Genomic DNA, 57,671 nt, shown 5'->3' on the forward strand with positions numbered 1-57,671 from the left:
TGTTTGTTGTTCGTTGTTTGTTGTTCGTTGTTTGTTGTTCGTTGTTTGTTGTTCGTTGTTTGTTGTTCGTTGTTTGTTGTTCGTTGTTTGTTGTTCGTTGTTTGTTGTTCGTTGTTTGTTGTTCGTTGTTTGTTGTTCGTTGTTTGTTGTTCGTTGTTTGTTGTTCGTTGTTCGTTGTTTGTTGTTCGTTGTTTGTTGTTTTTGCGAATCTTCGATTAAAGGAAGGAACCTTTTATCTTAGAAAATCTGCCGATTCCTCATAACCGATAACCGATTATTCCCTTTCAATTTGTTTAAACAAGTCCATCACCGCTTGCAGTTGATTGGATTTTACTTTGGGAAGTAATTCCAAGGCAACCGCCTCTGCAGTTACTTTCGCTTCAAGGTAAATGCGTTGTCCAGTCTCCGTTAGCACGACATAACTAACACGAGCGTCTCGTGCATTGCTCTCTCTACCCACTAAGCCATTTTTTTCCAACGGACTCAGTAAGCGCGTCACTCCCGAAGGAGTAAGTCCAATGCGACTAGCCAGGTCAATTCTCCTCATTTTACTTTCTGCATCAGAGGCGAGTAAATGGAGTAGCATAAAATCGGTATAACTCAAGCCGTGAATACTCAAGCGATCAAATTTTCGTTGAAGGATGGATTGGGTTTTGGTCAGGTTGAATAGCAATTGTAAAGAATCGTTTATCATTTGAAATATGTTTGAGTAGTCAAATACTTTGCGAAGGTATAAAAAAAATCTGCTTGGTTTTTATTCCAGCAGATTTTTATCTTTTTATTGTTTTTTATTTCTTGTATAAAGCCTAATGAAGTTACATCTTTTCCAAAAATTCGATGCGTTTTTCGATCGGAGGGTGCGTACTGAAAATAGAACTAATATCCCCCAAGAATCCCTTGCTTTTAGACTCATCACTGTTGTCAATAAAGAGTTCTCTTACTTCGTTATTGGTCGTGTCTAATTTGGAATTACCACTGATTTTACGCAGGGCACTAGCCAGGGCATGTGAGTCTTTGGTCATGCTAACTGCACCAGCATCGGCCATGTATTCTCGACTTCTCGATAGGGCAAATTTAAAAACCATAGAGAAAAAGTAGATCACGAGAGTGACCACTAAAATAAGGATAATGATAGCCCCTCCATTGTCTTTTCCTCCTCGTCTTCTTCCCAAACCGTTGAATAATCCGCGGATTAATAAATTGAGAATAACACCCAAGATTCCCACAAATACAATCGTGACAATAAGCAAACGCACATCGTTGTTTCGGATATGCATCAATTCATGTGCAATAACCCCTTCCAATTCTTTATCGTCGAGTTTGTCGATGATTCCCCGGGTTAAGGTAACTGAATGCGACTTTTGATTGATTCCCGAAGCAAAGGCATTTAAGGCCTCTGTTTCAATAATGAAAAGTTTGGGCATCGGCATACCAACCGACATACACAAGTTTTCGGTTAGGTTATACACCCGCATATTGTCCTTGCGTTCCAACGGTTTTGCATGGGTCGCCCGTTGAATCATTTGATTGTGAAAAAAGTATGAAATAACAAACCAAATCCCAACAACTACAAAAACAATTGGCGTTACTTGCAAAATGGGATCATAGGCCATTTCCCAATTCCAACTAGCTAAATAGCCCAAAATAAAGACAATCCCCAATAGAATTAATAAGGGAAAAGCGAATAAAAGTAGAATTGATTTGGTGTTATTTCGTCTTATTTGTGTATGTAAACCAACGTATGCCATTAAAATTTAATCTCTGGAGCTACGTCAAGTTGTGCTCTTTGTTCAACACCTAACTCAAAGAAAGGTTGAGTCGTCATATTTTTCATTCCCGCTACAATGTTTGAAGGAATTGATTCAATTGCTGTATTTAATTCTTTCGTAGCTGAATTGAAGTAACGGCGAACAGCTGCTAATTTATTTTCAACATCTGAAATTTCATTTTGCAATTGCAAGAAGTTCGTATTCGCTTTCAAATCAGGATAAGCCTCTACTGCTACACGTAATCCTGCAAGAGCAGAAGACAGTTGTTGTTCCGCTTGAATCTTGGTGTTGATGTCAGCTGCTTGCATGGCCGCTGTACGGGCTTGTGTTAGTTTTTCTAACGTATTCGCCTCGTGTTCCATATAACCTTTTACAGATGAAACTAATTGAGGAATCAAGTCATGACGCTGTTTTAATTGTACGTCAATATCCGCAAAAGCGTTCTCTCTGTTGTTTTTTAAAGCCACTAATTTGTTGTTCATTGAGATGAACCATAGAACAAGTAAGACAATAACTCCAATTCCAATAAAAATTCCCATAGTTTATAATTTTTTGTCTAATGTACGAATTTTTAGGTTTTTTTAACCGTTTTGTATGCTATATAAAGAGTTTTTGATGTATAAAATCCGAATAAATAGATATAAAAATATTGTTGCCGAAAGAAAATAAAGTTTTTTGATGGGTGTTATAAAAAAATAAATATCTTTGTATCGTAATATTACGATGATATAAAAAGAGAAACAAATGGGAATCACCAAATCAGAACTATTTAGCGATAAGAAAAACCGCTTAGCAGTCATGTTTAAAGTATTGGGGCATCCCGCGCGTTTGGCAATCTTGCAATACATCATCAATCAAAAAGCTTGTATTTGCAGTGATTTAGTAGATGAACTCGGATTAGCACAAGCGACTATTTCTCAACATTTAAAAGAATTAAAAACCATCGGACTCTTACAGGGTACGGTAGAAGGAAAATCCGTTTGCTACTGTATTGACGAGGAGGTTTGGAATGAATTTGCAACGGAATTTGCCGCTTTCTTCGGTCAATCCACGCATATTGACAAATGCTGTTAAGGCATTTTTTTAGCGTAACGTATCGTAATATTACGATGTAATATAAAAACAAAAAATATGAAACTATCAGAAGTAAAACAAGTATTAGCCGGATTGGAAAAAGTAGATTTTCAATTGGAAGATGGGAGCTTTGTTCCCGAACATTTCCACGTAACAGAAGTGGGACAAGTAGATAAAAAGTACATCGACTGTGGGGGTGTGATTCGCACCGAGAAAAAAGTGAGTTTCCAGCTGTGGAATGCCAACGATTTTGAACACCGATTAAAAGCAGGAAAATTATTGAATATTATTCGATTATCTGAAAATAAACTAGGTATTGAAGAGGGTGAGGTAGAGGTGGAATTCCAAGGAAAAACGACCATTGGCAAGTATAATTTAGCTTTTAATGGGACCCATTTTATCTTGGTGAATACGATAACGGCTTGTTTGGCAGAAGATGCTTGTGGGATTAAGCCAGCAGATTTACCACAAACAGCAAGCTCTTGTTGTGATCCTAATTCGGGTTGTTGTTAATATGTATCCAGTTTTACAACAGACAATTACTTCTTTGCTGTACCAAACTACTTTGAGTGAGGAACGCAAAGAAGTACTTATTCCTCTTGTAGATTCCCTTATTGATCAATTGAACACAAAGGGAAGTGCTAACATAGTGTTCATTTGTACGCATAATTCACGACGTAGTCATTTGGCTCAAGTATGGGCACAAGTTGCTGCTCATTATTATGGATGTGTAACAGTCGATTGCTATTCTGGCGGAACAGAAGAAACAGCTCTGGCACCTCAAGTGGCCCTGATTTTACAAAAACAAGGCATGGATGTGAGTCTATTAGCTGTAAACGATAATCCAATCTATAGTTTAAAGTACGATAGTAGGAGTGCTCCTCTGATTGGTTTTTCGAAAAAATACAACCACGTATTTAATCCCGCGAGTGAGTTCATTGCCGTTATGACTTGTTCACAAGCAGATGGGGATTGTCCTTTTATATCAGGAGCGAGTCATCGAGTAGCGATAGCTTATACTGATCCTAAGATATTTGATGGTCAACCTGAAGAAGAACGCGCTTATAGAGAAGCTAGTTTGTCTATTGCTCAAGAAATGTTTTATGTGTTTTCCCAAGTAAAGAATAAAAGATGAAAACAAAAATGAAATTTTTAGATCGCTACCTTACCCTGTGGATATTCTTAGCCATGGGTATGGGCGTAGCTTTGGGGAATTTCTTTCCTCAATTGCCAGTCACACTAAATAAATTAAGTATAGGAACGACGAATATTCCCTTGGCGATAGGATTGATTATTATGATGTATCCGCCTTTGGCCAAGGTAGATTATGCCTTATTGCCTAAAGCCTTTCAAGACAAAAAAGTATTGAGTCTTTCTTTAGTGTTAAACTGGGTTGTTGGACCTATACTTATGTTTGTCTTAGCGTTGCTCTTTTTAGGCCATCAGCCCGATTTAATGGTGGGGGTAATTCTCATTGGATTGGCGCGTTGTATTGCGATGGTAATCGTATGGAATGATCTCGCTAAGGGAAATCGAGAATATGCTGCGCTACTCATCGCCTTGAATAGTATTTTTCAAATCCTTTTTTACAGCGTATTTGTATGGTTGTTTATCAATGTATTACCGCCGTACTTCGGATTTGCCGCCTTTGATGTTTCCATTGCGATGACAGACGTTCTTCAAAGTGTGGCGATCTACTTGGGAATTCCTTTTTTGGCTGGTTTTTTAAGTCGAAAATATGTAGTACAATACAAAGGAGAAACCTGGTATAACCATAAATTTATTCCCTTTATTTCTCCTTTTACCCTTTATGCATTGCTATTTACCATTGTGTTTATGTTTAGTCTCAAAGGAGAACAAATCATTCAACTTCCAGGACAGGTAGTTCAAGTGGCAATTCCTTTAGTTATCTATTTTGTATTGATGTTTTTTATTAGTTTTTTCCTCAATAAATCCATGGGAGTTCCCTATGATAAGAATGCAGCTATTGCGTTTACAGCAACTGGTAATAACTTTGAACTAGCGATTGCTGTAGCCATTGCTGTATTTGGAATTCACTCTCCTCAAGCTTTTGTGGGCGTAATCGGTCCATTGGTTGAGGTACCTGTATTGATTTTGTTGGTTAGAGCGAGTTTGGCATTGAGATATGGAAAGAAGAAATCGTAACGTAGGGGCACATGGTCATGTGCCTAGTAAAACGAAGTAATTTTTTTAGGAGAGATAGATTCATCGAATACCAAAACCCATATAAACCCTGTGAGATAAATATAAAATAGGAGAGAGAAATAAGAGCGATCTCCTGTTAGCCGATAACCGTATAGTGCGAGCGCGGGATGCGACCCTTCGTTGCTTCAGGGTGACATACGGACTAGAATGACGAACTGATTAATTGGTTAATCTGTTAGGTTAGTGAATTTTCGGATTAAAGAAGATTTCATTATCAAATGAAAATGAATTTGAAAAAATAAGAAGATGCTTTTTCTTTAAGAAGTATTCTTCTTCTTTACTCAAGAATCACAAAAAAACGAAAACACAAAAAAGCAAAAACACACCCCCTTTTTTTTAAAAGGGAATTTTTCTTCAACTCCTACTTTCTTTTGTCTTGATACAAAAGAAACAAAAAATCAAGACGGATACCCAATACCGGTCAAAATAAGCTTCATCAGCTAAAGGAAAAGAACTCGCTTCGCTCAAACACCTTTTCCTTTTACGCTGCTTTCTGCTTTTTTGACACTCAGTATTGGGTATTAGGTCAAAAAGGAATTGTCTTGATAGAAAGTTAGTGCTTTAAAAGAAGGGAATGTTTTTTCTTTAAGAAGTATTCTTCTTCTTTACTAGAGAATCACAAAAACACAAAAACACAAAAACACGAAAACACAAAAAAGCAAAATCACCCCTCCCTTTTTTTAAAAGGGAATTTTTCTTCAACTCCTACTTTCTTTTGTCTTGATACAAAAGAAACAAAAAATCAAGACGGATACCCAATACCGGTCAAAATAAGCTTCATCAGCTAAAGGAAAAGAACTCGCTTCGCTCAAACACCTTTTCCTTTTACGCTGCTTTCTGCTTTTTTGACACTCAGTATTGGGTATTAGGTCAAAAAGGAATTGTCTTGATAGAAAGTTAGTGCTTTAAAAGAAGGGATGTTTTTTCTTTAATAAGTATTCTTCTTCTTTACTCGAGAATCACAAAAAAGCAAAAAAGCAAAAACACAAAAAAGCAATTTTTAGTAGTATCTTGCCCTGAGAATAAATACCATTATCCCGTGAGTGTAGCACCTTCCAAACAAATTACTTTTTGGCAACGTGTCTTATTGTATGAACTGTTGTTTGTGGCTCTGTCTTTTGTTCAGGCATCTCTAGCGATGTACCCATTTAAAGATCAGCCTTCCAGTAGTTTATCCTTTGATTTTTATACAGATGCTTTTTTTGCCTCGCTGATTGTCAGTGTAGGTTATGTATTGGTGCTATTCCTTGTTTTACGGATTCAACCTTGGCTGTTGCAGCTTGTGGTCCATCTACTTGTTGTTGGTTTACTTTGGTTTTGGATTGATTTCGGTATCTTTCAAGACCGAGAAGCTGGATGGAGCACCTATACTACGCAAGAAGCGCTTTATGCTACAAGGAAACATAGTCTTTGGATTATTCTTCTTAGCTGTGCTTTTTTTGTATGGAGTAGTTGGACTATATCCAAGCGCTCCATCAAGTCATCAGCGGTCAACTAGTCTTCTTTTATAAACTGGTGATACTGACTCGAGCTATTTCTCTTTTCTTGAGAAGACTCCCAAATCGTCCAAAAGTGGAGGCGTTGAACCTTGGGTAAAAATAAAACAGGGAACTCAATCTCTCCTTTTTGACGTTCAGCTAGTTGAATGCCAACAAAGCATTTGTCTTGTTTTTCGCAATAGAGACACAGGGTTAACTTGGTGTTGGGGAGGTGTTGGGGGATAAAACAGTCTTGAAAAAATGGATAATTCAATGTTTTATTCGATTGATATAATAGATACTGTGGTTTGTTAACTAAATATGCCTAAATTTGAGTTATAGAATTCAAATGAATGTTTGAAAAAAGTTCAAATATTTCTCGGGAACATAATTCAAAATATAGTTTTTTGAATTATGCTGACAAAAAAGTTAAGTTAAATACTATGAAAAAAGTAGAGGTTGTTGCAGCTATATTGATGCATAATGATGAAGTGCTTTGCGCGCAAAGAGCAGAAAGTAAGTTAGAGTATATTTCAAAAAAATTTGAATTTCCTGGAGGGAAAATTGAAGCAGGGGAGACATATAAAGAAGCTTTACAAAGAGAATTACAAGAAGAATTAAATATAAAACCGGAAATTAATGATCTTTATCTCACTGTAGTTCATCAATACCCAGATTTTGAATTGACGATGCATAGTTTTTTATGCCCAATGCCTAATAAGGAAATTACCTTAAATGAACATATTTCTCATGTATGGTTAAAAAAAGAGAATTTTTTAGAATTAGATTGGGCTGCAGCAGATTTACCTATCGTACATAAAATGATGCAAGATGAATGAAAATCTACACAATGATTTTATTAATGGTGTTCATCAAGGGTTTTTAGATAAAAGTATTGTTTCCAATTCAACTAATATCCCTAAGCTTGTAACAAATAAAGAAGTACCTAAAGAAAAAGTATTGTCGACAATATTACAAGAGCTAGATACTTGTAAGGAATTCTTTATTTCAGTTGCGTTTGTAACAACTAGTGGTATCGCAGTATTGTTTAACACACTTATTGCCTTAGAAAAAAGGAATATAAAAGGAAAAGTTTTAGTATCTCAATATTTAAATTTTACTCAACCTGAAGCGTTGAAAAAGTTGAAAGCTTTTAAGAATATAGAGCTTAAAATTTCAACAAAAAATAATACACATACAAAAGGCTATATTTTTAAAAAGGATGCGCACCATACAATCATAATAGGTAGCAGTAATTTAACGGCAAATGCATTAACTGTAAATAAAGAATGGAATCTTAAAGTATCAGGTCTAAATGATAGTGGTATTGTCAATGATGTATTGAATGAATTTCACCATGATTTTAGAGAAGCTATCATAGTTAATGATAAATTTATTGCTTTTTACGAGAAATTATATCAGAAACAAAGAGATCAAAGACCTTTAAGTGTACCCGAATTAAAAAGTGACTTAATCATTGAGCCAAATAAGATGCAGCAAGTTGCTTTAGAAAATTTAAAGAAACTAAGATTAGCTAATCAGAAGAAAGGTTTAATAATTTCTGCAACAGGAACTGGTAAAACATTTTTATCTGCATTTGATGTAAAAAACTTTAATCCAAAAAAAATGTTGTTTGTGGTACATCGTTTAAATATTGCTAACGATGCACTTGATACATTTCGAACTTTATTAGGGGATAAAAAAACTTATGGTCTTTTCTCGGGAGACCAACGTGATTTGCAGGCAGATTTTATTTTTTCAACAATTCAAACCATATCGAAGGAAGAAAATTTGTTGAAGTTTGATAAAACTCATTTTGATTATATTATCATTGATGAATCTCATCGTGTAGGAGGTAATTCTTATTTGAGATTAGTAGATTATTTCAATCCTAAATTTTTGTTGGGAATGACGGCTACACCTGAACGTACAGATGGTTTTGATATTTTTAGTCTTTTCGATCATAAGATTGCATATGAGATAAGATTGCATACTGCTATGCAAGAGAAAATGTTGAGTGATTTCCATTATTATGGAATTTCTGATTTACTGGTAGATAGTGAACGTAGAGAGAATGCGAGAGATTTTAATTTGTTGTCTGATAGTGATAGAGTAAACAAAATTATATTTAATGCTAAACGCTTTGGAAGTGATAATGGTATTATTAGAGGATTAGTTTTTTGTTCTAATAATATTGAATCCGCTTTTTTATCTTCAAAATTCAATGAAAATGGATTTAAAACTGTTGCCTTATCTGGAAAAAGCACTGAATCTGAGCGAACAGAAGCAATTGCTAGACTAGAATCTGATAATAATGAAGAGAAATTAGATTACATTTTTACTGTAGATATTTTTAATGAAGGAATAGATATACCTAAGATAAATCAAATTCTAATGATAAGACCTACTGAGTCTGCCATTGTTTTCGTACAACAATTAGGACGAGGGTTAAGAAAGGCTGTAAATAAAGAATTTTTAACTATAGTTGATTTTATAGGAAACTATGAGAATAATTATTTAATACCAATTGCTCTTTATGGTGATACTTCATATAACAAAGATACTTTACGAAGATTAATTTCAGAAGGAAGTAAACATTTACCAGGAGCATCTACTATTAATTTTGATGAGATTACGAAAGAAAGAATTTATGATTCAATTGCTACAGCTAATCTTTCAACGTTAGCTGACTTAAAAAAAGACTATCAATTACTAAAATTTAGATTAGGAAGAATACCTATGATGGTTGATTTTTTAGAGCATGAGTCTAGAGATCCATTTCAATTTGTTGTGTATTCAAAATCATATTACAATTTTGTTGTTCGTGTTGATGACACTGTTGAACATGAGCTGGATAATACTAATGCAGAATTGTTAGCTTTATTTACGAGAGAAATAAATAATGGAAAAAGAGTAGAAGAAAGTTATTTATTGAAGTTGCTATTAGAGAAAAAAGAAATAAAACGTTCTTTTCTTAAAGAACAGATTTATGCGGAGTTTAATTACATACCGACTGATGCAACAATAGAATCGTGTGTGAGAAATATTAATTTTTATTTTTTTAATAAACCGAAAAATATAATAACTCTAGATCAAGATAGTATCCGATTTCATTCAAATTTTAGTGAAATATTAGAAAATGAGGTATTTAAAAGTTTTTTTATTGATTCGATAATGTGTTCAATAGAATTCTTCAAAAGATCTTATACGCAGACAAATTTTAGAGATGGTTTAATATTATATAATAAATATAGCCGTAAAGATGTTTGTCGATTGTTAAATTGGCCAACAGATATCAGTAGTACAGTATATGGCTATAGGACCGTAAATGAAATTACGCCCTGTTTTGTAACATATCACAAATCAGATGATATCGAAGAAACAATCAAATATAATGATCACTTTGTAAGCCCAACAATTTTTGCATGGGAATCAAGATCTAATAGAAAATTAAATAGTCCAGAAATAAAAAATGTACTTGAATCAAAGAGGATATTATTATTTGTAAAAAAAGAAGATGCTGAAGGAACAGACTTTTATTACATGGGAGATGTATCCATAATAAATGATTCAGTACAACAAAGCTACATGGCAGATTCAGAATTACCCGTAGTTCATTTTAAATTTCAATTAGAACAACCCGTTATGAAGGAGTTGTATGATTATATAACATCAGGAGATATAAAACATCATGATGATTAAGATTGTTTTTAGATGATATACTAATTCCACTGAAATAAAAACATAAAAGACCGATTGAAGAAAGACTTCACTTCGGTCTTTTTTATTTCACCCCCCACCCAAATATTCCCTATATTTAATCGAAACGAATTGAAATGAAACACCTCCCTTTTAGTCTACTGATTTTATTGTTAATCAGTTGTCAACAGCCCCAAGCACAAACCCTGTTGGCAGCTCCACTCACCCCAGAACAAAAAGCCAAGCAAGACCGCATTATCGAAACCTATGCGACCAATAAAGCCCATCACTATAATTACACCTTTCAATTAAAAGAATGGCAGGACGCCTTAGATGAAGGATTAGCACAAGACTCTACAATTGCCTATTTGTGGCAGCAAAAGGCTATGCCCTATTTTAAAGCTAGAAAATACGAAGTGGGAATGGAGTATATCGACAAAGCCGTGTTGTATGATGCAGAGCGTTATTTGGGGTATCGCGCTTTTATCAAGTGTGTATTCTCCAAAACCTACCGTGAGGCTATTGCCGATTTCGAAACCTGTATTGCCAATTGGGGCGATCGCTATGAAATGGATCACACCTATACCTTTTACATCGGATTGTCCTATTTACAACTCAACGAATTCGACAAAGCCGAGGCTTATTTCAAACGAGCCGTAGCCAAACAAAAAGAAGTGTTTCCTGAGGTGCATCACCTCGAACTCTTTTATTTGGGAATCATATACTACGAACAAGAACGCTTTGCCGAAGCCATCGCTTATTTTGATCAAGCAGTGGTCAACTACAAAGAATTTTCGGACGCTTATTACTATAAAGGCCTATGCCAATGGAAAATGAAAGAATCCGAAGAAAAAATAAAAGCAACTTCGGATCTGTTTTTTACCTACAATGAACAAGGGTTTTCGATTAATGAAGCCAATGCTATTTATGAACGCTATCCCTATCAAATTCCCAAACAACGCAAGGAATAAACGAGAAGATATTATGCGTATCTTAGTGTCAATTAAAAGAGAATATGGATTTTAATCGCAACTATATTACGCGTTTTATTTGGGGCATTTCGGGAATCTTACTATTGGCTTTCGTACTATTTGGTTGGCTTTTTTATGTGGGAAAAACAGCGCGAAAACCAATTGCTATTGCAAAGGAAGCATTTTGTGGAGTTCCCAATTTGCCAGAAGAATTACAACAAGGAAAAGCGTTGTTTTATCAAAATTGTCTAGCCTGTCACAAGTTGGATATGGATGGCATTGGCCCAGGATTAAGAAACGCAGATCATGCAGTTTTACAGCAGTGGTTGCTCGTTGATCCTACACACAAAGACCAAGCGGAATATGGACGACTGTTTCATTTTAAAACATTTCAAAACAAACTAGCAGAAGAAGATATTCAAGAGATTCAGGCTTATTTAAATCATAAAAATGAATAACATCAAATCACATCAACCCTTATCGACTTTTACCTCAGAAATACTACCTTTGTAGTAAACCGACTCAGATGAAAAAACTAATAACACTAGCCGTTGTATGTATGTTTGCGCTAGGATGTAAACAAAATACACAACAAGAAGCCCCGGCACAACAAGCAACAACCAAAGAAGAAGTGGCGAAAGCCTTTGAAAGTACAGCTGCTTTGAAGAAGATCAGCAGTGAACTACTCGTTCCCATGGAATTGTTAGAACCCTCTTCCAAAGAAGTTACGACCAAATACGGGTTGGAGTTTGGTGGAAATTGCTACGCTTGTGATGTCGTAAATATTCTGATTGACGGAGAAATGATTACGTTGATGAATGCGTGCGATTTACACAGTCAAGTTTCGTATACCATTGAATCAGTTGAGGAAAAAGGAAAGCAAATCAACATCAAAACACAAGCCCATACGTTTGTATTTGAACAAGTAGAAGAATACCCTGTATACAGTTTAAAAGTCATAGGAGAGGAAATAGATGAAACGGTGTTTAGAGAAGCTTCTTTTTATACCTTACGCAGTTTGTTAGAAACATTTGAAGTACACGATTGCGGTGACTTTGAAGGATAGGTGTACTTTGTGAGGTTTGCTCTTTGTTAAGTTGTGAGGTTTGCACTTTGTTAAGTTTGATTTTTGTGAAATCGTGAAGTTTGCTCTTTGTAAAGTTGTGAGGTTTGATTTTTGTGAAGTTGTAAATTCTCTACAAAGAACAATTCTTACAAAATACAACTCTCACAAAGCACAAACCTCACAAAGCACAAACCTCACAACAACCCCCTTACAAATTCGGATTACTCTGTATTTCCTTTAGAGGAATCGGTAATTGATATAATGGATTTCCGAAGAGCAGTTGTTGCAGATCCGTAGTTGCGGCTAGATCTTCCGAGTTGCGTTCCAGTGTTTGGCCCAAGCGTTTTAAGTCGAAGTAACGATGTCCCTCAAAAGCGAGCTCTTTGAAGCGCTCTGTTAAGATTGTTGTTTCACTGATGTTGGTTGAGGTTACTTCTTCTCCCGTTCTCGCTTCTACTAAGGCATTTAGATCCTTTATCGCTTGTGTGGAAGCTCCTGTTTTTACATAAGCTTCTGCGCGAATCAAATACATTTCTGCCACGCGAAATACTGGTAAATCACTGATTCTGTTTTCGTGTCCTTCATCCGAGTATTTGGCAATTTGATTGGCTTGTTCTTCTCCAAAGAACAGCGACAAACGAATATCCCCTTCCTCATATAAACGATTTAATTTAGCAGAAGCATAAAACAAACTCTTCCCTGTATTAAAATTGTACCACAATGTATTCGGACGTAGTTCATCGTCGTTGTTTCGCGCTAGTTTAAATACAACTTCCGCATTTTGATTTTGTTTCCATAGCGCAGTGTACTGATCCATCGTAGCGAGTGCATAGTTGTTGATCACTTTAGATGCATAAGCAATGGCTTTGCTGTAATTCTTTTGATATAGGGCTACACGAGCAGCTAAGGCATGAGTAGAATCCAAAGAAAATCGAGTGGGTGCGTTTGAATTGTCCAATTGATCTTCTGCCGCTTGAAGGTCTTTCCAAATCAAGTTGTAAAAATCAGGAAGCGGTGTTTTACCGGGTTTTTGGAACAAATCCGTACTAGTCACATAAGGAATTGTCAATGCTTGTCCTGCTTTTGCATCAGAATCCCCAAAGATGCGGTGTAATTCGAAGTGAATCATGGCGCGTAAGCCTTTTAATTCTCCTTCTAAAACCGTCATCGCTTCTTTTTCTTCTGCAGCTTCTTGTGGAACCTTATAGCTATTCTCCAAAAGCGTATTGATTTTGTATAAAGTATGGTAATAATCCTTCCACGTTTCGTGCAGTAGTTCGTCATCTGAACTATAGGTCCAACGGTTGAGTTGAATGGCATAACCATCTACACCCACATTCTCACTGCTCAATTTACACTCATCAGCCATCACAGCCCCCAATAAGGTAGAGTATTCTAAATGCAAGCTATTGTAAACCCCAACCACTCCATACTCAAAGTATCGCACGGATTTGTAAAGCTGATCGGAATCGACGTTCTCTTTAGGATCAATGTCTAACATGCGATCGCAACTCGTCAAGTAAAAGAGCGAGCAAAGAGCGAAAAGAAGGCCTACTATTGTATATCTTGTTTTATTCATGGTATGTTATCTTTTAGAAAATTACTTTTAAACCTGCTGTAATGGTACGAGGAAGTGGATATTCGTATTGGTACCAGTTGTTGTCATCTTCTGGATCTTGTCCTTTCCACTTGGTCCACGTAATGAGGTTAGACCCTTGGGCGAATACATTCACCTCTTTGACGAATTTACTTGCTCGACCTAAGTCTGTAATTTTGTAGTTGATGTTTAAGTTTCTCAACTTTAAATAATCTGCTTTTTGCAATTCGCGATCCGTTAAGTATCTCGTATAGCTCGGATGTGGGTTGCTACTTTCATCTCCTGGTTTTTGCCACATATCCAACATACTTGTTGATTGGTTGTAAATGCGGTAATTCGGATCGGCTGAGGTACGGTAGAATTCACCCGTATTCAGGCGATACATTCCCTTGATGAAAGAGAATAACGCGCTTACTTCTAAGTTCTTGTAACGAAAACTCGTTGTGATTCCCCCTTTCCAAGAAGGATCAAAACTTCCTTTCACTAAAACTGCATTTTCAGGATCGTATACATCGGTTATATTGCCTTCTTTGTCTAAGTATTGTGGAGCTCCCGTTTGGGAATTAACCCCTGCCCAACGCACCATATAAAAGTGTCCGAGCGATTTTCCTACTTGGTGGATGGAGTAATCTTCCGTTACAATATCGTCTTCATCGCCTAAACTGAGAATTTTATTCTTGTTGAAGGCTAGATTCAATCCCATATTCCAAGTGAAGTCGCCCTGTCTGATCAGGTCTCCTGAAACTTTAAACTCAACCCCTCGGTTGCGGATTTTTCCTAAATTAGACGGTAAAGATTCAAATCCAGAGGTCATGGATAAGGTGCGGTCGATAAATAGATCACTGGTAATGCGGTTGTAAAAATCAAGCTCAGCAACCAATCGATTTTTAAAGAATCCCATTTCAAGACCTAAGTCGAAAATGCGGTTCATCTCCCAGTTGTAGTTGGCATTTCCTGGTGTAGTAGGCACTAATCCCGTTTGTCCGTTGTATTGACCAGGTCCATATAAACGACGGTAACCGAAATCGCTGGCAAAACCGTTGGCATTTCCTGTTAAACCATAACTGATACGCATTCTCGCTGTTGAAATCACCTCATTATCAAGTAAGAAATCTTCATACTTCATGTTCCAGTTTCCTCCTAAAGCATAGAAGTACTTATAGCGATTAGCGGAAGGAACACGAGAAGAACCATCGCGTCTTAAACTACCACTCAACGTATATTTGTTTTCAAAGGAATAACGGAGTAAAGCAATCTGTGAAACGAGTAGATTTTCAGAAGCACCACCTTCTACTTTGGGAATAAAGTCATTTTCTGGTGTACCTGGTGTGATACCCGATGGAGTTTGATCCAATCCACTTAGTAAACCAAAACCAGTAAATCCGTGGTAATCGTACTTATAGCGATTCATCTCCACTAATCCCACTGCTTCAATTTCGTGTTGATCCCATTGGGTTCTATAGTTGAAACCAAAATTACTCATGGTACTGATTTTGTTTTGATCTCCTTGACTGTACATTCCTTGTCCGCCTTCTTCTACCAAAGCCCCAAAGTAAGTATCGGGTTTGATGATATGGGTATTGGAATATTTACCGTAATCCACCCCTAGGGTTGAAGTTAATTTCAATTCATCTGTAAGGGCATAGGAGAAATTCCCCGATAAGACCCCTTTCAAGCTCGTTGATTTACGATTGACATCTTGGTACATTGCCAAGGCATTCGTTCCAAAACGATTGGCACCGGGTTGCAATTGGCCATTTTCATCGTATGGATTTTCGTATGGCAGCGCAAAGTAAAGAGAAGCTACTGGATTGGTTTCACTAACGTCAAAATCCGATTCAGACTCTTTACTGTTGCTCTGTGCCAAGTTGATGAAAAAATCAGCCTTAAAGCGTTTGCTTTGATGGTGAATATTGGAGTTAATAGTAAAACGTTCTATGCCAGAATTGTATAATACCCCTTCTTGGTTGGTATAGTTGAAGGACGTATAGTGTTGTGTTTTTTCATTTCCACTCGTTAAACTTAACGCATGGGATTGAATAATTCCTTTGCGCAATATTTTTTTGCGCCAATCCATATTCGTTTGTCTGATTTGATTGAGTGTTGCGGCATCTCTCACATAGTCTTCCTCCGTTTTGGCAACAGCAGTACCGTTGATCATTTTGTATGGATTTTGTTGAGAATAAGCCCAACCAGGTAAATCCGGGTCCTGCAACATTTCTTCAAACTGCAAACGTTGATTGGTATTCATCATATCCCATTTGCTGTTGTTGGCCTGAGCAAATCCATATTGGGTTTGGTAGGTCACTTGTAGGGGGGAATTGGCCATTCCTTTTTTGGAGGTAATGACAATGACTCCATTGGCTCCTCTGGAACCATATTGTGCTGTAGCTGCCGCATCTTTTAATACGGTAATATCTTCAAAATCCTCGGGTGGGAGGGAAGTAAAGGTCTCAGGGGATATCGGCATACCGTTTAAGATGTACAGCGGGTTGGTATTTTCGTCTTGAAGAGAACCAATTCCGCGAATCGTTACCCGCCCTGGAGTACCAGGTTGACCCGAAGGGGAAGCAACATACAATCCAGGTACTTGCCCCTGTAAGGCTTGATCCATTGAACTTACTTGCAGTTGATTCAACGCTTTTGCTTCAATTTTTCCTACTGCCCCTGTCGTTCTCGCTTTGGATTGCTTGGTATATCCTGTAATGACAATGCCATCTAATACATTTTCTTCAATAAATAAATCAATGGTGGCTGGTATTGTATTTCCCTCAATGGTGATGAATTGCTCTTGATAACCCAAATAGGACAATCGCAATTGGATGCTTTCTTTCTCTTCTACAACTAAATCAAAAGAACCATCCTCTAAAGTGAAACTATATTCTTTTTTGCTAATATTCTCAATGGTCACCCCAGGTAAGGGGAGTAAGGTCTCAGCGTCACGCACTAAAATCGGCGTTTTTTTATCTTGTGCTTGTACACTCAATAAGCTGAAACAAAAAAGTAAGGTGGCTAAGAGTCTTTTTGTTTTACGCATTATGGTTTGCAATTAAATTAGAATACAAACCTAGGTTGAGGAAATTAAAAGGACTTTAAGCCGAGATAAAATAGGGATTAGAAAGAGATTAAAAAAAATTAATCTACCGTTTTAACCTGCTTGGGAAGTCGGATGATTACCGTAGTTCCTTGATGGAGAATAGAGTCTACCATTAAAGAACCTTGGTGTAATTCAATAATTTTATACGCCAAGGACAATCCCAATCCTGTTCCTTTAATGCCCAAAGCATTTGGCGATCGGAAAAAAGGAAGAAACAATTTATCTAAATCCTCATGGTGAATACCAATCCCGCAGTCTTCAATGCGAATAACGATGTGTTGTTCATCCGTACTTAAGGTTAATTGAATAGGAGCCTCATGCGAAAATTTATGCGCATTGAGAATGATATTCGACAAAGCGAGTTCGAGTAGGTGTGAATTTCCATTGAAATACAAGGCGTATAATTCTTCTTGTGTCTCCAAAGCTAGGTTGAGGTTGAGCGTCTTGTGGTTGGCTATTAAATGATCGATTAAAGTCCACCAAAAGGTTTCAAAAGAAGTTTCTTGTAAGGAGTATCGCGCATTGTTCAACTGAGATAAGGTGAGTAGATTGTTGATGATGCGATTGATGTGACTCGCATCTTTGACAATGCCTTCCAATACTTCTCGGTATTCCATTTCGCTTCGTGGACTACGCAAGGCAATTTCCGCATTGCCCATCATAGAAGCAATAGGAGTCTTGAGCTCATGAGAGGCATGAGAAACAAAAGATTGCTGATTGTCAAAGGCGGTATGAAGACGTAAAAATAAGGTGTTAATCGTGTCGCTTAAGGTTTTAATCTCATCCTTAGACATATGCTCCACGGGAATGGGTTGAATTAAATTTTCCACATCTTTATCTTGAACGTGATTGATGATGCTCTTGATGGGATTTAATAGAGAATTTGAAAAAATACGCGAAAGAATAAAGGTGATGATTAAGGCAATCAACAAGCTAAACAACATAATACTGCGCAATTGATGTAAAGCTTTTTCGCCATTTTCATTGGTGGCTTTGGCTACAATGATGTAATTGCCTGAGTTATCTTCGTAAAAAATCCCCACAATAAAATCCCCTTCTTGTTTGAACTGAACCTTTTTGTTGTCATAGATTGCTTGTAAGAGTGATTTGTCCCATTTTAATTCCTGTTCTGCAATATAGGTAGGTTCAAAAGAGGAGGTATAGATGCGAATTTGTTCTTTGGGTAAAGTACGTGGAAATTTGCGCAACACTTCCTCGTATTCTGCTCTCGTAAAATTGTCTTCTGCTAAGTAATTATGTCCAACCGTAACAGCGCGATCCTCCAATTGACGAAAGAAATTCTTTTTCCATTGGGTGGCTACTACAAAGTAAATGGAGGTCAATACCCCTAAGAGTAAAATGGCAAATAGTCCTATAAATTGAAGGGAAAGTCTTGTTCTTATTTTCATTGTTCGTCTTTTAAAATGTACCCCATACCAATGACTGTTTGAATCAGGGAAGTCTCTTGATTTTTGTTTAGTTTTCGTCTGAGGTAATTGATGTAGACATCGATGAGGTTGGTTCCACGGTCAAAGTCAATCCCCCATACTGCCTCTGCAATTTGCGCGCGACTCAATACGCGGTTTTTGTTGAGGAGGAAGTATTCCAATAAATGATATTCTTTTTGGGTGAGATTGATTTCGACCTGATTGCGGTATACCTTTTTCTGAAAGCAATTCATCACTAAATTGTCAACGGTGTACTCCAAGCTGGGAACGGCCATTTTCATGCGACGCGTTAAGGCGTTAATACGTAGTAAAAGCTCTTCGTAATGAAAGGGTTTGGTCAAATAATCATCGGCTCCCATATTAAACCCCTTGATTTTATCGTGTAAAGTGGATAAAGCCGTTAGCATTAAAACGGGGGTGTCCGATTTGTATTTTTTAACTTCCTGACAAAGATCAAAACCATTCATATTGGGGAGAATGACATCTAAGATAATCAGGTCAAACTCGTGTTCCATGGCCAATTTTAATCCCATGAAACCTTCATAAGCTAAGGTAACCTTATGTTGACTTTCTTCTAAACCTTTGCGTATAAAATTAGACACATTTGCCTCATCTTCAATCAATAATATGTTCATAATTTGTGCTTTTTATACCAAAAGTAAAACTTATAAGTATTAGAAAATTAACATTAAAGAAATTTAATGCTAGGTTAGAAAACGATAAGAGTGCGGAAAAATTGGATTTTTGGTGATTTTAATGCGGGAATTGTGTCGTATATTTGAATAGAAAAACACACAAGATGATTAAGTATAGTTATACCATTATGTACGTAAAACAAGTAGATGCTACACTTGCGTTTTACGAAAGTGCTTTTGGGTTTGAGCGCAAGTTTATCACACCAGAAGCTGATTACGCCGAATTGATCTCAGGAGAAACTACTTTAGCTTTCGCTAGAGAAGATTTGGCACAGTCTAATTTATCGAAAGGATATAGAACTGTGAGTAAAGATCAAGTAATGGGAATTGAATTAGGGTTTGTTGTAGATAACGTGGAAGAAGCTGTGGATCGAGCAATAGAAGCAGGTGCTACACTTTATGAGCCCATAAAGGTTAAGCCTTGGGGGCAAACCGTTGCCTATGTCATCGACTGCAATGGGTTTCTGATCGAATTGTGTACCGCTATGGAGGTATAAAAAAGACAATACAAAATATCGCCCAAAGTTGGGCAAAAAAAGAAATTGTGATGGTCGCGCATCACAATTTTTTTTTACGTGAATGGTATATCGTCTTGCTCTTAGTCTAGTTTGTTTTCATCATCATCTTCTTTTTTGGGGCTTCCTCCCATAAACATGAAGATTGCTATCACAAGTCCCACACATACTAAGCCAAAGATAATGATCATAAAGGTGCCATTAGCAAAATTGTACAGAGGTAAATTCATTAAGTTCATAATACGTGTTTATTTATGTTATTCTGTACTAATTTATGAAAAATAATAATAAAATACCCTGATAAATGTCAGTTGTTTCTTGTGAATAATAAAAAAACGCTCCTTTTTTTGAAAGGAGCGTCTATGTTTTATAGCTTGTCTAAGGTGTTTCCTAAGGGGAGATTCATTTTCTTAGTCAGGGAGGAAAGTTCTTTTAAACTGAAGTTTCCTGTGATGTGAACTAAAACTGTTTCTTTTGTCGGATCAACACTATCGTTGAACATGACGAGTTCGGAAATGTTTTGATTCGTTCCAGTTTTGTCAATGTAAATAACCACTTTGGAATCACTGTCTTTTTTGTTTACCAGTTCTTTGAGGTTTTTTGCTTGCACATACTCATTAATGGTGGTGGTCATTTCTTTTTTTACTTCTTGCGTTTTTGTGTTGAAAACGCGTAAACTCGTTAGTTTTTTTATTAGATCAAAATAGAGCTTTTCTTCTGTATTGGTGGCTTCTACTTTTACATTAGCCATCATTTCAAACATCTTCTTATTTACAACAACATTATTGATGTTCTTGTTTTTTTCAAACTTTGAAAAGCTATCTTGTGCGAATGTTAGATTTGCAGAACATAACATCAAGCAACAGATCAAATAAGGTAGGATTCGTTTCATGGTATTCTAATTAGTTGTATCGCTAGTATTTATGGCTTTTGAAACCTCAGATAAAATGGTTTTACATTCCTGATACGCTACTTCCGGATTGGAAAAAGTACCGAGATTGGTTTGTGAAGGTGGCGCTTGTGTTGTGTTGAGATACTGAGATTGTATAATCAATACAAGTAAGCTAACAATCAGTATACCGCCAATGAAGTAAGTGATATTTTTTTTGTTCTTCATTATTTCTTGCGAACTAAATTAATATTATAGTAAAAATAGAAAATATTATTGAACAACTAACGTTTTTTTGAAATGAACTCATCTTGACTCTTTTGATTGAAGTGAAAATTAGTTATTTTGAGACTGATTAAAGGAATTTTTAAATTGCATAGCAAGGCTACGGAATGAAAAAATGGCAAAAAGCAGGCTCAAAAGAACAATTTTTTAACCAATTAGAGAAAGTCAAGATGAGTTCAATATAGTGTAAATAGATGAAAATAAAAAAGAGTCCCGAAGGACTCTTTGCTATTATTTGTAGTTTGCGTAGAAATTACTTGTTAATATTCCCGCTTTAAAACTTTGAATTTTTTTGCCGTTTTGATAGATGTGAACCGTACTTGGATCCATCATATCTCCTGCATCTCCAATGTAGATTGTATTTTTAATTACATTAAATCCATAAAAAGTAGAAGCCGCATTGTACTCGTTTTCCGGAATTGTCAATACAGGGGCTACTTGTACATTGGTATCATGTGGATTCCATTTGTAAACAGAGCTATTACTCGTATAATATAAATCGTTATTGTCTAAACGCAAGTTCTTAGCCGCACTGTTTCTCGTTGAGAAAAATTGCGTTACTATTGCATCCGTTTGAGCGTCAATTTTGTAAAAGAATGATTTATCAGCTGTACTAGAAACTGCATAAACAAAGTCTCCTAAGGTTACGATGTCTTTTAATTCTTTGTCTACAGGAATCTTTTTGGTAATGTTGAATTTTGAATCAATAACAACGATTTCGCTTTTATCTGCTGATATATTTTTCTGTACATATAATTTGGTATGCCAAGCTAAAATCTGACCTACTGGAGCATTGATTTTAATTAAGGTAATGAATTTGTATTGTTCATCGTAAACACTAACGGTTTGTGTTTCTTCATTAGATACATATAGTCTATTGTTGGCAAAAGCAATGTATAACGGTTTGTTTAACCCTTCTGTAATTGTTCCTTCGTGTTTAAACGTATAACGGTTAAATATTTCAACTTTATTTGACCCTTTTAATACAACAAAAGCTTTGTTGTCTTTGAAAGCCATACTCTGTGCAATGTCTCCTAATGCCTTGTCTGGCGTTAATGCAATATTCGCATGATATTTATCGTAGGCAAAACTTGAAAATCCTATGGATGCATCATTATACTGTAAACCTCCTTGATTTAAAATAAGTAAACCATTGTCAAGGTTGGGTACCTGTGGTACTTCTACAAAAGGATCGTCCGATGTACTACAAGATGTTGAAAGGATTGATAATGATAGTGCTAGAAATAAAAGTTTTTTCATATTTAGTTGCATAGTATTAGTATTACACAAAAGTGAAAGTTTAATAAAATGTTAATTTTTATCTTTCTCAAAATTAGTTTTTATTCTGAAATAAACAAGAGCTAATCTGTAAAATTTATAGCTCAACTCCTTAATTAACATTGAAATCGCGTATTCTGTGTGATTCGTTTGTGCGAGAAGGCAATAACCTACGTACATTAGACCCTTAAAATACGCTTTTCAATCTCATCTTTCTTCGTATTTCTTTAAAACGCATTTAATGAAATTCTAGTATAATCGAGAGAGAATATTCTTTAAAATTGTAGTAGAATACGGTATTTTAATTAACTATTTTTAACAATTGCCACAAAAGGAAGCGTTAACACAAGAAAAGGGAAGAGTTTAATTTGTTTTTTCCTTTTTAGTTCGGAATGTTTCAAACTAAAGATGTATTAATCTCATTGAACTATTGATTTACTGATGAAAAATAAAAAACAAGGGCTACAAAAGCATTAAATTCATAAAAAGGAGAGAAACGAAAGAACGGGAGGAAGAGGAAAACCAAGATTGGATTTGATTTACTAAAAGAGTTTGAAATAAGTAATATGCCGGATATGCTAGGATTGTTTTTATTGGATATAGAAGTAAAGTTCTTAATTCACCGCGAATAACGAAAATTATATCTTTCTTTTTTAGGTGATTTTTTTTAGTTGTATTTCATTGGTTTTTAGGTAATTGTGTTTTTGGATGCTGAAAATGAGTTTCTTTGAATAGCCGTATCTTGCCTATAGAATTTAAAATAATAATACACATGACTCAACTAAGGGTAAATAAGCACATTCATCCCTTATATCAAAACCAAAAAGAAGAACTAACAAACCTAATTGAAAACTATGATGCATTAACTACTTATCTTTTTAAAGGAAGCAGAAACTCAATCAAATTGGTCACCTTATCAACCGGTCAACGAGTAGCAATAAAATCCTTTAAAATTCCCAATGAATTAAATAAACGCGTCTATAAATTTTTTAGAAAACCGAAAGGATTACGTTCGTATGAACACGCTGAAAAATTAAAAACATTGGGGGTAGCTAACCCACAGGCGGTAGCGTATTTTGAATACAGTACAGCCACAACAATTCGAAACACCTATTATATTTCGGAATTTGTTGAGGCAGAAATGACCTATCGCGATTTAATCTCCCAAAAGAATTATCCTCATCGGGAAGTGATTTTGGAAGAATTTGTTCGATTTTCTTATGGCTTGCATGAAAAGGGAATTGAGTTTCTGGATCATTCACCAGGAAATACATTAATCAAAAAACAGGACGATGGAACCTATGTCTTTTATTTGGTCGATTTAAATAGAATGAAATTTAATCAAGAGATGTCTTTCTCTAACCGCATGAAAAATCTCGCTCATTTGACCACCAATATCCAGGATATTGAGAAAATGGCGGAACACTATGCTCGATTGATCGGAAAAAGCTCTAAAGAGGTTTTTATCCGTTTATGGCTAGAAACTATTAAATTTCAATTTAGATTTTACAAGAAGAAAGAGCTGAAATTTAAAATTAAACGATTTTATTTTAGTTAGGAAAGAGGTGAGAGGTGAGAGGTGAGAGAACTTTTTTTAAAAACGAAAGTTTACAAAAACACAAAAAAGCGCAAACACAGAAAAGCAAATTTCACGTCCCTAAATAAGGTTGATCGTTTTTAAGAATGAAAGTTTACAAAAACACAAAAAAGCGCAAACACAGAAAAGCAAATTTCACTCCTTTCTCCTCACCTCTCTCCGCTTTCCTTTTTCGTTTCTCTTTATTTTACCTAAAAAAGTTACTTTGTTTTATTAGGCACATAACTATGTTGAATTAAAAAAGGTACTTCGTTTTATTGGGCACATTACCATCTGTGCCCCTACGTTTCTCCTCACCTCTCACCTCTTTCCAAATAAAAGAAATAAGCTTATTTTTGTATCGTAAACACAAGTGGATATGAATAAAATAGCTTTTTATCTTTTGAGTTGCATGGGGATACTTTTGTTTGTAGGGTGTAAGGATAAAACAACCTTGCAAACAGAACAACACTTTCAGCAGTCTCTGATAACCTACGCCAAAGGTTTTACCTTAATAGCTTATGACGACATATATGTTGTACAAATTACTCAACCTTGGGCTTCAGCGAAAGAAAAATTTACCTATGTGTTGAAAAAGGAAGAAGCGAAAGTGCCAGATTCTCTAAAACAATATACCCAAATTCAAATTCCCATCCAAACGATTGCTTGTACGTCAACAACGCATATTCCCGCCTTAGATCTTTTAGGGGAAGTTCCCGCTCTTATTGGTTTTGCTGGATTAGATTATATTTCAACAGCAAGTGTTCGAGAGCAAATTAAAGCGGGAAAAATCAAGGAATTGGGACAAAATGAAGCGCTAAATATTGAGGTAATCGTCGATGCGAAACCAAATGTATTGATGGCTTTTGCTATGGATAATAGCAATAAAACACTACAAACAATTGAACAAGCGGAGATTCCCGTATTGTATAATGGAGATTGGACAGAGCAAAATCCGTTGGGAAAAGCGGAATGGATCAAGCTCTTTGGCGTATTATTCGATAAAGAAAAAGAGGCGAATCATTTTTTTGAACAACTCGTGGAGGATTATAGAACAGCTCAACAACTTGTTACTCAAATAAAAAATCAACCAACCATAGTAAGTGGTGCGATGTATTCGGATGTTTGGTATTTACCAGAAGGAAATAGTTGGGCGGCCATGTATTTTAAAGACGCAAAAGCCAATTATTTGTGGAATGATACTCCAGGAGTTGGGAGTTTAGCCCTATCTTTTGAACAAGTATTAGAGAAAGGGCAGCAAGCTGATTTTTGGATTAACCCAGGGCATTATGAATCCTTAAATGATTTGGCAGCAGCTAATCCGCATTATAAAGAATTTGAAGCTTTTAAAAATAAAAAGATATATTCATTTGCACCAACCAAAGGAGAAACAGGAGGGACTCTTTTCTATGAATGGGGACCTTTGCGACCTGATCTTGTTCTAAAGGATCTTATTCAAATATTACATCCCGAAGTGTTGCCCAATTATCAACCGCATTTTTATCGACAATTACAGTAAATGAAAATAAAAAAAGCAAATTGGGGATTGGGAATCGCACTCGTTGCATTTGTATTTATACTCAATCTTTCTTGGGGAAGTGTACACATTCCTTTTAAGGAGGTGATTCGCATTCTCACAGGGCAAGAAGGAACTAAAGCATCATGGGACTATATTGTATTGCATTATCGCTTACCCAAAGCCATTGTGGCGATGCTGGTGGGTATAGCGCTATCTCTTAGTGGCTTATTGATGCAAACGCTGTTTCGAAATCCCATGGCAGAATCCTATGTATTGGGAATTAGTGCAGGAGCCGGACTAGGTGTAGCCCTTGTTTTGATGGGGGGAGCATTATTACCTACTTTTCTTACTCCTTATTTGACGTCAAATTATGCGTTATTGGTTACTTCTGTTTTAGGAAGTTTACTTTTGTTACTCCTGATTTTAAGCGTTTCTTATCGCGTGAAGAATGCCATCACCGTTTTAATCGTCGGCTTAATGTTTGGTAGTTTTGCCAATGCTATTATTGCTATTCTTACCTATTTTAGCGAAGCAGATCAATTGAAAAAATACGTAGTTTGGATGTCGGGAAGTTTGGGTAACCTAACCAAAGAAATGATTGTACTTTTCTTGATTGTCGTTAGTCTAGGTGTCGTTTTAGCTCTATTTTTAATTCGCAGATTAGACGCGTTGTTGTTGGGGGATGCCTACGCAGCTTCTTTGGGAATTAACGTCAAGCAAACGAGAAATTTAATTATTATAACAACCAGCTTGTTGGCGGGAGGAGCAACGGCATTTGTTGGACCTATTGCTTTTGTTGGACTCGCTGTTCCACATATGGCGCGTTTGCTGTGGAAAACAAATACACATCGCCCTTTGATTGGCGCCTGTATCTGGATGGGGAGTCTAGTGCTTTTGGTTTGTGATATGCTGACCCAAATTCAAGACCAAGTGATGTTGCCTATTAATGCTATTACTGCTATTTTTGGAGCTCCCATTGTAATCGTGTTGTTATTTAAATACCGAATTTTTTAGAAAATAGAAAAAAAAAGTAAAACTAGGTTGGATGACTAGTTTTAAATTATCTTTGCAAGCTGTAAATAGACAATATGAAGTTCGAATTATTACATACTGATGTTCAGTCACGTGCGCGTGCTGGAAAAATTACTACGGATCACGGTGTAATTGAAACACCTATTTTCATGCCTGTTGGAACAGTGGCAACCGTAAAAGGAGTGCACCAACGTGAGCTAAAGGAAGAAATTAATCCTGATATTATTCTAGGAAATACCTACCATTTATATCTACGACCAAAAGTAGAAATCTTAAAACAAGCGGGTGGTTTGCACAAATTCATGAACTGGGACCGCAATATTTTAACGGATAGTGGAGGATTTCAAGTGTATTCTCTTTCTGCAAATAGAAAGATTAAAGAAGAAGGGGTAAAATTCAAATCTCATATTGATGGGTCGTATCACTTTTTCTCTCCTGAGAATGTGATGGAAATTCAACGTGCTATTGGAGCAGATATCATTATGGCTTTTGATGAGTGTACGCCTTACCCTTGTGATTATCGCTATGCAAAGCGTTCGATGCATATGACACACCGTTGGTTAGACCGTTGTGTGACTCACTTTAATAAAACACCCGAATTATACGGATATTCTCAAGCTTTATTCCCAATCGTTCAAGGAAGTACGTATAAAGATTTACGTCAACAATCCGCAGAATACATCGCTAATGTTGGTGCGGAAGGAAATGCGATTGGCGGTTTGTCTGTGGGAGAACCAGCAGAAGAAATGTACGCGATGACAGATGTGGTAACTTCTATTTTACCTGAAGATAAACCAAGATATTTGATGGGGGTAGGTACGCCAATTAATATTTTAGAAAATATCGCCCTTGGTATTGATATGTTTGACTGTGTAATGCCCACGCGTAATGCGAGAAATGGTATGTTATTCACAGCAGAAGGAATTATCAATATCAAAAATAAAAAATGGGAGAACGATTTCTCACCAATTGATGCCATGGGACATACGTGGGTGGATACGGAATATTCTAAAGCTTACTTACGTCACTTATTTGCTGCCAATGAATCACTTGGAAAACAAATTGCCTCTATTCACAATTTAGGTTTCTATATGTGGTTAGTGCGCGAAGCACGTCAGCAAATTTTAGCAGGAACATTCGCAACTTGGAAAAATAAAATGGTGAAACAATTGGGAGAAAGATTGTAAGAATCAACATACGTCAAATAGCAAAAGTAGTGTACAGATGAAAATTATAGACTGGTATATTTTAAAGCGATATTTAGCCACTTTTTTTGTGATGCTCTTGCTATTTGTACCTATTGGTATTGTGATAGACGTTTCTGAAAAGATTAATAAAATCCTGGAAAACAAGGTGCCTATCCAGGCAACAATCCTATATTATTTGGATTTTACGGTCTACTTTGCCAATATGTTATTCCCTATATTTCTGTTTATTTCTATTATTTGGTTTACCTCTAAATTAGCAAATAACACAGAAATTGTCGCTATTTTAAGTTCGGGAATTTCGTTTACTCGATTTTTACGTCCTTATCTAATCGGTGCTGCGCTTATCTCTTTGTTGGCGCTAGCGATGGCCATGTATATTGTGCCTAAAGCAAGTGCAGGGTATAACGATTATCGCTATAAATACCTAAAGAGAGATGAGGTGCGAGAAAGTCAGAATGTATTCAAACAAATCAATGCGAATGAATTTATCTTTGTGAGTAACTTCAACTACAGTACCAATACGGGATATAATTTTACTATTGAAGAATTCGATGGCAATAAATTAGTTTCGAAAGTGGAAGCAAAACGCATCGAGTGGAGTGCTGAAACGAAAATGTATACGCTGTATGATTATTTTAAACGAGAAGTTGGAGAATCAGGAGATGTGTTAGAGTTTGCCGACTCCAAAGAATTGCACTTGGAATTTGATATTGACGATTTGAGTCCGGTTGTGTATGCCGCTGAAACAATGACTTTAGGACAACTAAAGAAATTTATTGAAAAGGAACGCATGCGCGGATCTTCTAATATCAATGTGCACTTGGTGGTCTTGTACAAAAAATATAGTGTACCTGTATCGGCCTTTATTTTGACGATTATTGCCGTATCTGTTTCTTCAATGAAACGAAGAGGAGGAATGGGAATTAACTTAGCTATCGGTATTGCGTTAGCTTTTATATATGTCTTCTTTGATAAGATTTTTAGTGTGTTAGCGGAAGCTTCTAGTATGTCACCTTTAGTGGCTGTATGGATCCCTAATGTCACATTCTCAATTTTAGCTATATTTTTATTACGAAATGCTCGCAGATAACGTAAAGAGTAATCTATTATTACACCTCATTGTATTTGTTTGGGGGTTTACAGCTATTCTAGGTAATTTAATTACCCTAGAGGCGCTACCTTTGGTTTGGTATAGAATTGTGATTGCAGTGATTACCTTAGTCTTGTTATTCGCTTTTAAACGACAAACAGTAAAGGATAGTAAAAGCAATATTGCTCGCTTTTTAGCCGCAGGAATTGTCATTGCCTTGCATTGGCTGACCTTTTTCTGGGCAATCAAAGTTTCCAACGTATCAGTAACCTTAGCCTGTTTGTCTACAGGTGCTTTTTTTACTTCGATTCTAGAACCTATTTTCTATAAACGCAAGATTATCGCCTATGAAGTGTTCTTCGGTTTTATCGTTGTTTGTGCTTTAGGCTTGATTTTTAGCGTAAGTACGGAATATGTGGAAGGAATTTTATTAGCCTTAAGTGCCGCTTGTTTGTCTGCCGTTTTTTCAATTATCAATGGCAAATTCGCACAGCATTCTTCCGCTTCTATTATTACCTTTTACGAAATGATAGGCGGATTGCTGATCCTTTCTATCTATCTTTTGTTTAGCGGAGGATTTACTGCTGAATTCTTTACCGTTACTACTACAGATTGGCTGTGGTTGTTAGTATTAGGTACGTTTTGTACGGCTTTCGCTTTTATCGGATCTGTCTATGTGATGAAGTATATTACGCCTTTTACCGTGATGCTAACCATTAATTTAGAACCCGTATATGGGATTCTACTCGCCATTCTTATTTTTAAAGACAGTGAAAAAATGAGCCCCGAATTTTACGTCGGTGCCTTGTTAATATTAAGTACAGTAGTGCTAAATGCTATTGTTAAAAACAGGAAAAAGATAAAAGTTGCCAAAATATAGTATGTCTATATAGAGGAAAATTTTATCTTTGTCATTAGTAATTGAAACTAAAATTTATTCATAAATGGAATATTTAGATTTTGAGCTTCCTATTAAAGAACTTGAGGAGCAGTTAAAAAAATGTACGTTAATCGGGGAAGAATCTGATGTAGATGTATCAACGACTTGCTCACAAATCGAGAAGAAATTAGAAGAGACAAAGAAAACAATATATAAGAATTTGACTCCTTGGCAACGCGTACAATTGTCAAGACATCCAAACAGACCTTATACCGTTGATTATATTAAAGCCCTTTGTGGAGATACATTTTTAGAATTATTTGGTGATAGAAATGTAAAAGACGACAAAGCAATGATTGGTGGTTTAGGTAAAATCGGAGATCAAAGTTTTATGTTCGTAGGTCAACAAAAAGGATTCAACACAAAGACGAGACAGTATAGAAACTTCGGGATGGCAAATCCTGAAGGATACAGAAAGGCTTTGCGTTTAATGCAAATGGCTGAGAAGTTTAATATTCCAATCGTAACGTTGATCGATACTCCGGGTGCATACCCAGGATTAGAAGCAGAGGAAAGAGGACAAGGAGAAGCGATTGCGCGTAATATTTATGAAATGTTCCGTATTAAAGTGCCTATCATCTGTATTATTATCGGTGAAGGAGCTTCAGGTGGTGCATTGGGAATTGGTGTAGGTGACCGTGTAACTATGTTGGAAAATACATGGTACTCTGTAATTTCACCAGAATCTTGTTCTTCTATTTTATGGAGAAGCTGGGAGTTCAAAGAACAAGCTGCTGATGCTTTAAAATTGACTTCTTATGATATGAAAAAGAATAAGTTAGTGGATGATATCATTGCAGAACCTCTTGGAGGTGCCCATTCTGATAGAGAAGCTACTTTCGAATCAGTGAGATCGTACATTGTGAAAACACATAAAGAATTAGCAAAAACTCCACTTGATAAGTTACTGAACCAACGCATGGAGAAGTACTTCGAAATGGGAGAATACAAAAGCTAATTAGCAAAATAAAAAATAAAAAATCCGAGTTTTTACTCGGATTTTTTATGCTTTAATATTTCTGGAATCAAATGAAAATAGTTTATTTTTATTGATTATAAATGGAATACAATATCAGTTCACAAAAAAGAGTTATTTTCGCACTATGGAAAAAGCAAAAGATATACGCACCTATGCCAACTCTTTTACTAAAGATGTAATTGCTTTAGAAAAAGGGAAGTTACCACCTCAAGTTACTGACTTTGAGGAGGCTGTTTTAGGTGCCATGATGATTGATAAAAAAGGGATTGACGAAGTAATTGATATTCTTCAACCAGATGCTTTTTATAAGGAAGGACACAAGTATATTTTTGAAGCGATTGATCAATTATTCGTTGGGAATCAACCGATTGATTTATTGACTGTATCGGCTCAACTGCGAAAAAACGCAAAACTTGATCTTGCAGGTGGTGATGCCTATTTGGTGAGTTTAACCCAAAAAATTAGTTCTTCAGCTCATATTGAATTTCACTCTCGTGTGATTCTTCAGAAGTTTATTCAACGCAGTTTGATTCGTATTTCCAATGAAATTATCGAAGATGCCTATGATGAGACAACAGATGTTTTTGATTTGTTGGATAAGGCGGAAGCAAAACTATACGAGGTTACCCAAGGCAACATTAAGAAGAGTTCTGAGACTGCACAAAGTTTAGTGGCTCAAGCGAAAAAGCGCATTGAAGAAATTAGTACCAAAGAAGGATTGAGTGGTTTACCTACGGGATTCCATAAATTGGATGAGCTAACATCTGGATGGCAACCGAGTGATTTGATTATTATTGCTGCACGTCCCGGGATGGGAAAAACAGCATTTGTATTATCTATGGCTCGTAACATTGCCATTGAGGCAGGAGCAGGGGTAGCGTTTTTCTCTTTAGAGATGTCCTCAGTTCAGTTGATTACGCGTTTAATTTCATCGGAAACAGGTTTATCTTCAGAGAAATTGCGTACGGGAAAATTGGAAAAACACGAATGGGAACAGTTGAACGTAAAAGTAAAAGACTTAGAACGAGCACCTTTGTTTATTGATGACACGCCTTCCTTGTCTATTTTCGATTTACGTGCTAAAGCTAGACGTCTTGCTTCTCAATATGGAATTAAATTGATTGTTATCGACTATTTGCAGTTGATGACAGCAGGAGGAAGTCAAAAAGGAGGAGGAAACCGTGAGCAAGAGATTTCAACAATTTCTCGAAACTTGAAAGCATTAGCAAAAGAGTTAGATATTCCTGTGATTGCCTTATCGCAGTTATCGCGTGCAGTAGAAACAAGGGGTACGTCTAAACGCCCTTTATTATCGGATTTAAGGGAGTCTGGAGCGATTGAGCAGGATGCGGATATCGTATCGTTTATCTATCGTCCAGAGTACTATAAAATAGAAGAATGGGACGATGAGTTCCGTTCCCCTACGGCCGGTCAGGCCGAGTTCATTGTGGCAAAACACAGAAATGGTGGATTAGACAATATCCGATTGAAGTTCTTAGGTATGTACGGTAAGTTTGACAACTTAGATGAAGACGCCCGTATCGAAGGTTTTGCTGGAGGAGATGGAGTATATTCTTCAGCTATCAACGAAGGAGGAGCCAATATGACACAGCATTTACCACCTGCACGAGATGTATTTAACGATGATGATGTACCGTTTTAGTTATCAGTTAACGGTTATCAGTTATCAGAAGATATTCAATAGTAAGAAAACCATTCCTTTATAGGGGTGGTTTTTTTTTTTTTTGCTTTTTTGCTTTTTTGTTGATGGGTGAGGTGGTGAGATGGTGATGAATAACCCTTGTAGGGGCAAATGGCAATTTGCCAAGTAACTGGACAATTTTGATTAAGAGTAAATCAAAAAAGAAGGATATTATATACATACAAAAAGGCGAAAGATTTATCTTTCGCCTTTTTGTATGTATATTATTTTGTGCGTTATAAATTTCTATCGAATAGAAAAGCAAGGATAGAATTAAATCAGAGTATTTATTGATTACTCCTAACCTTTAGAGTTGCTTTTTTCGTTTTTTCGCACGTTGCTTTTTCGCCAGATTATCTATTAAAGAAGAATATATCAAAATCGAAAATTAACCGATAACAGTAATCTGATCACTCATAACTGATCACTCAATCTACGATTTGCAAATTCCCAATTCAAGTGAGGGAGTAAAGCTTTGATGTATTTTTCTTTATCATTTTTATAGGAAGGTAAATAAGCGTGTTCCCATAAATCAATCACTAAAAGTGGTTTTCCCAATCTTAATGTAATTGGATTAGCGTTGTTTTCTGTGGTGATCAATGTCAAGTTATTACGGTGATCTACCAACAACCACAACCATCCAGAACCTTCAAATTCAACAGCGATTCTCGTGATTTCAGCCTTTAGGTTGTTGTATGAGCCAAAGCTAGATGAAATCAAGGCCGATAAACCTGTATTTGGACTAGTTGTTGTGTTCTTATTAATCGACTGCCAAAAAAAATCGTGATTATAATAGGCTCCTGCAGCATTTGTTAATTCAGCTTGTGAAGGTGGAACTTTCGTCAAAATACCTACCAAACTATCTGTAACGTAAGGCGTACCATGCAGTGCAGTATTCAAGCGATTGGCATAATCCAAATGAATCACACCATAATGGAGCGCTAAATCTTCAGGTTTGAACAAGTTTTCAATCTCTTCATATTGAAAAGAGAGCGCATGCATTTCAAATGGTCCTTGTTTGGTTTTTACTTTTTCCTGACCAAGAACTGATTTCTTTTCTACGACAAAAGTTTCCCTTTTAGGGATTTCAACTTCAATGTGTTCGTTTTTCCTTCCACAAGATGACGTAATAACGACAAGCAAAAGAAATGCAAGGTTTAGCAACTTGATTTTTTTCATTCTGCGCTTAAAATAGATTGAGCAAGTTTGATATATTCCACTTTCGCTTGATCTGTAGATAGGTGACTGACCTGTGTCCAAGCATTGAATTTAAACGCTTTTTTCAAATCATGCGACATATGTTCAAAGTCTTGATGACTCAAACCATTAGTTGCTTGTTTGTAATAAGCGTAAATCCGCAGCATAACATCTGGAGCCAAATTTCTCGCTTCCTTGGAAATTCGGTTATAAGCTTCTAAGAAGTCTTTGTCTAGTTGCTCGTTCATTATTGTTTTTTTGCAATTACCGTTTTGTTTCCAATAGCTTTTTGGTTTAATACCACATCTACTTTTGTTCCAATCGGTAAATATAGGTCTACTCTAGATCCAAATTTAATAAAACCAGCATCAGTTCCTTGAATAGCTTGCATTCCGGGTTTAGCATAGTTGATAATACGCTTAGCTAATGCACCAGCGATTTGACGATACATTACTTCACCGAAAACCTTGTTTTCGATTACTACGGTTGTTCTTTCGTTTTCTTCACTCGCTTTAGGATGCCATGCTACTAAGTATTTTCCTGCGTGATATTGACTGTATTTAATCAATCCACTCAATCCATAACGCGTAACGTGAACATTGATAGGCGACATAAAGATTGAAACCATTAAACGGTTATCTTTGAAATACTCAGGCTCATAAACTTCTTCAATTACAACTACTTTTCCATCAACAGGAGCTACAATAACATGGTCGTTAGGTGTAATACTTCTATTGGGATTTCTAAAGAATTGCAATACTAAGATTAGCAGTGCTAGAATAATAGATGACAAGGTCATTCTTAACCAATCAATCGTTATAACATAATCTAAAACTACAATAAAGATTACAGCGACTACTAACGAGAAAAAAATAATTTTAGTTCCTTCTTTATGAAACATGACTTATAAAATTTGAAAAATGATATACAAAAATGGGGCGATAAATAAGATACTGTCTAAGCGATCTAAGATACCTCCGTGTCCTGGCATGATTTTGCCACTATCTTTAACACCTGCTTCTCTTTTGAAATGCGATTCAACTAAGTCGCCAAGCGTACCAAATAATCCTACAAAAATAGCACTTGCAATCCAAATATACACATTTAATGATGTAAAAAAGTGATTTAGTATAAGGGAAGCAATAATAGCGAATACAATTCCACCGAATAAACCTTCAATGGTTTTCTTTGGAGAAATGCGTTCAAATAGCTTGTTTTTACCGAATTTCTTTCCAACAATATAGGCAAATGTATCGTTGGTCCATACCAAGATTAAGATTCCGATGACAATTTGTGGTTGGTAACCTTCTGCCGTGTATGGAAGATGTAAAAACGCGAGAAATGTACCGATGATATACCCTAGAAAAATAATGATTTTTACAGGCAAGCTTCGATTGGGTTTACGCGTAGTGAAAAGTTCTGCTGTAATGGCCAACAAAATTAGAAAGGTAACAATGACTATGCTTTGGATGGGCAGTGCTACCCAATCTTGGAAAAGAGCTGCTACAGCGACTAAACTTACTCCTACGCAAAAATACTTGGATAGTTGAATGAGTTTAGCGAACTCATAAGCTGCTACGATCATAAAAAATCCAAATAGTATTTTGAAAGTTAGTGCATCATATAAAGTTGCACTTAAAAGCAGAACAATATAGATTACTCCAGATATTGTTCTTTTAACGGTTTCAGACATAATTTATAGATCTTCTAATAAAAGTAAATATAAGTTTTTGGGAGATCTGCCATAGCTTAAAAAATCTTGATTGGCAGAAGGCTTGAAACAATTGATTGCCGTAATATTTGTGGGCAATGCACTGCTGTATTTTCTTTTGATTTCGCGAAGTCCGTCGCTTTTTGTACGCGTAATTTGACTCGTTGCGGCAATGATAATCACATTGTCAGGAATTTCATGAGGTTTAAAATCTTTGAGTTGTTTGTCGCAAAATAGAATTGCGCCATCATCAGCGATTAAACTTTCACAAGAAGAAACAAAGAAAATAGGTTGTTTGGAATTGACGTAGTTGATGTTATTGTCTTTTAACAAGGCATGAAATTGCTTTTCATGCGTTAGGGCTTCTTTTTCAAACCAATCATTTTCCACTAATACATTGACAAAGGTTTCTTGTAATTCGGTTTGGGTATCACAATACAAGAATTTACCGCCGTTATTCTTAAAGTTAACAGTGAATAGGTCATCAACAGGCATAACAGTTTCTGGAAGATATTGGCTTCTTTGATCATCAGCCTCTTCGTTGCTTTGTTTTGACATAAATCCGCTAATTAACTTCTTTAGAAAGCTCATACGCTAAGTGTCGAAATGTATAAAATTTTATTATTTTCAAAGATAAAAAAAATCTTAACTTAAATGAGTCTTTAAGTTAAGATTTTTATATTGATTCTTTACAAGGCTGTATTAAGCGATTGTGTTTTCTGTATCCGTTTGAGGTTGAATCTCGTTTTCCTCTGTATTTGATTTGTCAAAAGGACGTTTACCAAAGATATTTTCTAAATCTTGTTGGAAAATTACCTCTTTCTCACAAAGTAAATCTGCTAATTGGATTAATTTGTCTTTGTGTTCAGTTAAGATAGCTTGAGCACGCTCATATTGTCCTTCAATTAGTTTCGAAATTTCTTCGTCAATTACTTTTGCTGTATCTTCCGAATAAGGTTTACTGAAGTTGTATTCACTTTGACCTGATGAATCATAGTACGTAATGTTTCCTAACTTTTCGTTTAAACCATAAATCGTCACCATAGCTCTTGCTTGTTTCGCTACTTTTTCAAGGTCACTTAAAGCACCAGTTGAGATTTTGTCAAAGACAATTTTCTCTGCTGCACGTCCACCCATTGTAGCACACATCTCATCTAACATTTGTTCAGTGCGTACAATTTGTCTTTCAGCTGGTAAATACCAAGCCGCACCCAAACTTTGTCCACGAGGAACGATGGTTACTTTTACAAGTGGAGCTGCGTGTTCACACATCCAACTTACTGTAGCATGACCTGCTTCGTGAATGGCAATTGCATATTTTTCCTCAACTGTAATGATTTTGTTTTTCTTCTCCAGACCACCGATGATTCGGTCTACTGCGTCTAAGAAGTCTTGCATATCTACTTCTTTCTTGTCTTTACGAGCTGCTGTTAAAGCCGCTTCGTTACAAACGTTTGCAATATCTGCTCCAGAGAATCCTGGTGTTTGTTTAGCTAAGAAATCAATATCTAAATTGTCGACTCTCTTGATGTTGCGTAGGTGAACATTGAAAATAGCTTCTCTTTCTTTTACATCCGGAAGATCAACGTAAATCTGTCTGTCAAAACGTCCTGCACGTAAAAGCGCTTTATCCAAAATCTCTGCGCGGTTGGTTGCTGCTAATACGATAACATTTGTATGAGAACCAAAACCATCCATTTCTGTTAGTAATTGGTTTAATGTATTTTCTCTTTCGTCATTAGATCCAGAGAAATTACTTTTTCCACGCGCTCTACCTACAGCATCAATCTCATCGATGAAAATGATAGCTGGTGATTTTTCTTTCGCTTGTTTGAACAAGTCACGTACACGTGAAGCACCAACTCCAACAAACATCTCAACAAAATCAGAACCTGATAAAGAAAAGAAAGGTACTTTTGCTTCACCTGCCACTGCTTTCGCTAACAATGTTTTACCTGTTCCTGGAGGTCCTACTAAAAGGGCTCCTTTTGGTATTTTTCCTCCAATAGAGGTGTATTTTTCAGGGTTCTTTAAGAACTCTACAATCTCTACGATCTCTTCTTTTGCTCCTTCTAATCCAGCAACATCACTGAACGTTACTTTGATGTCATTCTTCTCATCAAAAAGCTTGGCTTTTGATTTTCCGATGGAGAAAATCTGCCCGCCACCGCCAGCACCGCCACCACCAGTCATTCTTCTCATCATGAATAACCAGAATCCAATGATAATGATGATAGGAAGGAAACTAATAAAATAATCTCCCCAATTGCTTTCAGCTTCCGATTTGTATTCTACTAATTTGCCTTCTCCTGCAGCCTCGTCTAATTTCTTTTGGAAAATCTCAGAGTTACCGATTTCAGTTACAAATTGTGGACCTGTACTTTCTTTGCCTAGGATTGATTTTCGTTGTAATTCTTCAAAGTCTTTACTCTGTAAAGCATCTTTCGTCAAATATACCTTAGCAACAGAACGATTAAATTCTACTTTTTCAACTTTCCCCTCTTTTAGGTAGTCGAAAAATTTAGAAAGACTCAGCTGTTTGGAATCTCCAACGCCGCTGCCGTTCGATAAAAAGTTTATAACCAATACGATAACCACAATGCTCGCGTATAAAATCCACGGGCTAAATTTGGGTTTGTTTTGGTTTGGTTTTATGTTTCCCGCCATGAAGAATAAATTTTAAAGTTTAGTATTGGCTGTTGATATTCGTAATCTTTGCGTCTCCCCACAAGCTCTCTAAGTTGTAAAATTCGCGTATAGATTTTTGAAATACGTGTACTACAACATTGATGTAGTCCATTAAAATCCATTCTGCATTAATCTCACCTTCAACATGCCAAGGTTTGTCGTGTAATTCCTTTGATACAATTTTTTGAACGGAACCTGCAATCGCATTGACCTGCGTATTCGAATTCCCATCGCATATGATGAAATAATCACAAGGTGTGTTATCTATTTCTCTTAAATCTAAAATCGTCGTATTTTCCCCTTTTACAGCTTCAATTCCTTTGATAATATTAGCAATCAATTCGTCGTTGTTGATAGTTTTGTTTGTCATTTATTGATTTTATCTAAATTTCTTCAAGTTAACAAAAATATGTTTCCTAATTTTGGGTTCAAATATAGTGAATCGCTTCTGATTAGACTACAATAATTTTATATGAATATCATCAAACTCGATGCCATTGCGTCTACAAATACTTATTTAAGAGAGATGTTAACAACTTGTGATTTAGAAAACTTCACGACAATAGTCGCTGAAAATCAATTTGCAGGAAAGGGACAACGAGGGACAACTTGGTTGTCAGAAGCGGGTAGTAACTTGACCTTTAGTGTGTTGATGAAGAGTAAGCCGGAGGCAATTGCTAGTGTTTTTGATTTGAATGCTATGATTGCTTTATGCGTAGCAACCACTTTAAAAAAAATAACATATCTGCCATTTTTTATTAAATGGCCAAATGACATTTTGTCTGCAAATAAGAAAATTTGTGGCATATTGGTCGAAAACATCATCAGGGCCAATGGCGAAATTTTTTCGATTGTTGGCATTGGGGTGAATGTTAATCAGCGTCATTTTCCAGAAGGAAGTAACGGAAGCTCTTTGGCTTTATTAACTGGAGCGAAAAAAGACAAAGATGAACTACTCCAAGCCTTACTTGATGCATTAAAGGAAGGATATAACGCCTTGGAGGAAGGACAGGCTGATGAGCTTTGGAAAGCATATAAAGCGCTGTTATATCGAAGAGATGTCGTTTCATCTTTTGAAAAACCCAACGGGTATCGCTTCAACGCAATTATAAGAGATGTAACACCTTATGGTAAATTAGTGGTTGAAGTAGAAAATCAAAAACAAGAGGAATTTGCCTTAAAAGAGATTCGGTTACTGTATTAGTTCAAAATAAAGGAAACCTTTATTCTGAACTAGTATTTTATTTTTCGTGTGTAATGGAAATCGAATTGATGCAATAGCGATGTCCTGTCGTCTCTTGTGGGCCATCGGGAAATACATGACCTAAATGTCCATTACAGTTGGAACACACCACTTCAACACGCACCATACCGTGAGATAAATCTTTGATGTATGTTACACTTCCTTCAATGGCTTGATCAAAAGAAGGCCAGCCACAATGGGAGTTGAATTTCGTTTGTGCGTCAAATAAAAGTTGACCACAACCTGCACAATGGTAGTGTCCAGCTTCGTAGAAGTCATTGTAAATTCCTGTAAAAGGACGTTCTGTTCCTTTCTCTCTTAAAACGTAGAATTGTTCCTCTGACAGGATCTCTTTCCACTCTTGTTCTGTTGTATTTTTATCTTTTTTCATATGGGATATATTGAGCAGGGCTTGTCTTTATTCTTGGGTGAAATCTCGAATGCGTTCGATGACTTTCTTATCTCCTAAAATCTTGCGATGTCCGAGTCCACTCGTAACCATCAATTGACTGTTTACGGCATGCTTTTTAATTTGGTAAGCTGCTTTTATGGGAACGTCAACATCGTCCTCGTCGTGTATAATTAACAAGGGAATGTCGATTTGTTCTGCTGCTAAGTGCACGCAATAACTATCCATGGTGCGATTGAATTGTTTTTCAAAACGCATTTTTATAATTTCTGCAATTCGCGGTTTCAGTTGAAGTTGTTTAATAAAATCTTCAATGACATCTTGTACAACATCTCCACTGCCAATGATAATTGCCTTTTTAGCTTTGAGTCCATCGCGCAAAGCGTTCATCGTTGTCATTCCCCCAAGTGAATGTCCAACTACTAAATCAAACGGACCAAATTGCTTCTCAATTTCAAAAGCTGAAGCAATAAATTCCGTTAAATTTGTTTTAGTCTTCGGTGAAAAACCATGTCCTGGCGCATCAAAACTCACAATGTCATAGCCTTGGCGAATTAGAATATTGGCGATAGTTACCAATTGCGTACCTCGACCATTCCAGCCGTGAATCAACAAGGCTTTTTTATTCGCTTTTTTGTTGATGCCATATTCATACATTACAATGTCCTTTTTGATGGCATTGACGTATAATTTGCTGCGTTTGCTTTTGGCGAGCATTTCTTTTTCTCGCTTCGGTGTTTTGAATTTTATAGGAGTGATAAAGAGATTCTGTGCGAATTTAGCCGCTAAGGGAAGGGATAAAAATTGTAAAAATTTACCCGTCCAAATAATAGACTTAGGTACTTCTAATGAATGTTTTGCTTTTTTAGAATTGTCTTGCATGAGTTAAAAACATTTCAAACAAAAGTACAAAATATATTGGGAGGGTGTTTTTGTTTTTGCTTTTTTGCTTTTCTGTGTTTTTGTTTTTCTGTGTTTTTGTTTTTCTGTGTTTTTGTTTTTCTGTGTTTTTGTGTTTTTGTTTTTCTGTGTTTTTGCTTTTCTGTGTTTTTGTTTTTTCGTGCGGATATTCTTTCTCTATAATCTTCTTCTCGTTGAAAGGGGAACTATCTAATTAAGATTAGACTAAACAAAAAAGCAACTATCGAAAAAACAAAAAAGCATAAAGGCATTTTTGCTTTTCTGTGTTTTTGGTTTTTTGTAAAATGTCTTTATATATATAGAATCTCCTTCTTGTTGAAAGGAAAAACACTTAATCAAGACGAAACTAAACAAAAAAGCAAAGAACAAAAAAACGAAAAAGCTTTTTTGTGGGTTGTTTTTTCGTACGGATCCTCTTTGCTTGTAAATTTTCTTCTCGTTAGAAGGAAAAACATTTAATCAAGACGAAACTAAACAAAAAGGCAACCATCAAAAAAGCATAAAGGCATTTTTGCTTTTCTGTGTTTTTGCTTTTTTGTAAAATGTCTTTTTATATATAGAATCTCCTTCTCGTTAGAAGGAAAAACACTTAATCAAGACGAAACTAAACAAAAAAGCAAAGAACAAAAAAACGAAAAAGCTTTTTTGTGGGTTGTTTTTTCGTACGGATTCTCTTTGCTTGTAAATTTCCTTCTTGTTGAAAGAAAAACGCACTTTTGGAATAAGTTTTGTATGAATAACGATGTTTAATTTCAATATTATCTAGTTATGCATGTTTTTTATTTTGAAAAGCTTCTAGTGTGGCAAAATGCTAGAAATGTAACTAAGGATATTTATCTTGTCACAAGAAAATTTTCCGTTGATGAAAAGTTCGGTTTAGTGTCTCAACTGCGACGTGCTATCGCTAGTGTGGCTTCAAATGTTGCAGAAGGTATGTCTCGATCAACAAATAAAGATAGATTACGTATGATAAATATATCTTATTCTTCAGCTATAGAAGTGATTAATTTTTTAATTCTAAGTTTAGATTTAGGTTTTATAACGGAAGAGGAATATCGAGAACTCAGACAAAAAATCGAATTAATTACAAATCAATTACAAAGTTTAGGTAAGAAGCTGAAGGAGTAACTATCGTAAAGGTTTTTTTGTTTTTTTGTAGGTTGTATTTTCGTAAGATGGTTCTTTGTATGTACAATCACCTTTTTGTTGAAAGGGAAAACATTTAATCAAGACGAAACTAAACAAAAAATCAACTATCGAAAAAGCATAAAGGCATTTTTGCTTTTCTGTGTTTTTGTTTTTTCGTGCGGATCCTCTTTGCTTGTAGATTTCCTTCTCGTTAAAAGGAAAAACACTTACTCAAGACGAAACTAAACAAAAAATCAACCACCGAAAAAGCAAAAAAGCTTTTTTGTGAGTTGTTTTTTCGTGCGGATCCTCTTTGCTTGTAAATTTTCTTCTCGTTAGAAGGAAAAACACTTACTCAAGACGAAACTAAACAAAAAATCAACCACCGAAAAAGCAAAAAAGCAAAGAACAAAAAAGCAAAAAAAAAACAAAGAACAAAAGAGTAAAAAAACAAATCGAAACGAAGTGAAAATCGAAACGCAGTGAAGATTCATCGAACACCAAAACCAATATAAACTCTGTGAGATATATTCATCGAATACCAAAACAAAATATAAACCTAGTGAGATAAAAAAGCCCTTTCCTTTTGTTAAACATAAAGGAATAGTTTTATTTTTGAAGAAAAAAATAGGATGAGAAAACTAGTTTTAACTTTAGGTGTACTTCTTTTGCTAAGTGGTTGTAAGACAAATCCATTTAGTGGAAAAAGTACGATGGCGTTTGTATCGGATGCTTCTTTATTTCCGTCGTCTTTTCAACAGTACGGAGAGTTTTTAAAAGAGCACAAAGTAATTAAAGGAACAAAAGATGCGAAGCGCATAGAAGATATTGGAAATAAAATTCGAATTGCTGCTGAAAAATGGTTGACAGCAAATGGGTATCCGACTTATCTACAGGATTACCGTTGGGAGTACAATTTAGTAGATGATAAAGAAGTAAATGCTTGGTGTATGCCTGGAGGGAAAATTGTTTTCTTTACGGGGATTTTACCTATTTGTCAAACCGATGCTGGGATTGCTACAGTGATGGGACATGAGGTGTCACATGCTTTAGCAAATCACGGACAGCAACGCATGAGTGCGGCGATGTTGCAACAAGCCGCAGCGATGGGGTTAGATGCTGCTACAGCAAGTAGTAAAGAGTCGACCAAACAAGCGTTAGGAATGGCCTTTGGATTGGGAAGTCAATATGGAGTGATGTTGCCTTTTAGTAGAAGCAATGAAACTGAAGCGGATAAAATTGGATTAACGTTAATGGCGATTGCGGGATACAACCCCGATGAAGCGGTATCGTTTTGGAGTCGTATGGCAGCGAATAGCGGAGGAGGAGGGGGATCTTCTTTCTTGAGTACACACCCGTCTAATCAGGAGCGTATTGATAATTTGAAGAAATTGATTCCTGCAGCCAAAGCAGAAGCAGCGAAATTCGGTGTAACATTTTAAAATAAAATAGAAAAAGCGACCTACTCTAGGTGGCTTTTTCTATTTTAGTAGGCTATTTAGACGCTATAGTATGAAAAACTTCCAAAAGGGAAATCCCAAATTATTAAATGCATGGGCCTTTTATGATTGGGCAAACTCTGTTTATGCCTTAGTCATCTCTTCTTCTATTTTTCCTTTGTATTACGGCATGTTGTTCCGGGCAAGAGAAATAAATAGCTATTCTTTTTTCGGTATAGAAATGAATAGCGAAAGTATTATTAGTTATATTACAGCTTTGGGCTTTTTGTTGATTGCTATTATATCGCCTTTGCTCTCGGGAATTGCCGATTATTTGGGGACAAAAAAGTTTTTTATGAAGCTTTTTTGCGCAATTGGCTCCCTCTCTTGTATGTTACTCTACTTTTTTAGTCTGGACTATTTTGGGTGGAGTTTATTCATTTATATGATGGGATTGATTGGTTTTTGGGGAAGTTTAGTTTTTTATAACTCTTATTTGCCCGACATTGCTTTTGAAGAGCAACAAGATCGAATTAGTGCCAAAGGATACGCTCTTGGTTATATCGGAAGTGTTCTTTTGTTGGTTATCAATCTTGGATTGGTGATGAATGCAGAGAAATTGGGATTTGAAGATAGCACACAAGCCATGCGGATGTCTTTTATTTTAGTTGGAGTTTGGTGGATTGCCTTTAGTCAAATTACATTTAGACGATTGCCCGATTTTAAAAATGACAAAAAGCTCACGCGAGGGATTTTCTTTAAAGGATTTAAAGAATTAAAAAAAGTAATTGAACTTCTCAAGGAGCAAACAATACTAAAACGATACTTAGTAGCGTTCTTTGTATATAGTATGGCGGTACAAACCGTAATGATTATTGCGGCCTTTTTTGGCGAAAAAGAAATTGCGTGGGCCGATGATCAACAGCGAAGCATGGGGTTGATTGTCAGTATTATGCTTATTCAAATTATTGCAATCCTAGGTGCATTCACGACTTCTAGCTTGTCTAAACGCATCGGGAATATCCGAACGCTTTGTGTGTTGAATGTTCTTTGGGTCTTTATTTGTATTTATGCTTATACGATTGTTACCCCTAATGAATTTTATGTCGCTGCAGCTTTTGTAGGATTGGTTATGGGAGGAATTCAATCGCTATCGCGCTCTACTTATGCTAAGCTTTTGCCTCAAACAACAGATACAACCTCTTTTTTTAGTTTTTATGATGTTACAGAAAAAATAGGTATTGTGGTTGGAATGTTTATTTATGGGTTAATTAGCGATTTAACTGGGAAGATGCAAAATGCAATTTTGTTTTTAATTCTATTTTTTATCGTCGGTTTTTTCTTATTATTGCGCGTAAAAGACAAGAAGAATTAAAAAGAAGATTTTTTGTTAATTTATTTTTGTTAAAAAATATTTAAAATCTATTAAAATATATATATTTGAATCTGTAATAAGAATATTAAATTATGAAGAAAATTTATTCGATATTGTTTGGTGCAAGTTTGTTAGCCTTGTGTGGTGTTGGGGTTTCATCATGTAGTAGCTCTGATGATGATTTTATTGACCCAGATTTCAAAGTGCCAACCTATTTTACAGTTACACTTCCAGATACTACTTTTGTTAAAAAAGATGAATTTAAAGCTCGTCTTAATGAGAATGGAGAGTTTCATCTTTATATTGATGACTTGATGAATGGACAGATATTTGATATGAAAATTTTGAAATTTCAATTGGGAAATTTTCCAACGAATCTTAATACTATTGACTATTCATATAAAATTGAGGATACTTCGTTTGAGTTTTTTAATTCAACAGATTTAGCTAATCCTAAACGCAATAATGGAATTATAAAAATTACGAAAATCGATCGTAATGAGATGCTTGTAAGTGGAAACTTTAGTAGTTTATTATTGCCTTCTCCTGTAAACCAATACATGAAACAATCATTTACTATAACAGGAAAGTTTGAAAATATACCATATGAAAGAGTAGGAAAAGGAGCCTCTGGATTTGTTTATACTAATATTAATGGAGAGGATATTAGGGATATGGATGTATTTTCTAATTTTACTGGTGACGTTATTAATAACCAAATTGTAATTAATGCTAAAAGTAAATCCATGCGTAAGCGTGCAATTACAATTAGTTTTGATAAAAATCTTCCAATTGGTAGTTATGATTATGCAAAAGTAAAAGTACAGTATACTTCTGAGAATGGTGTAGTATATGTTTCAAATGAAAAAGACGCTGATTTAGTAGGAAGCTTCTTTAGAATTGATAAAATTGAAAATTGGTTTGCAACAAATTCAAAAACCTATTCAGGAAAATTTACCTTTAAACTAAAATCAAAAGAGGGAGATGTAATTACATTGAATTTTGGGGATTACAAAGCAAAATTATCAATGAAAGAGGTAATTATAAATCCAGATCCAGGGACTGACCCAGGAACGGATCCTGGTATTCCAGAACTATAATTTGATAAATAGATAAACTGACATAAGACCTTGCTTTATGCGAGGTTTTTTTATGGCATAAAGATTGAACTACTAAAGTAGTATAGAACTAATAAGTGGTTAAAAGGGTTGATAGCTAGTGGCTTGTGTTTTTTAGCTATACGCTTTACCTGATTGACTACTGACAAAATGACGTGATATTTATAATATGGCAAACCAAAAAATAATAACATTAGATAATTTGATGCTTGATGATTTCTTAGATGGTGATTCTGAATTTATTCCTTTGTTAAGTCAGGAAGATGAAGAAGAGATGAATAATGAAGAACTACCCGTTGAATTGCCAATTTTGCCTTTGCGTAATATGGTTTTATTTCCTGGTGTTGTGATTCCCATCACAGCAGGAAGAGACAAATCGATTAAGTTAATTGAAGCTGCAAATAAAAAAGGAAAGAGTATTGGAGTAGTTGCTCAATTAAATGAGGATACTGAAGACCCAAGCTTAAACGATATTCACCACCAAGGAACGGTAGCGCGAATTATTAAAGTCTTAAAATTGCCGGATGGAAACGTAACGGTAATTCTACAAGGAAAAAAGCGATTTGAAATCGAAGCATTGGTTTCTGAAACGCCTTATTTAACAGCAACTGTAAAAGAGTGTGATGAGATTCGTCCAACAGAAGAGGATCAAGAGTTCTTAGCTGTTGTCGATTCTATTAAAGAATTAGCTGTTGAGATTATCAAGGAAAATCCCAATATCCCTACAGAAGCTTCTTTTGCAGTTAAAAATATTGAGAGTAATTCTTTCTTGATCAATTTTGTATCGTCTAATCTGAATCTATCTGTAGACGACAAACAGCGTTTGTTGCGCATCAATGATTTAAAGGAACGCGCTTATGAAACTTTGCGTTTGATGAATGTTGAGTTTCAAAAGTTGCAACTGAAAAATACGATTCAAACCAAAGTGCGCATTGATTTAGATCAGCAACAAAAAGAGTATTTCTTACATCAACAAATGAAAACCATTCAAGAAGAATTAGGTGGGTTTTCAAATGAAGAGGAGTTTGAAGAAATGCGCAAAAAAGCCAAAGACAAGAAATGGTCGAAAGAGGTACGCGAGCGTTTTGATAAAGAGTTGATGAAATGGCAACGCATGAATCCTCAAGTAGCGGAATTTGGTATTCAACGCAATTATTTAGAGCTTTTATTGGAACTTCCGTGGAAGAAATATTCAGAAGATAAGTTTGATTTAAAGCGTTCTCAAAAGATTTTAGACAAAGATCACTACGGAATTGAAGATGTAAAGAAACGCGTATTAGAACATATGGCAGTTTTAAAACTGCGCAATGATTTAAAAGCTCCGATTTTGTGTTTATACGGACCTCCAGGGGTTGGTAAAACGTCGATTGGAAAATCGATTGCCAAAGCACTAGGACGTGAATATGTGCGTATTTCACTAGGAGGATTGCGCGATGAAGCGGAAATCAGAGGACATAGAAAAACCTATATTGGTGCGATGCCAGGGCGTATTATTCAAAGCTTGAAAAAAGCCGGAACTTCAAACCCTGTGTTCTTATTAGATGAAATTGACAAATTATCGGTGAGCAACAATGGAGACCCTTCTTCTGCTTTGTTAGAGGTATTGGATCCAGAACAAAATAGCGATTTCTACGATAACTTCTTAGAAATGGGATATGATTTGTCTAAAGTGATGTTTATTGCTACCTCTAATAGCTTGTCAACCATTCAACCCGCTTTGAGAGACCGTATGGAAATCATCGAAATGACGGGCTATACAATTGAGGAAAAAGTAGAAATCGGAAGACAACACTTATTGCCTAAACAGTTAGAAGAGCACGGGTTGACAGCAAAGGATTTAACTGTTGGTAAAAAGCAAATGGAGTTTATTGTTACCCATTATACGCGTGAGTCTGGAGTACGTGGATTGAACAAACAATTGGCTCATGTAGCCAGAGGAATTGCTAAAAGTATTGTCTTAGAAGAGAAATACAATCCAAAAGTAACAGAAGAAGATATCCGCAAAATCTTGGGAACCCCGCGATTTGAAGCAGATAAATACGAGAATAACGATGTTGCCGGTGTAGTAACTGGTTTAGCCTGGACGAGTGTAGGTGGAGATATTTTGTATATTGAATCCATCATCTCCAAAGGAAAAGGCGGATTGAGCATCACCGGAAACTTGGGAACAGTCATGAAAGAATCCGCTACGATTGCTTTAGAATACATCAAAGCACATGCCGATGAGTTTGGTATTGATTCGGATGTATTTGAGCAGTATAAGATTCACATTCACGTACCAGAAGGGGCAACACCAAAAGATGGACCAAGTGCGGGGATTACGATGTTGACTTCGATGGTTTCTTCCTTTACACAACGCAAAGTGAAAAAGAATTTAGCCATGACAGGTGAAATTACCTTAAGAGGAAAAGTATTGCCTGTAGGTGGAATTAAAGAGAAAATTCTCGCAGCTAAACGCGCCAATATCAAGGAAATTATCTTGTGTAAAGAAAATAGAAAAGATATTGAAGAAATCAAAGAAGACTATGTAAAAGGATTGACGTTCCACTATGTTGACCGTATGGAAGAGGTATTGGAAATCGCCTTGTTGAAAGAAAAAGTAAAAAATGCTAAGAATTTCAACACTGAAAAAGTAAAATAAGAGTAAACTGTAGTCGATAAAATAACAAAGGGTGTCCCAAAAGGACACCCTTTGCTCTTTGCTCTTTGTGAAGTTGTGAATTGGAAAGAAGAAAGAAGAAAGAAGAAAGAAGAAAGAAGAAAGAAGAAAGAAGTGAATTCTCTACAAAGCACAAATCGTAGCGTAGCGAAAATCGAAACGTCGTGAAAATCGAAACGCAGTGAAGATTCATCGAACACCAAAACCAATATAAACTCTGTGAGATATATTCATCGAACACCAAAACCAATATAAGCTCTGTGAGATATATTCATCGATTACCAATAAAAAATATAAACTAAATGAGATAAACCTCACTAGAAAGGTAAAGTTGTTTTTCTGCTTTTTTGGTTTTTTGCTTTTTTGTGAAATTGTAAATTCCCTACAAAGTACAAATCTCACAAAGCACAAACTTCACAAAGCACAAATCGTAGCGTAGCGAAAATCGAAACGAAGTGCAAATCGAAACGTCGTGAAAATCGAAACGCAGTGAAAATCGAAACGTCGTGAAAATCGAAACGCAGTGAAGATTCATCGAACACCAAAACCAATATAAACTCTGTGAGATATATTCATCGAACACCAAAACCAATATAAACTCTGTGAGATATATTCATCGAACACCAAAACCAATATAAACTCTATGAGATATATTCATCGATTACCAATATAAAATATAAACTAAATGAGATAAACCTCACTAGAAAGGTAAAGTTGTTTTTCTGCTTTTTTGCTTTTTTGTGAAATTGTAAATTCCCTACAAAGAGCAAACCTCACAAAGCACAAATCGTAGCGTAGATTCATCGAATACAAAAATAAAATCGAAACGAAGTGAAAATCGAAACGCAGTGAAGATTCATCGAACACCAAAACCAATATAAACTCTGTGAGATATATTCATCGAATACCAAAACAAAATATAAACCTAATGAGATAAATATTAACCAATGAGATAAACCTCACAAAGCACAAACTTTTACAATTGTTTTTGAAAATGTAATATATTAGCAACATAATACAAACATCGAATGAAGTATTCAATTGTATGGATTTGTTTCATTGCCTTCTACTTACTATCGCCTGATGCGTATAGTCAAGTTGGCGCAGACTATACCTATCAGTTTTTGAATTTACCCTCTTCTCCTAGGCAGGCAGCTTTAGGAGGAAAAAACTATGCCTTTACGGAGCAAGTGAGTCAAGCGTTTTGGAATCCAGCGGTCATTAATGAAACCATGGACAATCAATTGGATTTGAACTTTAGTAAAGCCTATGGTGTAGCCAATTATGGTTCTTTAGGCTATTCGAAAACGTTTCGTTCGAAGCGAAATCTCTTTGTTGGGGTGAATTTTATCAACTATGGAGATATGGAAGGATACGATGAATTCGGAAGTTATACAGGTAGTTTTAAGGGAAATGAGGTGGCTTTAACCCTGGGATCTTCCTATCAAATCGAACAATCGGATTGGTATGTAGGGGCGAATGTCAAGTTTGTATTCTCTTCAATGGAGTCCTATCAGTCAATTGGAGCAGCCATTGACCTGGGTGTGCTATATAAAGATGAAATTGGGCAGTGGGATTTTGGTCTAACTGTCAGAAACTTAGGGGCTCAATTGCAGACCTACGCAGATTATCGAGAAAAATTACCATTAGATGTCGCAATTTCGCTTTCAAAAGAATTAGAAAATGTACCTTTGCGTTGGCACATTACAATAGATAATTTACAACAATGGGATTTGTCCTTTTCAAACCCTAATAGGGGAACTACGTCTATAGACGAAGAATTCAAAGAAGAAAAGGTCGGTTTTTTTAATAATGCACTACGGCATTTCATTGTTGGAGTAGAACTTTTTCCTCGAAAGAAGTTCCAACTGCGTTTGGGATATAACTTCCGAAAAGGAGAAGAATTGCGAATTGTTGACAATAGACATTTCGCAGGAATCACTGCGGGCGTTGGGTTGCAACTCAAGCGCTTTAAATTCGACTATTCTTATGCACGCCAAACCTCAGCAGCAAACACGAGTATGTTTGGTGTTCGTATTGATATGAATTAATTGTAAATTTTTCAAATTTGAAAAAGATAACTATAGCGATTGACGGTTTTTCCTCTACGGGGAAAAGTACGTTAGCCAAAGCACTGGCCAAGTCATTGGGATATATCTATATTGATACAGGTGCTATGTATCGCGCCGTGACACTTTTTGCCATGCGCAAGGGTTTAATCTCGTCTAAGTCTTTTGATGAAGCACGATTGATTGAGCTGTTGGATACTTTTGATGTACACTTTGAATACAACGTATCTAAAGGGTATGCCGATATCTACTTGAACCAAGAGAATGTGGAAGAACTGATTCGCACCCTGGAAGTGTCTCAATTTGTTAGTCAAATTGCAGCAGTTTCGGAAGTGAGAAAAAAATTAGTAGAACAACAGCAAATCCTCGGCAAAGCAAAAGGCGTAGTCATGGATGGACGTGATATTGGAACTGTAGTTTTCCCCGATGCGGAATTGAAAATTTTTATGACCGCTTCTCCAGAAATTCGCGCAGAAAGACGCTTTAAAGAACTGCAAGAAAAGAACAGTGCAGTGGTATATGAAGAGGTGTTCCGCAATGTAGTGGAGCGCGACCAAATCGATACTTCTCGCAAAGATTCCCCTTTAGTGAAAGCGGATGACGCCATTGAAATCGATAACTCAAACTTGTCTAGAGAAGAACAATTCGATTTAATCCTGAAATTAGTAAAAGAAAGAATTTAATATGATCCATGAAAAAACGCGCATGGGACATACGCATGCGGTTTATTTCAATACACTACACACGATATTATTATGAATGTAAAATTGAAACTAACGTTTATGAACTTCCTCGAATTTGCTGTTTGGGGAGCGTATCTAACGTCAATGGGAAACTATTTAGGATCTATTGGATTAGGGCCTAAAATCGGTTCGTTTTATGCCATGCAGGGGATTGTGTCTATATTTATGCCCGCTATTATGGGGATTGTGGCAGATCGATGGATTCCTGTTCAACGTTTATTGGGAATTAACCATTTGTTAGCTGCACTCTTTATGTTTGCAACAGGGTATTATGGTTATGTGTCAGGAGAAAATGTAGATTTTACTACCATTTTTACCCTATACACCATTAGTGTGGCTTTCTTTATGCCAACGATTGCCTTGTCTAATTCTACAGCTTATACCGTATTAAAGCAAAATCAATTGGATGTTATCAAGGCCTTTCCGCCCATTCGTACGTTTGGAACGATTGGTTTTATCATCGCCATGTTATTTGTGAATTTTTTCGGTTATACGGATGGATCCCTAGGATTCAACTTTAGTAGTAGCCCTGATTTTATTAGTTTTCAACAAGATTACCACCAGTTTTATGTCTCTGGATTTTTAGGAGTTATTCTGTTTTTATACAGCTTTGCTTTACCAAATTGTCCTGTGAATAAATCGAGTGAGAAGCGCAGTTTAGCAGATGCCTTTGGTTTAAAAGCGTTTGCTTTATTCAAGCAAAAGAAAATGGCGATTTTCTTTATTTTCTCCATGTTATTGGGGGTATCGCTACAAATTACCAATGGATATGCGAATCCTTTTATTACGACATTTAAGAAGATTCCTGAATATGCAGGTACTTGGGGAGCAAGTAATGCCAACGCATTGATCTCGCTTTCTCAAATCTCAGAAACCTTGTGTATTTTGTTGATTCCTTTCTTCTTGAAGCGCTTTGGAATTAAAGTGGTGATGTTGATGTCGATGATTGCGTGGGTATTGCGATTTGGATTATTCGGATTAGGAGATCCTGGAAATGGCGTGTGGATGTTTATCTTATCGATGATTGTTTATGGAATCGCTTTCGACTTCTTCAACGTATCTGGATCTTTATATGTAGATAACGAAACAAGTGAGGATATCCGTTCTTCTGCTCAAGGGGTATTCATGATGATGACCAACGGATTTGGTGCCACCATCGGAATGTTCTTAGCACAAGCGGTCGTGAATCACTATGTATACAGTCAAGAAGATTTAGTTTTACAAGTAGAAGGATGGAGACATTCGTGGATCATCTTCGCCTTGTTCTCTTTGGTTGTGACGATTTTATTTGCGATTGTCTTCAAATACAAACACAAACCGGAGGATGTAGAACATCTTTCGCATTAATATAAAAGCAGCAAGAAATTGCTGCTTTTTTGTTTAGTAGTCCCTAGTTTGAAGTATAATTTTTTAATTTTAGCAACACGATGTTAGCCTTAGTTTATGAGATATTTATTATTACTACTTTATTTGTTTGTTTTTTTTGTAATATGTGAATATATAGAAGACAAACTACCATTTGCAATACGGCTTATTGACGTCTTAAATATACTGATTGTGCTAGTTTTCATGTACTTTAGTAAAGAAAAAGTACAGGACTGGAAGAAAGGGCAACCTATTGTGCACTATATTTTTGTCATTGTATTTGGTCTGAGTTTTTCTTTTCTAAATGGGATTATTTATTTAGACAGAGAATGGATGATGGATGGAGTTGAGGTGTACAATGGATTTTCAGCGTTTACTCTTCTTAGAATTGTAGTATTGAGTCCAATTTTAGAAGAATTGTTATACAGGAAATATTGGTATACGTTTTTGGGGCAAGAGGGAAGATATAAAATTTGGAATATTATACTAATCTCTTTCGTTTTTTCCTTAACTCACTGGTATAGTGAAACACCTTTGATTTGGCCTTTTATCGCCAGTTTATTTTTGTTTTGGATTTATAGCCGAACTAAAAATATTCTTTTGTGTATTGTGTGTCATGTATTTGTAAATATAGGACTGTTTATAATTCCTTCTTTACTTACACCAAAGTTTGAAAGAATAACCGAGATTGTTACAGTTCTTATTTTCTTATGTAGTGTTCTTTTATTTAATAAAATATTGAAAAAGAAAGAAGTAACTCTGAGATAAGCAGTAGAGATTCTATCGAAAGGCTCTATTTAATTAGAGTATTTACTTCTATAAGATGTTTTTAGAAATAGATTCAGAATAAGTTACTGAATTGAAATGAAAAAAGCAGTAACATATAATGTGTTACTGCTTTTTTGTTTTTGAATAATTTCTTACAACAGAAAATTCAACCGTAAACAGGTTATCGGTTATCGGTTAACAGTTAGCAGTGAATTTTCTGATTAAAGGATATATACCTTTTAATCGATAATCTTGCAAAAAAACAACTTACAAAAAAGCAAATCTAAAGGTTAACCGTTAACTGATAACCGTTAACTAATTCCCAATCATCTTCTTCGGATCTACCCAAAGATCAAAATCTTCTGGCGTTACATAGCCCAAACGAACAGCCTCTTCTTTTAAGGTTGTACCATTGGCATGAGCTGTTTGTGCAATTTCAGCGGCTTTGTAATAACCGATTTTTGTATTTAGAGCCGTAACTAACATTAAAGAGTTATCTACCAATTCTTGAATGCGTTTGTGGTTGGGTTCAATTCCTTGTGCACAATGTTCATCAAAAGAAACACAAGCATCCCCAATTAATTTAGCCGATTGAATAAAGTTAGCTGCCATAACAGGTTTGAATACATTCAATTCATATTGACCTTGGGTACCGCTGAATGAAATCGTAACATCATTCCCTAACACTTGAGCAGCTACCATCGTTAATGCCTCACATTGGGTTGGATTTACTTTTCCAGGCATAATAGAAGATCCTGGTTCATTTGCAGGGATAATAATCTCTCCAATTCCTGAGCGAGGTCCAGAAGCTAGCATGCGGATGTCATTGGCAATTTTATATAGTGAAACCGCTAGTTGCTTCAGCGCACCATGCGTTTCTACAATCGCATCATGAGCGGCTAAAGCTTCAAATTTATTTGGAGCCGTAACAAAAGGCAGCTTTGTAAAATCAGCAATGTGTTTGGCAACGACCACGTCGTAATTTACAGGTGTGTTTAATCCCGTTCCTACAGCCGTTCCGCCCAATGCCAATTCCGCTAAGTGAGGTAACGTATTTTGTAGTGCCTTTAAGCCATGTTCCAATTGAGCAACATAACCCGAAATTTCTTGCCCTAAAGTTAAAGGTGTCGCATCCATTAAGTGGGTACGTCCAATTTTCACCACGTCTTTGTATTCTTTTGCTTTTGCTGCTAACGTATTTTTTAGTTGAGTAACCCCGGGAATCGTCGATTCAATTACGGCTTTATACGCTGCAATATGCATAGCCGTAGGGTAGGTGTCATTGGAAGATTGTGATTTGTTGACATCATCATTGGCTTTCAATACCGGTTCTCCTTCTCCAATTTCAAAACCAGCTAGTACTTGAGCGCGATTGGCAATCACCTCATTGACGTTCATATTGGATTGTGTACCTGAACCCGTTTGCCAAATAACTAAAGGAAACTGATCATCTAGTTTTCCCGCAATAATCTCATCACACACTCGTGCAATCGCATCTCGTTTCTCTTGACTCAATACGTTTAAATCAAAATTGGCATAAGCAGCAGCCTTTTTTAAATAAGCAAAAGCCTCAATAATTTCATGAGGCATCGATGCTTCGGGTCCAATCTTAAAATTATTTCTCGAACGCTCTGTTTGTGCACCCCAATATTTGTCTTTGGGTACTTGTACTTCCCCAAGGGTGTCTTTTTCTATTCTATAGTCCATGATGTGATTTGTATTTAAAATTACCTTAAAGGTACTGAATTATTTAGTTTGATTCTAAAGAAGGGATAAAATAAAATAAGAGGTATTGTCAAATCGAGAAAAGGATGTATATTTGGGACGTATACAAAAAAATCCGGAATAAAATGTTTGAATTTCAACAGTATTTAGGTTTCATCGTTGCCATGACCGTTATTACAATGGCGTTTTGGCTTTTGATATTCTTAATTGGTTTCGCTTGCTACTGGGCAACTGGAGGCGCAATGGAGTTATTAAAAGAGAAGAAAGCTAAAAAACAGCAGTTAGAAGAAAGTCAAATGTAGAATTTGATTTTACGAAATAAAAGAGGTCATGCGATGCATGGCCTCTTTTTTTTGTTTATAGGGTCGGTGAGTTGCTTGTTGTTTGTTGAGTGATGGGAAGATTATCGCTTAAAAAAAGAATACCTCTTTATTCCTATAAATCTAGTTTACCTTCGTAGTTCACCCATTAGAAGTGCATAAAAGATAGTTTTTTACGGATCACAGTTATCCTTTGTTAAGGGTAAGTTTTGGGTGTGTTCGTGATACATCCCAAAGGAACTACGTCTAATCCTACTACAACCCACAACGAACAACCCACAACAAACATCTCTCTCCCACCACTCAATAACATTCCCTTAAAAAGACCACCTATTCCTTAACATAACAATCAAAACAGAAACACAATCATAACGATATAGAAACACTCTTTCGTAGGGGTAGGGCTAAGTTTGCCTAAACCTATTCAATAGTATTATGATGAAAATAAAGTACTTATTATTCTTTTTTACCTTTTGTTTAGCTTGGACCTTACAAGCGCAGAACGCAGACAAAAAACACGGGATTGTATCCGGACGAGTGATTGATGCAACAGATAAAAGTTCACTTCCAGGAGCAGCCGTAGTATTAAATAAAGGAAAACAATACACCATTAGCAATACCAATGGGTATTTTGAGTTCCTAAATATACCTGTGGGACAATATACCTTATCTGTTAGTTATATCGGATATGCACCTATCGAACAAGAGGTAGAAGTGACGGCAGGACAAAATACAGTCATCAATCTCAGCTTATCAACAGACGTTCAAACCTTAGAGGGCATTGTCATTATAGGAGATCGTCTAAAAGGACAAGCCAAAGCGTTGAATCAACAGAAGAACAATGCCAACGTAACCAATGTGATTTCAGCCGATCAAGTGGGGCGTTTTCCCGATTCTAATGTGGGAGATGCCTTAAAACGCGTACCGGGGATCACCATGCAAAATGACCAAGGAGAAGCGCGTAATATCGTAATTAGAGGATTGGCGTCAGGCTTAAACTCTGTAACCTTAAATGGAGACCGTATTCCTTCTGCTGAAGGAGATAACCGAAATGTACAAATGGATTTAATTCCTTCGGATATGATTTCATCTATCGAAGTAAATAAAACCTTAACCCCAGATATGGATGCCGATGCTATTGGAGGATCGGTTGATTTGATTACTCGTGCTTCTCCTTATGGAGAGCGTATTTCTGCAACTGTGGCGGGAGGATATAATCCCATTCGCGAGAAAGGGAATTACATCGGAAGTTTTGTGTATGGGAACCGCTTCTTGGATTCTAAATTAGGGATGATCTTTAGTGGATCGTACAACAGCAATAACTTTGGCTCTGACAACGTAGAGGCTGTATGGAACCAAGATGATCACGGAAATGTATACATCGGTCAATACGATATCAGAAAGTATGACGTACAACGTGTGAGACGTAGTTTTTCGGGAGCGTTTGATTATAAAATTAATGAGAACCATACGATTTATGCCAGTGCAATGTACAACTGGAGAGATGACAGAGAAAATAGATACCGCACGCGTTATAGAGGAATTACGCCTGAATATGATTCGGAAAACAACATTATCGGTTATAAAGGAGATATTCGAAGAGAAACAAAAGGCGGAATCGATAATAGCCGCAATAAGAATGCGCGTTTAGAAGATCAACGTGTACAAAATTACGCTTTGAGTGGAGAGCATTTGTGGTCGAGTAATTTAGATATGGATTGGTCGGTAAACTATGCTCGTGCTTCAGAAGATAGACCAGGAGAGCGCTATTTGGATTTTCAAAATAAGAAAGTAGCGATGGTAGAGGATTTATCCAATGGAGATTTTCCTTTAATCACTGCTGCAAAAGATACCCCAGATAATTTTAGTTTTAGAAAATTAACGGAAAACCACAACTTTACGAAAGACAGTGAATTTGGAGCAAAATTAAACTTTAGAATCCCTTTCTCTGTGATTGAAGATCAAAAAGGACGTTTGCGCTTTGGAGGACGTTTGCGTCTAAAAGACAAGAAACGCGATAATATGTTCTATGAATACACGCCTATTGCGCCCAACGCAATCGGTAAGTTAGCTGAGGTGCCAAACAATTTCTACGACGGAAAAGACTTTCAAGCAGGAAGCAAATACGTTCCAGGGTATTTTGCATCGAAGCAATATTTAGGAGGATTGGATGTAAATAATGCTGCATTATTTGAAAAAGAAGCCAAACCAGAAGAATATTTGGCGTTGAATTACAAAGCCAAAGAGAAAATCTACGCAGGTTATATCCGTTGGGATCAAGATTTCAATGAAAACTTATCCATGATCGTTGGAGCTCGTGTAGAGCATACGAGTATTGATTATACAGGAAATCACATTGTAGATGAAAGTGATTTAGTTGGAGAGGTGAACAATACGAACAGTTATACCAATTTAATGCCGAGTTTGACGTTTAAATATCAAACGGATACGGATTGGATTTATAGAGCCGCTTTTACCACGGCTTTAGCAAGACCGGATTATTATGCTTTAGCTCCTTATATCAGCGTGGTTTCTCAAGACAACGCCATTGCTGCAGGTAATCCTGATTTAAAAGCAACCTATGCCTATAACTTTGATTTAATGGCAGAAAAATACTTCCAATCGGTGGGGATGTTCTCTGCAGGGGTATTTTACAAAAA

At 36.1% G+C, this 57,671-nt stretch carries 50 protein-coding genes (1 of these 50 running past the window's edge); 31 read left to right on the forward strand and 19 right to left on the reverse strand.

Annotated elements, in window-relative coordinates; genetic code table 11:
• Window positions 1–274 precede the first annotated feature (274 nt).
• From HX004_RS11115 to HX004_RS11125, 3 genes are all read right to left on the reverse strand, one after another.
• On the reverse strand, window positions 275–694 hold the full coding sequence (locus tag HX004_RS11115; protein ID WP_286442571.1) for a MarR family winged helix-turn-helix transcriptional regulator: 420 nt from the start codon (window positions 692–694) through the stop codon (window positions 275–277).
• 121 nt (window positions 695–815) lie between these two features.
• A complete protein-coding gene (locus HX004_RS11120) occupies window positions 816–1,748 on the reverse strand; it encodes a M48 family metallopeptidase (protein ID WP_286442572.1) in 933 nt (310 codons plus the stop codon).
• Window positions 1,748–2,308 (reverse strand): LemA family protein, encoded by a 561-nt coding sequence (locus tag HX004_RS11125; protein WP_286442575.1) that lies wholly within the window; start codon window positions 2,306–2,308, stop codon window positions 1,748–1,750. The genes HX004_RS11120 and HX004_RS11125 overlap by 1 nt, the downstream gene beginning before the upstream one ends.
• 205 nt (window positions 2,309–2,513) lie before the next feature.
• Between HX004_RS11125 and HX004_RS11130 the strand changes: the two genes are divergently transcribed.
• The 10 genes from HX004_RS11130 to HX004_RS11175 all read left to right on the forward strand — a co-directional run bounded on the left by HX004_RS11130 (window position 2,514) and on the right by HX004_RS11175 (window position 12,283).
• Window positions 2,514–2,843 carry an ArsR/SmtB family transcription factor gene (locus tag HX004_RS11130; RefSeq protein WP_286442577.1) on the forward strand — a complete coding sequence of 110 codons (330 nt, stop codon included), beginning with the start codon at window positions 2,514–2,516 and terminating at the stop codon, window positions 2,841–2,843.
• Window positions 2,844–2,900: 57 nt separating this feature from the next.
• Window positions 2,901–3,356, forward strand: coding sequence for a DUF6428 family protein (locus HX004_RS11135; protein ID WP_286442578.1), 456 nt, complete (start codon window positions 2,901–2,903; stop codon window positions 3,354–3,356).
• 1 nt (window position 3,357) lies between these two features.
• A complete protein-coding gene (locus HX004_RS11140; RefSeq protein ID WP_286442580.1) occupies window positions 3,358–3,978 on the forward strand; it encodes an arsenate reductase/protein-tyrosine-phosphatase family protein in 621 nt (206 codons plus the stop codon).
• Window positions 3,975–5,009 (forward strand): ACR3 family arsenite efflux transporter, encoded by a 1,035-nt coding sequence (arsB, locus tag HX004_RS11145; RefSeq protein WP_286442582.1) that lies wholly within the window; start codon window positions 3,975–3,977, stop codon window positions 5,007–5,009. The genes HX004_RS11140 and arsB overlap by 4 nt, the downstream gene beginning before the upstream one ends.
• 1,099 nt (window positions 5,010–6,108) lie before the next feature.
• Window positions 6,109–6,567 (forward strand): hypothetical protein, encoded by a 459-nt coding sequence (locus HX004_RS11150; protein ID WP_286442583.1) that lies wholly within the window; start codon window positions 6,109–6,111, stop codon window positions 6,565–6,567.
• A gap of 333 nt (window positions 6,568–6,900) precedes the next feature.
• Window positions 6,901–7,386, forward strand: coding sequence for a (deoxy)nucleoside triphosphate pyrophosphohydrolase (locus HX004_RS11155; RefSeq protein WP_286442584.1), 486 nt, complete (start codon window positions 6,901–6,903; stop codon window positions 7,384–7,386).
• Window positions 7,379–10,249, forward strand: coding sequence for a DEAD/DEAH box helicase (locus HX004_RS11160; RefSeq protein WP_286442585.1), 2,871 nt, complete (start codon window positions 7,379–7,381; stop codon window positions 10,247–10,249). Before HX004_RS11155 ends, HX004_RS11160 begins: the two co-directional genes overlap by 8 nt.
• 134 nt (window positions 10,250–10,383) lie before the next feature.
• Window positions 10,384–11,217, forward strand: a complete 834-nt coding sequence (locus HX004_RS11165) for a tetratricopeptide repeat protein (RefSeq protein WP_286442586.1) — start codon at window positions 10,384–10,386, stop codon at window positions 11,215–11,217.
• A 44-nt stretch (window positions 11,218–11,261) separates the two neighbouring features.
• A complete protein-coding gene (locus HX004_RS11170; RefSeq protein ID WP_286442587.1) occupies window positions 11,262–11,675 on the forward strand; it encodes a c-type cytochrome in 414 nt (137 codons plus the stop codon).
• Window positions 11,676–11,743: 68 nt separating this feature from the next.
• A complete protein-coding gene (locus HX004_RS11175) occupies window positions 11,744–12,283 on the forward strand; it encodes a hypothetical protein (RefSeq protein ID WP_286442588.1) in 540 nt (179 codons plus the stop codon).
• 208 nt (window positions 12,284–12,491) lie between these two features.
• Here the strand turns inward: HX004_RS11175 and HX004_RS11180 are convergent, their stop codons facing one another.
• The 4 genes from HX004_RS11180 to HX004_RS11195 form a co-directional block, all read right to left on the reverse strand.
• Window positions 12,492–13,862 carry a RagB/SusD family nutrient uptake outer membrane protein gene (locus HX004_RS11180; RefSeq protein ID WP_286442589.1) on the reverse strand — a complete coding sequence of 457 codons (1,371 nt, stop codon included), beginning with the start codon at window positions 13,860–13,862 and terminating at the stop codon, window positions 12,492–12,494.
• A 13-nt stretch (window positions 13,863–13,875) separates the two neighbouring features.
• Complete coding sequence (locus HX004_RS11185) at window positions 13,876–16,917, reverse strand: SusC/RagA family TonB-linked outer membrane protein (RefSeq protein ID WP_286442590.1); 3,042 nt, start codon at window positions 16,915–16,917, stop codon at window positions 13,876–13,878.
• A 98-nt stretch (window positions 16,918–17,015) separates the two neighbouring features.
• Complete coding sequence (locus HX004_RS11190) at window positions 17,016–18,386, reverse strand: sensor histidine kinase (RefSeq protein ID WP_286442591.1); 1,371 nt, start codon at window positions 18,384–18,386, stop codon at window positions 17,016–17,018.
• Entirely contained in the window at window positions 18,383–19,060 is a 678-nt protein-coding gene (locus tag HX004_RS11195) for a response regulator transcription factor (protein WP_286442592.1), read from the reverse strand. The genes HX004_RS11190 and HX004_RS11195 overlap by 4 nt, the downstream gene beginning before the upstream one ends.
• Before the next feature lie 164 nt (window positions 19,061–19,224).
• On the opposite strand from HX004_RS11195, the gene HX004_RS11200 reads away from it, so the two are divergent.
• Window positions 19,225–19,617: a VOC family protein gene (locus HX004_RS11200; protein WP_286442593.1), complete on the forward strand. Its 393-nt coding sequence runs from the start codon at window positions 19,225–19,227 to the stop codon at window positions 19,615–19,617.
• A gap of 385 nt (window positions 19,618–20,002) precedes the next feature.
• Here HX004_RS11200 and HX004_RS11205 read toward each other — a convergent pair whose 3' ends face one another.
• The gene (locus HX004_RS11205; protein ID WP_286442594.1) at window positions 20,003–20,527 is read right to left on the reverse strand and encodes a GFO_1090 family protein; all 525 of its coding nucleotides are present in this window, start codon (window positions 20,525–20,527) and stop codon (window positions 20,003–20,005) included.
• Between the two features lie 513 nt (window positions 20,528–21,040).
• Window positions 21,041–22,069 (reverse strand): YncE family protein, encoded by a 1,029-nt coding sequence (locus HX004_RS11210; protein WP_286442595.1) that lies wholly within the window; start codon window positions 22,067–22,069, stop codon window positions 21,041–21,043.
• Window positions 22,070–22,859: 790 nt separating this feature from the next.
• Here HX004_RS11210 and HX004_RS11215 point away from each other — a divergent pair.
• The 8 genes from HX004_RS11215 to dnaB all read left to right on the forward strand — a co-directional run bounded on the left by HX004_RS11215 (window position 22,860) and on the right by dnaB (window position 32,094).
• On the forward strand, window positions 22,860–23,645 hold the full coding sequence (locus HX004_RS11215) for a lipopolysaccharide kinase InaA family protein (RefSeq protein WP_286442596.1): 786 nt from the start codon (window positions 22,860–22,862) through the stop codon (window positions 23,643–23,645).
• 397 nt (window positions 23,646–24,042) lie between these two features.
• Window positions 24,043–25,182: an ABC transporter substrate-binding protein gene (locus HX004_RS11220; protein ID WP_286442597.1), complete on the forward strand. Its 1,140-nt coding sequence runs from the start codon at window positions 24,043–24,045 to the stop codon at window positions 25,180–25,182.
• The gene (locus HX004_RS11225) at window positions 25,183–26,196 is read left to right on the forward strand and encodes a FecCD family ABC transporter permease (RefSeq protein ID WP_286442598.1); all 1,014 of its coding nucleotides are present in this window, start codon (window positions 25,183–25,185) and stop codon (window positions 26,194–26,196) included.
• 74 nt (window positions 26,197–26,270) lie between these two features.
• The gene (gene tgt / locus HX004_RS11230; protein ID WP_286442600.1) at window positions 26,271–27,401 is read left to right on the forward strand and encodes a tRNA guanosine(34) transglycosylase Tgt; all 1,131 of its coding nucleotides are present in this window, start codon (window positions 26,271–26,273) and stop codon (window positions 27,399–27,401) included.
• Between the two features lie 37 nt (window positions 27,402–27,438).
• Entirely contained in the window at window positions 27,439–28,512 is a 1,074-nt protein-coding gene (locus HX004_RS11235; RefSeq protein WP_286442601.1) for an LptF/LptG family permease, read from the forward strand.
• Window positions 28,499–29,392: a DMT family transporter gene (locus tag HX004_RS11240; RefSeq protein ID WP_286442602.1), complete on the forward strand. Its 894-nt coding sequence runs from the start codon at window positions 28,499–28,501 to the stop codon at window positions 29,390–29,392. Before HX004_RS11235 ends, HX004_RS11240 begins: the two co-directional genes overlap by 14 nt.
• Window positions 29,393–29,456: 64 nt before the next feature.
• Window positions 29,457–30,410 carry an acetyl-CoA carboxylase carboxyltransferase subunit alpha gene (locus HX004_RS11245; protein WP_286442603.1) on the forward strand — a complete coding sequence of 318 codons (954 nt, stop codon included), beginning with the start codon at window positions 29,457–29,459 and terminating at the stop codon, window positions 30,408–30,410.
• A 145-nt stretch (window positions 30,411–30,555) separates the two neighbouring features.
• Entirely contained in the window at window positions 30,556–32,094 is a 1,539-nt protein-coding gene (gene dnaB / locus HX004_RS11250; protein ID WP_286442604.1) for a replicative DNA helicase, read from the forward strand.
• 453 nt (window positions 32,095–32,547) lie between these two features.
• Here dnaB and HX004_RS11255 read toward each other — a convergent pair whose 3' ends face one another.
• The 7 genes from HX004_RS11255 to rsfS form a co-directional block, all read right to left on the reverse strand.
• Window positions 32,548–33,312: a superoxide dismutase gene (locus tag HX004_RS11255; RefSeq protein ID WP_286442605.1), complete on the reverse strand. Its 765-nt coding sequence runs from the start codon at window positions 33,310–33,312 to the stop codon at window positions 32,548–32,550.
• A complete protein-coding gene (locus tag HX004_RS11260) occupies window positions 33,309–33,578 on the reverse strand; it encodes an acyl-CoA-binding protein (protein ID WP_286442606.1) in 270 nt (89 codons plus the stop codon). The genes HX004_RS11255 and HX004_RS11260 overlap by 4 nt, the downstream gene beginning before the upstream one ends.
• Window positions 33,578–34,231: a phosphatidylserine decarboxylase family protein gene (locus HX004_RS11265; protein WP_002990209.1), complete on the reverse strand. Its 654-nt coding sequence runs from the start codon at window positions 34,229–34,231 to the stop codon at window positions 33,578–33,580. Before HX004_RS11265 ends, HX004_RS11260 begins: the two co-directional genes overlap by 1 nt.
• A gap of 3 nt (window positions 34,232–34,234) precedes the next feature.
• On the reverse strand, window positions 34,235–35,023 hold the full coding sequence (locus HX004_RS11270) for a phosphatidate cytidylyltransferase (RefSeq protein ID WP_286442607.1): 789 nt from the start codon (window positions 35,021–35,023) through the stop codon (window positions 34,235–34,237).
• A gap of 3 nt (window positions 35,024–35,026) precedes the next feature.
• The gene (locus HX004_RS11275) at window positions 35,027–35,599 is read right to left on the reverse strand and encodes an LUD domain-containing protein (RefSeq protein WP_286442608.1); all 573 of its coding nucleotides are present in this window, start codon (window positions 35,597–35,599) and stop codon (window positions 35,027–35,029) included.
• Window positions 35,600–35,743: 144 nt separating this feature from the next.
• The gene (gene ftsH, locus HX004_RS11280; protein WP_286442609.1) at window positions 35,744–37,708 is read right to left on the reverse strand and encodes an ATP-dependent zinc metalloprotease FtsH; all 1,965 of its coding nucleotides are present in this window, start codon (window positions 37,706–37,708) and stop codon (window positions 35,744–35,746) included.
• Window positions 37,709–37,727: 19 nt separating this feature from the next.
• Window positions 37,728–38,099 carry a ribosome silencing factor gene (gene rsfS / locus HX004_RS11285; RefSeq protein WP_002990216.1) on the reverse strand — a complete coding sequence of 124 codons (372 nt, stop codon included), beginning with the start codon at window positions 38,097–38,099 and terminating at the stop codon, window positions 37,728–37,730.
• A gap of 102 nt (window positions 38,100–38,201) precedes the next feature.
• Here rsfS and HX004_RS11290 point away from each other — a divergent pair, with 102 nt between their 5' ends.
• On the forward strand, window positions 38,202–38,933 hold the full coding sequence (locus HX004_RS11290) for a biotin--[acetyl-CoA-carboxylase] ligase (RefSeq protein WP_286442610.1): 732 nt from the start codon (window positions 38,202–38,204) through the stop codon (window positions 38,931–38,933).
• A gap of 37 nt (window positions 38,934–38,970) precedes the next feature.
• On the opposite strand, the gene msrB is transcribed toward HX004_RS11290, so the two are convergent.
• Window positions 38,971–39,363 carry a peptide-methionine (R)-S-oxide reductase MsrB gene (msrB, locus tag HX004_RS11295; RefSeq protein WP_286442611.1) on the reverse strand — a complete coding sequence of 131 codons (393 nt, stop codon included), beginning with the start codon at window positions 39,361–39,363 and terminating at the stop codon, window positions 38,971–38,973.
• A 27-nt stretch (window positions 39,364–39,390) separates the two neighbouring features.
• The gene (locus HX004_RS11300; protein WP_286442612.1) at window positions 39,391–40,263 is read right to left on the reverse strand and encodes an alpha/beta fold hydrolase; all 873 of its coding nucleotides are present in this window, start codon (window positions 40,261–40,263) and stop codon (window positions 39,391–39,393) included.
• A gap of 807 nt (window positions 40,264–41,070) precedes the next feature.
• On the opposite strand from HX004_RS11300, the gene HX004_RS11305 reads away from it, so the two are divergent.
• The 9 genes from HX004_RS11305 (at window position 41,071) to HX004_RS11345 (ending at window position 52,966) form a co-directional block, all read left to right on the forward strand.
• The gene (locus tag HX004_RS11305; protein WP_286442613.1) at window positions 41,071–41,430 is read left to right on the forward strand and encodes a four helix bundle protein; all 360 of its coding nucleotides are present in this window, start codon (window positions 41,071–41,073) and stop codon (window positions 41,428–41,430) included.
• 632 nt (window positions 41,431–42,062) lie between these two features.
• Entirely contained in the window at window positions 42,063–42,872 is an 810-nt protein-coding gene (locus HX004_RS11310) for a M48 family metalloprotease (protein ID WP_286442614.1), read from the forward strand.
• Window positions 42,873–42,942: 70 nt separating this feature from the next.
• Window positions 42,943–44,244, forward strand: coding sequence for an MFS transporter (locus HX004_RS11315; protein WP_286442615.1), 1,302 nt, complete (start codon window positions 42,943–42,945; stop codon window positions 44,242–44,244).
• Window positions 44,245–44,336: 92 nt separating this feature from the next.
• Entirely contained in the window at window positions 44,337–45,344 is a 1,008-nt protein-coding gene (locus tag HX004_RS11320) for a hypothetical protein (RefSeq protein WP_286442616.1), read from the forward strand.
• Between the two features lie 187 nt (window positions 45,345–45,531).
• Entirely contained in the window at window positions 45,532–48,003 is a 2,472-nt protein-coding gene (gene lon, locus HX004_RS11325) for an endopeptidase La (protein ID WP_286442617.1), read from the forward strand.
• Window positions 48,004–49,049: 1,046 nt separating this feature from the next.
• Window positions 49,050–50,072: a type IX secretion system protein PorQ gene (porQ, locus tag HX004_RS11330; protein WP_286442618.1), complete on the forward strand. Its 1,023-nt coding sequence runs from the start codon at window positions 49,050–49,052 to the stop codon at window positions 50,070–50,072.
• A gap of 17 nt (window positions 50,073–50,089) precedes the next feature.
• Window positions 50,090–50,773: a (d)CMP kinase gene (gene cmk / locus HX004_RS11335; protein WP_286442619.1), complete on the forward strand. Its 684-nt coding sequence runs from the start codon at window positions 50,090–50,092 to the stop codon at window positions 50,771–50,773.
• Between the two features lie 72 nt (window positions 50,774–50,845).
• Window positions 50,846–52,180 (forward strand): MFS transporter, encoded by a 1,335-nt coding sequence (locus HX004_RS11340; protein WP_286442620.1) that lies wholly within the window; start codon window positions 50,846–50,848, stop codon window positions 52,178–52,180.
• Between the two features lie 96 nt (window positions 52,181–52,276).
• Window positions 52,277–52,966 (forward strand): CPBP family intramembrane glutamic endopeptidase, encoded by a 690-nt coding sequence (locus tag HX004_RS11345; RefSeq protein ID WP_286442621.1) that lies wholly within the window; start codon window positions 52,277–52,279, stop codon window positions 52,964–52,966.
• A 315-nt stretch (window positions 52,967–53,281) separates the two neighbouring features.
• On the opposite strand, the gene fumC is transcribed toward HX004_RS11345, so the two are convergent.
• Complete coding sequence (gene fumC / locus HX004_RS11350) at window positions 53,282–54,673, reverse strand: class II fumarate hydratase (protein ID WP_286442622.1); 1,392 nt, start codon at window positions 54,671–54,673, stop codon at window positions 53,282–53,284.
• Window positions 54,674–54,816: 143 nt separating this feature from the next.
• Here fumC and HX004_RS11355 point away from each other — a divergent pair, with 143 nt between their 5' ends.
• Together HX004_RS11355 and HX004_RS11360 are read left to right on the forward strand one after the other, a co-directional pair.
• Window positions 54,817–54,993 (forward strand): hypothetical protein, encoded by a 177-nt coding sequence (locus HX004_RS11355; RefSeq protein ID WP_172462211.1) that lies wholly within the window; start codon window positions 54,817–54,819, stop codon window positions 54,991–54,993.
• A gap of 456 nt (window positions 54,994–55,449) precedes the next feature.
• Window positions 55,450–57,671 carry the 5' portion of a TonB-dependent receptor gene (locus HX004_RS11360; RefSeq protein ID WP_286442723.1) on the forward strand. The gene runs 616 nt beyond the window's last position, so the window shows 2,222 of its 2,838 coding nt (coding positions 1–2,222); it begins with the start codon at window positions 55,450–55,452; the stop codon falls past the right edge of the window.

Source organism: Myroides sp. 1354 (assembly GCF_030324495.1).
Taxonomy (GTDB): domain Bacteria; phylum Bacteroidota; class Bacteroidia; order Flavobacteriales; family Flavobacteriaceae; genus Flavobacterium.

Bases quoted from the DNA above. Each gene is read 5' to 3' on its own strand.
- rsfS (WP_002990216.1), bottom strand. From the start codon at position 38,099: ATGACAAACAAAACTATCAACAACGACGAATTGATTGCTAATATTATC.
- HX004_RS11240 (WP_286442602.1), top strand. From the start codon at position 28,499: ATGCTCGCAGATAACGTAAAGAGTAATCTATTATTACACCTCATTGTA.
- HX004_RS11305 (WP_286442613.1), top strand. From the start codon at position 41,071: ATGCATGTTTTTTATTTTGAAAAGCTTCTAGTGTGGCAAAATGCTAGA.
- fumC (WP_286442622.1), bottom strand. From the start codon at position 54,673: ATGGACTATAGAATAGAAAAAGACACCCTTGGGGAAGTACAAGTACCC.
- HX004_RS11220 (WP_286442597.1), top strand. From the start codon at position 24,043: ATGAATAAAATAGCTTTTTATCTTTTGAGTTGCATGGGGATACTTTTG.
- HX004_RS11125 (WP_286442575.1), bottom strand. From the start codon at position 2,308: ATGGGAATTTTTATTGGAATTGGAGTTATTGTCTTACTTGTTCTATGG.
- HX004_RS11195 (WP_286442592.1), bottom strand. From the start codon at position 19,060: ATGAACATATTATTGATTGAAGATGAGGCAAATGTGTCTAATTTTATA.
- HX004_RS11245 (WP_286442603.1), top strand. From the start codon at position 29,457: ATGGAATATTTAGATTTTGAGCTTCCTATTAAAGAACTTGAGGAGCAG.
- HX004_RS11310 (WP_286442614.1), top strand. From the start codon at position 42,063: ATGAGAAAACTAGTTTTAACTTTAGGTGTACTTCTTTTGCTAAGTGGT.
- lon (WP_286442617.1), top strand. From the start codon at position 45,532: ATGGCAAACCAAAAAATAATAACATTAGATAATTTGATGCTTGATGAT.
- msrB (WP_286442611.1), bottom strand. From the start codon at position 39,363: ATGAAAAAAGATAAAAATACAACAGAACAAGAGTGGAAAGAGATCCTG.
- HX004_RS11140 (WP_286442580.1), top strand. From the start codon at position 3,358: ATGTATCCAGTTTTACAACAGACAATTACTTCTTTGCTGTACCAAACT.
- HX004_RS11225 (WP_286442598.1), top strand. From the start codon at position 25,183: ATGAAAATAAAAAAAGCAAATTGGGGATTGGGAATCGCACTCGTTGCA.
- HX004_RS11115 (WP_286442571.1), bottom strand. From the start codon at position 694: ATGATAAACGATTCTTTACAATTGCTATTCAACCTGACCAAAACCCAA.
- HX004_RS11235 (WP_286442601.1), top strand. From the start codon at position 27,439: ATGAAAATTATAGACTGGTATATTTTAAAGCGATATTTAGCCACTTTT.
- HX004_RS11265 (WP_002990209.1), bottom strand. From the start codon at position 34,231: ATGTTTCATAAAGAAGGAACTAAAATTATTTTTTTCTCGTTAGTAGTC.
- HX004_RS11320 (WP_286442616.1), top strand. From the start codon at position 44,337: ATGAAGAAAATTTATTCGATATTGTTTGGTGCAAGTTTGTTAGCCTTG.
- arsB (WP_286442582.1), top strand. From the start codon at position 3,975: ATGAAAACAAAAATGAAATTTTTAGATCGCTACCTTACCCTGTGGATA.
- HX004_RS11180 (WP_286442589.1), bottom strand. From the start codon at position 13,862: ATGAATAAAACAAGATATACAATAGTAGGCCTTCTTTTCGCTCTTTGC.
- HX004_RS11210 (WP_286442595.1), bottom strand. From the start codon at position 22,069: ATGAAAAAACTTTTATTTCTAGCACTATCATTATCAATCCTTTCAACA.
- HX004_RS11290 (WP_286442610.1), top strand. From the start codon at position 38,202: ATGAATATCATCAAACTCGATGCCATTGCGTCTACAAATACTTATTTA.
- ftsH (WP_286442609.1), bottom strand. From the start codon at position 37,708: ATGGCGGGAAACATAAAACCAAACCAAAACAAACCCAAATTTAGCCCG.
- HX004_RS11275 (WP_286442608.1), bottom strand. From the start codon at position 35,599: ATGTCAAAACAAAGCAACGAAGAGGCTGATGATCAAAGAAGCCAATAT.
- HX004_RS11200 (WP_286442593.1), top strand. From the start codon at position 19,225: ATGATTAAGTATAGTTATACCATTATGTACGTAAAACAAGTAGATGCT.
- HX004_RS11120 (WP_286442572.1), bottom strand. From the start codon at position 1,748: ATGGCATACGTTGGTTTACATACACAAATAAGACGAAATAACACCAAA.
- HX004_RS11165 (WP_286442586.1), top strand. From the start codon at position 10,384: ATGAAACACCTCCCTTTTAGTCTACTGATTTTATTGTTAATCAGTTGT.
- HX004_RS11185 (WP_286442590.1), bottom strand. From the start codon at position 16,917: ATGCGTAAAACAAAAAGACTCTTAGCCACCTTACTTTTTTGTTTCAGC.
- dnaB (WP_286442604.1), top strand. From the start codon at position 30,556: ATGGAAAAAGCAAAAGATATACGCACCTATGCCAACTCTTTTACTAAA.
- HX004_RS11170 (WP_286442587.1), top strand. From the start codon at position 11,262: ATGGATTTTAATCGCAACTATATTACGCGTTTTATTTGGGGCATTTCG.
- HX004_RS11270 (WP_286442607.1), bottom strand. From the start codon at position 35,023: ATGTCTGAAACCGTTAAAAGAACAATATCTGGAGTAATCTATATTGTT.
- HX004_RS11130 (WP_286442577.1), top strand. From the start codon at position 2,514: ATGGGAATCACCAAATCAGAACTATTTAGCGATAAGAAAAACCGCTTA.
- HX004_RS11155 (WP_286442584.1), top strand. From the start codon at position 6,901: ATGTTTGAAAAAAGTTCAAATATTTCTCGGGAACATAATTCAAAATAT.
- HX004_RS11135 (WP_286442578.1), top strand. From the start codon at position 2,901: ATGAAACTATCAGAAGTAAAACAAGTATTAGCCGGATTGGAAAAAGTA.
- HX004_RS11175 (WP_286442588.1), top strand. From the start codon at position 11,744: ATGAAAAAACTAATAACACTAGCCGTTGTATGTATGTTTGCGCTAGGA.
- tgt (WP_286442600.1), top strand. From the start codon at position 26,271: ATGAAGTTCGAATTATTACATACTGATGTTCAGTCACGTGCGCGTGCT.
- porQ (WP_286442618.1), top strand. From the start codon at position 49,050: ATGAAGTATTCAATTGTATGGATTTGTTTCATTGCCTTCTACTTACTA.
- HX004_RS11315 (WP_286442615.1), top strand. From the start codon at position 42,943: ATGAAAAACTTCCAAAAGGGAAATCCCAAATTATTAAATGCATGGGCC.
- HX004_RS11255 (WP_286442605.1), bottom strand. From the start codon at position 33,312: ATGAAAAAAATCAAGTTGCTAAACCTTGCATTTCTTTTGCTTGTCGTT.
- HX004_RS11160 (WP_286442585.1), top strand. From the start codon at position 7,379: ATGAATGAAAATCTACACAATGATTTTATTAATGGTGTTCATCAAGGG.
- HX004_RS11340 (WP_286442620.1), top strand. From the start codon at position 50,846: ATGAATGTAAAATTGAAACTAACGTTTATGAACTTCCTCGAATTTGCT.
- HX004_RS11190 (WP_286442591.1), bottom strand. From the start codon at position 18,386: ATGAAAATAAGAACAAGACTTTCCCTTCAATTTATAGGACTATTTGCC.
- HX004_RS11215 (WP_286442596.1), top strand. From the start codon at position 22,860: ATGACTCAACTAAGGGTAAATAAGCACATTCATCCCTTATATCAAAAC.
- HX004_RS11300 (WP_286442612.1), bottom strand. From the start codon at position 40,263: ATGCAAGACAATTCTAAAAAAGCAAAACATTCATTAGAAGTACCTAAG.
- HX004_RS11205 (WP_286442594.1), bottom strand. From the start codon at position 20,527: ATGAAACGAATCCTACCTTATTTGATCTGTTGCTTGATGTTATGTTCT.
- HX004_RS11260 (WP_286442606.1), bottom strand. From the start codon at position 33,578: ATGAACGAGCAACTAGACAAAGACTTCTTAGAAGCTTATAACCGAATT.
- HX004_RS11355 (WP_172462211.1), top strand. From the start codon at position 54,817: ATGTTTGAATTTCAACAGTATTTAGGTTTCATCGTTGCCATGACCGTT.
- HX004_RS11345 (WP_286442621.1), top strand. From the start codon at position 52,277: ATGAGATATTTATTATTACTACTTTATTTGTTTGTTTTTTTTGTAATA.